Source organism: Amycolatopsis sp. NPDC051716, assembly GCF_040681595.1.
Classification (GTDB): Bacteria; Actinomycetota; Actinomycetes; order Mycobacteriales; family Pseudonocardiaceae; genus Amycolatopsis.
On sequence record NZ_JBFAZA010000002.1, the window covers coordinates 311,034 to 367,318 of the forward strand.

General features: G+C 71.1%; 53 protein-coding genes and 1 pseudogene. 30 read left to right on the forward strand and 24 right to left on the reverse strand.

The window, feature by feature from the left end; all coding sequences use genetic code 11:
- Nucleotides 1-242 precede the first annotated feature (242 nt).
- The 7 genes from AB0M30_RS03690 to AB0M30_RS03720 all read left to right on the forward strand — a co-directional run bounded on the left by AB0M30_RS03690 (nucleotide 243) and on the right by AB0M30_RS03720 (nucleotide 4,609).
- Nucleotides 243-404 carry a DUF4177 domain-containing protein gene (locus AB0M30_RS03690; protein ID WP_003068074.1) on the forward strand — a complete coding sequence of 54 codons (162 nt, stop codon included), beginning with the start codon at nucleotides 243-245 and terminating at the stop codon, nucleotides 402-404.
- 4 nt (nucleotides 405-408) lie between these two features.
- Nucleotides 409-864, forward strand: a complete 456-nt coding sequence (locus tag AB0M30_RS03695; RefSeq protein ID WP_103340129.1) for a RidA family protein — start codon at nucleotides 409-411, stop codon at nucleotides 862-864.
- The gene (locus AB0M30_RS03700; RefSeq protein ID WP_103340174.1) at nucleotides 864-1,490 is read left to right on the forward strand and encodes a hypothetical protein; all 627 of its coding nucleotides are present in this window, start codon (nucleotides 864-866) and stop codon (nucleotides 1,488-1,490) included. The genes AB0M30_RS03695 and AB0M30_RS03700 overlap by 1 nt, the downstream gene beginning before the upstream one ends.
- 36 nt (nucleotides 1,491-1,526) lie before the next feature.
- Nucleotides 1,527-2,654 (forward strand): hypothetical protein, encoded by a 1,128-nt coding sequence (locus AB0M30_RS03705; protein ID WP_364579360.1) that lies wholly within the window; start codon nucleotides 1,527-1,529, stop codon nucleotides 2,652-2,654.
- 112 nt (nucleotides 2,655-2,766) lie between these two features.
- Nucleotides 2,767-3,585: an NUDIX hydrolase gene (locus AB0M30_RS03710; protein WP_360164542.1), complete on the forward strand. Its 819-nt coding sequence runs from the start codon at nucleotides 2,767-2,769 to the stop codon at nucleotides 3,583-3,585.
- A complete protein-coding gene (locus AB0M30_RS03715) occupies nucleotides 3,582-4,352 on the forward strand; it encodes an MBL fold metallo-hydrolase (RefSeq protein WP_364579363.1) in 771 nt (256 codons plus the stop codon). The genes AB0M30_RS03710 and AB0M30_RS03715 overlap by 4 nt, the downstream gene beginning before the upstream one ends.
- A complete protein-coding gene (locus tag AB0M30_RS03720; protein ID WP_360164538.1) occupies nucleotides 4,349-4,609 on the forward strand; it encodes a glutaredoxin domain-containing protein in 261 nt (86 codons plus the stop codon). Before AB0M30_RS03715 ends, AB0M30_RS03720 begins: the two co-directional genes overlap by 4 nt.
- On the opposite strand, the gene AB0M30_RS03725 is transcribed toward AB0M30_RS03720, so the two are convergent.
- From AB0M30_RS03725 to AB0M30_RS03735, 3 genes and pseudogenes are all read right to left on the reverse strand, one after another.
- Complete coding sequence (locus tag AB0M30_RS03725; protein ID WP_364579614.1) at nucleotides 4,581-5,525, reverse strand: carboxylesterase family protein; 945 nt, start codon at nucleotides 5,523-5,525, stop codon at nucleotides 4,581-4,583. The two genes, AB0M30_RS03720 and AB0M30_RS03725, sit on opposite strands and share 29 nt — an antisense overlap.
- A pseudogene (locus tag AB0M30_RS03730) lies at nucleotides 5,524-5,736 on the reverse strand (carboxylesterase family protein); the annotation flags it as partial. The pseudogene AB0M30_RS03730 and the gene AB0M30_RS03725, both read right to left, overlap by 2 nt.
- On the reverse strand, nucleotides 5,733-6,557 hold the full coding sequence (locus AB0M30_RS03735; RefSeq protein WP_364579366.1) for a VOC family protein: 825 nt from the start codon (nucleotides 6,555-6,557) through the stop codon (nucleotides 5,733-5,735). The pseudogene AB0M30_RS03730 and the gene AB0M30_RS03735, both read right to left, overlap by 4 nt.
- An 84-nt stretch (nucleotides 6,558-6,641) precedes the next feature.
- On the opposite strand from AB0M30_RS03735, the gene AB0M30_RS03740 reads away from it, so the two are divergent.
- Nucleotides 6,642-7,598, forward strand: a complete 957-nt coding sequence (locus AB0M30_RS03740) for an Lrp/AsnC family transcriptional regulator (protein WP_364579369.1) — start codon at nucleotides 6,642-6,644, stop codon at nucleotides 7,596-7,598.
- A 322-nt stretch (nucleotides 7,599-7,920) separates the two neighbouring features.
- On the opposite strand, the gene AB0M30_RS03745 is transcribed toward AB0M30_RS03740, so the two are convergent.
- From AB0M30_RS03745 to AB0M30_RS03760, 4 genes are all read right to left on the reverse strand, one after another.
- Nucleotides 7,921-8,979 carry a DNA polymerase III subunit beta gene (locus AB0M30_RS03745; RefSeq protein WP_364579372.1) on the reverse strand — a complete coding sequence of 353 codons (1,059 nt, stop codon included), beginning with the start codon at nucleotides 8,977-8,979 and terminating at the stop codon, nucleotides 7,921-7,923.
- A gap of 40 nt (nucleotides 8,980-9,019) precedes the next feature.
- Nucleotides 9,020-10,273, reverse strand: a complete 1,254-nt coding sequence (locus AB0M30_RS03750; protein ID WP_364579374.1) for an MFS transporter — start codon at nucleotides 10,271-10,273, stop codon at nucleotides 9,020-9,022.
- A 469-nt stretch (nucleotides 10,274-10,742) separates the two neighbouring features.
- Nucleotides 10,743-11,417, reverse strand: coding sequence for a Crp/Fnr family transcriptional regulator (locus tag AB0M30_RS03755; RefSeq protein ID WP_003081747.1), 675 nt, complete (start codon nucleotides 11,415-11,417; stop codon nucleotides 10,743-10,745).
- 149 nt (nucleotides 11,418-11,566) lie between these two features.
- Nucleotides 11,567-11,818, reverse strand: coding sequence for a hypothetical protein (locus AB0M30_RS03760; RefSeq protein ID WP_013230551.1), 252 nt, complete (start codon nucleotides 11,816-11,818; stop codon nucleotides 11,567-11,569).
- Between the two features lie 238 nt (nucleotides 11,819-12,056).
- Between AB0M30_RS03760 and nth the strand changes: the two genes are divergently transcribed.
- Genes nth through AB0M30_RS03780 form a run of 4 tightly spaced genes read left to right on the forward strand, consistent with a single transcriptional unit; the run spans nucleotide 12,057 to nucleotide 15,217 of the window.
- Nucleotides 12,057-12,740 (forward strand): endonuclease III, encoded by a 684-nt coding sequence (gene nth / locus AB0M30_RS03765; RefSeq protein ID WP_364579616.1) that lies wholly within the window; start codon nucleotides 12,057-12,059, stop codon nucleotides 12,738-12,740.
- Nucleotides 12,737-13,336 carry a TlpA disulfide reductase family protein gene (locus AB0M30_RS03770; protein ID WP_364579377.1) on the forward strand — a complete coding sequence of 200 codons (600 nt, stop codon included), beginning with the start codon at nucleotides 12,737-12,739 and terminating at the stop codon, nucleotides 13,334-13,336. The genes nth and AB0M30_RS03770 overlap by 4 nt, the downstream gene beginning before the upstream one ends.
- On the forward strand, nucleotides 13,333-14,028 hold the full coding sequence (locus AB0M30_RS03775) for a CoA pyrophosphatase (RefSeq protein ID WP_364579379.1): 696 nt from the start codon (nucleotides 13,333-13,335) through the stop codon (nucleotides 14,026-14,028). Before AB0M30_RS03770 ends, AB0M30_RS03775 begins: the two co-directional genes overlap by 4 nt.
- A gap of 4 nt (nucleotides 14,029-14,032) precedes the next feature.
- Complete coding sequence (locus AB0M30_RS03780; protein ID WP_364579381.1) at nucleotides 14,033-15,217, forward strand: MarP family serine protease; 1,185 nt, start codon at nucleotides 14,033-14,035, stop codon at nucleotides 15,215-15,217.
- Here AB0M30_RS03780 and AB0M30_RS03785 read toward each other — a convergent pair.
- Nucleotides 15,214-16,095 (reverse strand): GntR family transcriptional regulator, encoded by an 882-nt coding sequence (locus AB0M30_RS03785; RefSeq protein WP_364579382.1) that lies wholly within the window; start codon nucleotides 16,093-16,095, stop codon nucleotides 15,214-15,216. The genes AB0M30_RS03780 and AB0M30_RS03785 overlap by 4 nt on opposite strands.
- A gap of 111 nt (nucleotides 16,096-16,206) precedes the next feature.
- Here AB0M30_RS03785 and AB0M30_RS03790 point away from each other — a divergent pair, with 111 nt between their 5' ends.
- Nucleotides 16,207-17,295 (forward strand): FAD-dependent monooxygenase, encoded by a 1,089-nt coding sequence (locus tag AB0M30_RS03790; RefSeq protein ID WP_364579384.1) that lies wholly within the window; start codon nucleotides 16,207-16,209, stop codon nucleotides 17,293-17,295.
- Here AB0M30_RS03790 and AB0M30_RS03795 read toward each other — a convergent pair.
- From AB0M30_RS03795 to nhaA, 3 genes are read right to left on the reverse strand one after another with little or no spacing between them, the layout of a single operon-like run.
- Nucleotides 17,282-18,208 (reverse strand): alpha/beta hydrolase, encoded by a 927-nt coding sequence (locus tag AB0M30_RS03795; RefSeq protein WP_364579387.1) that lies wholly within the window; start codon nucleotides 18,206-18,208, stop codon nucleotides 17,282-17,284. The two genes, AB0M30_RS03790 and AB0M30_RS03795, sit on opposite strands and share 14 nt — an antisense overlap.
- Nucleotides 18,209-18,213: 5 nt before the next feature.
- On the reverse strand, nucleotides 18,214-18,705 hold the full coding sequence (locus AB0M30_RS03800) for a phage holin family protein (protein ID WP_360164513.1): 492 nt from the start codon (nucleotides 18,703-18,705) through the stop codon (nucleotides 18,214-18,216).
- Nucleotides 18,706-18,747: 42 nt separating this feature from the next.
- Complete coding sequence (gene nhaA / locus AB0M30_RS03805; RefSeq protein WP_364579390.1) at nucleotides 18,748-19,935, reverse strand: Na+/H+ antiporter NhaA; 1,188 nt, start codon at nucleotides 19,933-19,935, stop codon at nucleotides 18,748-18,750.
- Between the two features lie 190 nt (nucleotides 19,936-20,125).
- Here nhaA and AB0M30_RS03810 point away from each other — a divergent pair, with 190 nt between their 5' ends.
- Nucleotides 20,126-21,583, forward strand: coding sequence for a peptide MFS transporter (locus AB0M30_RS03810; RefSeq protein ID WP_364579392.1), 1,458 nt, complete (start codon nucleotides 20,126-20,128; stop codon nucleotides 21,581-21,583).
- Nucleotide 21,584: 1 nt separating this feature from the next.
- Here the strand turns inward: AB0M30_RS03810 and AB0M30_RS03815 are convergent, their stop codons facing one another.
- Complete coding sequence (locus AB0M30_RS03815) at nucleotides 21,585-22,313, reverse strand: VIT family protein (protein WP_364579395.1); 729 nt, start codon at nucleotides 22,311-22,313, stop codon at nucleotides 21,585-21,587.
- A gap of 128 nt (nucleotides 22,314-22,441) precedes the next feature.
- Here AB0M30_RS03815 and AB0M30_RS03820 point away from each other — a divergent pair, with 128 nt between their 5' ends.
- A complete protein-coding gene (locus tag AB0M30_RS03820) occupies nucleotides 22,442-22,783 on the forward strand; it encodes a cupin domain-containing protein (RefSeq protein WP_364579398.1) in 342 nt (113 codons plus the stop codon).
- Between the two features lie 132 nt (nucleotides 22,784-22,915).
- Here the strand turns inward: AB0M30_RS03820 and AB0M30_RS03825 are convergent, their stop codons facing one another.
- From AB0M30_RS03825 to AB0M30_RS03835, 3 genes are all read right to left on the reverse strand, one after another.
- Nucleotides 22,916-23,404 (reverse strand): DUF6319 family protein, encoded by a 489-nt coding sequence (locus tag AB0M30_RS03825; RefSeq protein WP_103340164.1) that lies wholly within the window; start codon nucleotides 23,402-23,404, stop codon nucleotides 22,916-22,918.
- Nucleotides 23,405-23,547: 143 nt separating this feature from the next.
- Nucleotides 23,548-25,530, reverse strand: a complete 1,983-nt coding sequence (gene acs, locus AB0M30_RS03830) for an acetate--CoA ligase (protein ID WP_364579401.1) — start codon at nucleotides 25,528-25,530, stop codon at nucleotides 23,548-23,550.
- A 100-nt stretch (nucleotides 25,531-25,630) separates the two neighbouring features.
- On the reverse strand, nucleotides 25,631-26,233 hold the full coding sequence (locus AB0M30_RS03835; RefSeq protein ID WP_364579403.1) for a GNAT family protein: 603 nt from the start codon (nucleotides 26,231-26,233) through the stop codon (nucleotides 25,631-25,633).
- Between the two features lie 113 nt (nucleotides 26,234-26,346).
- Between AB0M30_RS03835 and AB0M30_RS03840 the strand changes: the two genes are divergently transcribed.
- The gene (locus AB0M30_RS03840; RefSeq protein ID WP_103337782.1) at nucleotides 26,347-26,844 is read left to right on the forward strand and encodes a phosphoribosyltransferase; all 498 of its coding nucleotides are present in this window, start codon (nucleotides 26,347-26,349) and stop codon (nucleotides 26,842-26,844) included.
- Nucleotides 26,841-27,563 (forward strand): oxidoreductase, encoded by a 723-nt coding sequence (locus tag AB0M30_RS03845; RefSeq protein WP_364579405.1) that lies wholly within the window; start codon nucleotides 26,841-26,843, stop codon nucleotides 27,561-27,563. The genes AB0M30_RS03840 and AB0M30_RS03845 overlap by 4 nt, the downstream gene beginning before the upstream one ends.
- Here AB0M30_RS03845 and AB0M30_RS03850 read toward each other — a convergent pair.
- The 7 genes from AB0M30_RS03850 to AB0M30_RS03880 all read right to left on the reverse strand — a co-directional run bounded on the left by AB0M30_RS03850 (nucleotide 27,560) and on the right by AB0M30_RS03880 (nucleotide 37,283).
- Nucleotides 27,560-28,600 (reverse strand): HoxN/HupN/NixA family nickel/cobalt transporter, encoded by a 1,041-nt coding sequence (locus tag AB0M30_RS03850; protein ID WP_364579619.1) that lies wholly within the window; start codon nucleotides 28,598-28,600, stop codon nucleotides 27,560-27,562. The two genes, AB0M30_RS03845 and AB0M30_RS03850, sit on opposite strands and share 4 nt — an antisense overlap.
- 106 nt (nucleotides 28,601-28,706) lie before the next feature.
- Nucleotides 28,707-29,636, reverse strand: coding sequence for an N-acetylmuramic acid 6-phosphate etherase (locus AB0M30_RS03855; RefSeq protein ID WP_364579408.1), 930 nt, complete (start codon nucleotides 29,634-29,636; stop codon nucleotides 28,707-28,709).
- Between the two features lie 23 nt (nucleotides 29,637-29,659).
- Nucleotides 29,660-30,634 (reverse strand): MurR/RpiR family transcriptional regulator, encoded by a 975-nt coding sequence (locus AB0M30_RS03860; RefSeq protein ID WP_364579410.1) that lies wholly within the window; start codon nucleotides 30,632-30,634, stop codon nucleotides 29,660-29,662.
- Between the two features lie 238 nt (nucleotides 30,635-30,872).
- Complete coding sequence (locus AB0M30_RS03865) at nucleotides 30,873-32,603, reverse strand: serine hydrolase domain-containing protein (RefSeq protein ID WP_364579621.1); 1,731 nt, start codon at nucleotides 32,601-32,603, stop codon at nucleotides 30,873-30,875.
- Nucleotides 32,604-32,650: 47 nt separating this feature from the next.
- The gene (locus AB0M30_RS03870; protein WP_364579413.1) at nucleotides 32,651-33,937 is read right to left on the reverse strand and encodes a DUF1343 domain-containing protein; all 1,287 of its coding nucleotides are present in this window, start codon (nucleotides 33,935-33,937) and stop codon (nucleotides 32,651-32,653) included.
- Nucleotides 33,934-35,691 (reverse strand): glycoside hydrolase family 3 protein, encoded by a 1,758-nt coding sequence (locus AB0M30_RS03875; protein WP_364579624.1) that lies wholly within the window; start codon nucleotides 35,689-35,691, stop codon nucleotides 33,934-33,936. Before AB0M30_RS03875 ends, AB0M30_RS03870 begins: the two co-directional genes overlap by 4 nt.
- A 761-nt stretch (nucleotides 35,692-36,452) precedes the next feature.
- A complete protein-coding gene (locus tag AB0M30_RS03880) occupies nucleotides 36,453-37,283 on the reverse strand; it encodes an HAD family hydrolase (RefSeq protein ID WP_364579415.1) in 831 nt (276 codons plus the stop codon).
- 637 nt (nucleotides 37,284-37,920) lie between these two features.
- Between AB0M30_RS03880 and ssd the strand changes: the two genes are divergently transcribed.
- From ssd to AB0M30_RS03920, 8 genes are all read left to right on the forward strand, one after another.
- Nucleotides 37,921-38,988, forward strand: a complete 1,068-nt coding sequence (gene ssd / locus AB0M30_RS03885) for a septum site-determining protein Ssd (protein WP_364579417.1) — start codon at nucleotides 37,921-37,923, stop codon at nucleotides 38,986-38,988.
- 381 nt (nucleotides 38,989-39,369) lie between these two features.
- Nucleotides 39,370-40,521: a TadA family conjugal transfer-associated ATPase gene (locus tag AB0M30_RS03890; RefSeq protein ID WP_364579419.1), complete on the forward strand. Its 1,152-nt coding sequence runs from the start codon at nucleotides 39,370-39,372 to the stop codon at nucleotides 40,519-40,521.
- A gap of 46 nt (nucleotides 40,522-40,567) precedes the next feature.
- Nucleotides 40,568-41,326, forward strand: coding sequence for a type II secretion system protein (locus AB0M30_RS03895; protein ID WP_364579422.1), 759 nt, complete (start codon nucleotides 40,568-40,570; stop codon nucleotides 41,324-41,326).
- Nucleotides 41,323-42,039, forward strand: a complete 717-nt coding sequence (locus AB0M30_RS03900; RefSeq protein ID WP_364579425.1) for a type II secretion system F family protein — start codon at nucleotides 41,323-41,325, stop codon at nucleotides 42,037-42,039. The genes AB0M30_RS03895 and AB0M30_RS03900 overlap by 4 nt, the downstream gene beginning before the upstream one ends.
- Before the next feature lie 28 nt (nucleotides 42,040-42,067).
- Nucleotides 42,068-42,244, forward strand: coding sequence for a DUF4244 domain-containing protein (locus tag AB0M30_RS03905; protein WP_364579428.1), 177 nt, complete (start codon nucleotides 42,068-42,070; stop codon nucleotides 42,242-42,244).
- Between the two features lie 20 nt (nucleotides 42,245-42,264).
- Nucleotides 42,265-42,600 (forward strand): TadE family type IV pilus minor pilin, encoded by a 336-nt coding sequence (locus AB0M30_RS03910; protein ID WP_364579627.1) that lies wholly within the window; start codon nucleotides 42,265-42,267, stop codon nucleotides 42,598-42,600.
- Nucleotides 42,587-43,024, forward strand: coding sequence for an Rv3654c family TadE-like protein (locus AB0M30_RS03915; RefSeq protein ID WP_364579431.1), 438 nt, complete (start codon nucleotides 42,587-42,589; stop codon nucleotides 43,022-43,024). The genes AB0M30_RS03910 and AB0M30_RS03915 overlap by 14 nt, the downstream gene beginning before the upstream one ends.
- A 1,152-nt stretch (nucleotides 43,025-44,176) precedes the next feature.
- The gene (locus tag AB0M30_RS03920; RefSeq protein ID WP_103337797.1) at nucleotides 44,177-44,794 is read left to right on the forward strand and encodes a bifunctional DNA primase/polymerase; all 618 of its coding nucleotides are present in this window, start codon (nucleotides 44,177-44,179) and stop codon (nucleotides 44,792-44,794) included.
- A gap of 91 nt (nucleotides 44,795-44,885) precedes the next feature.
- Here the strand turns inward: AB0M30_RS03920 and AB0M30_RS03925 are convergent, their stop codons facing one another.
- Complete coding sequence (locus AB0M30_RS03925) at nucleotides 44,886-47,369, reverse strand: DEAD/DEAH box helicase (protein WP_364579630.1); 2,484 nt, start codon at nucleotides 47,367-47,369, stop codon at nucleotides 44,886-44,888.
- 350 nt (nucleotides 47,370-47,719) lie between these two features.
- On the opposite strand from AB0M30_RS03925, the gene AB0M30_RS03930 reads away from it, so the two are divergent.
- From AB0M30_RS03930 to AB0M30_RS03940, 3 genes are all read left to right on the forward strand, one after another.
- Nucleotides 47,720-50,014 carry a sodium-translocating pyrophosphatase gene (locus tag AB0M30_RS03930; RefSeq protein ID WP_364579434.1) on the forward strand — a complete coding sequence of 765 codons (2,295 nt, stop codon included), beginning with the start codon at nucleotides 47,720-47,722 and terminating at the stop codon, nucleotides 50,012-50,014.
- Between the two features lie 155 nt (nucleotides 50,015-50,169).
- Nucleotides 50,170-50,760 carry a hypothetical protein gene (locus tag AB0M30_RS03935; RefSeq protein WP_364579436.1) on the forward strand — a complete coding sequence of 197 codons (591 nt, stop codon included), beginning with the start codon at nucleotides 50,170-50,172 and terminating at the stop codon, nucleotides 50,758-50,760.
- A gap of 51 nt (nucleotides 50,761-50,811) precedes the next feature.
- Nucleotides 50,812-51,462 (forward strand): hypothetical protein, encoded by a 651-nt coding sequence (locus AB0M30_RS03940; RefSeq protein ID WP_364579437.1) that lies wholly within the window; start codon nucleotides 50,812-50,814, stop codon nucleotides 51,460-51,462.
- 18 nt (nucleotides 51,463-51,480) lie between these two features.
- On the opposite strand, the gene AB0M30_RS03945 is transcribed toward AB0M30_RS03940, so the two are convergent.
- Nucleotides 51,481-52,287 carry a serine protease gene (locus AB0M30_RS03945; RefSeq protein WP_364579439.1) on the reverse strand — a complete coding sequence of 269 codons (807 nt, stop codon included), beginning with the start codon at nucleotides 52,285-52,287 and terminating at the stop codon, nucleotides 51,481-51,483.
- A gap of 296 nt (nucleotides 52,288-52,583) precedes the next feature.
- On the opposite strand from AB0M30_RS03945, the gene topA reads away from it, so the two are divergent.
- Both topA and AB0M30_RS03955 read left to right on the forward strand, forming a co-directional pair.
- Complete coding sequence (gene topA / locus AB0M30_RS03950) at nucleotides 52,584-55,460, forward strand: type I DNA topoisomerase (protein ID WP_364579442.1); 2,877 nt, start codon at nucleotides 52,584-52,586, stop codon at nucleotides 55,458-55,460.
- A 130-nt stretch (nucleotides 55,461-55,590) separates the two neighbouring features.
- Nucleotides 55,591-56,199 carry a hypothetical protein gene (locus AB0M30_RS03955; RefSeq protein ID WP_364579444.1) on the forward strand — a complete coding sequence of 203 codons (609 nt, stop codon included), beginning with the start codon at nucleotides 55,591-55,593 and terminating at the stop codon, nucleotides 56,197-56,199.
- The last annotated feature ends 86 nt before the right edge of the window (nucleotides 56,200-56,285 follow it).

Here is a 56,285-nt window from a genome sequence, read left to right on the forward strand (position 1 = left end):
AACCCCCAAACTAAAACCAACCCCCCACGCCAATAGCCACGCAAACCACAGACGCCCCACCCCCCCACCCAACCACTAACCCCCCCCCACCCTTCGTCGGCCGGCGCTCCACCCGGCCGTGCCGCCCGCGCTGCCCGCACCGGCGTGAGATGGGCCACAGTCCGGGGTGGCGACGGCGCGTCGCGGACCGAAATCCGGCGGCCCTCCCCGGCGGTCTTGCCCGCTTGGCTACGCTCCGATCCATGAGCGCCACCAAGTGGGAGTACGCCACCGTCCCTCTGCTGATCCACGCCACGAAGCAGATCCTCGACCAGTGGGGCGAGGACGGCTGGGAGCTGGTCACCGTGCTGCCGAACCCGAGCGGCGAGCAGCACGTCGCCTACCTGAAGCGTCCGAAGGGCTGACCCGGTGACCTGGAGCGAACGGCTGAAGGAGCTCGGCATCGAGCTGCCCGGCGTCGCGGCCCCGCTGGCCGCGTACGTGCCCGCCGTCCAGAGCGGGAAGCACGTCTACACCTCCGGCCAGCTGCCTTTCGTCGACGGCGTGCTCGCCGCGACCGGCAAGGTCGGCGCGGAGATCAGCCCCGAAGAGGCGAAGGGCCACGCCCGCACCTCGGCGCTCAACGCGCTCGCGGCCGTGCACGCGCTGGTCGGCATTGACAACGTCGCGCGGATCGTCAAGGTTGTCGGCTTCGTGGCTTCCGCGGAGGGCTTCACCGGTCAGCCCGCGGTCGTCAACGGCGCGTCCGAACTGCTCGGCGAGGTCTTCGGCGACGCGGGCATCCACGCCCGCTCGGCCGTCGGCGTCGCGGAGCTGCCCATCGGCTCGCCGGTGGAGGTCGAACTGATCGTGGAGGTGCAGTGATGGACCCGGACATCGAGCAGTCCACCCACGAGCTGCTGATCCGGCTCGCCGGGCGGCTGCCCGACCAGCTGCTGTGGCGGTTCCGCGACTGGCTCGGCGAAGGGGCCATGGGCACCCTCGCCCGGACCCTGCCGAGGTCTTTGCTTAAGCACAGGATTGACCTCGACCAGACGGAGTACCGCCTGCTCGTGGCCGGGCTCATCCCGCACGGCGCCGACTGGCACCAGGTCAGTTCGACGCTGGGGGTAGACGACGTCTCCGAGAACCGGTACACATTCACGTCGAGTGCGCCCGAATGGGTTAACTCGGTCGACTCCGTGTCCGTTCTGATCCACGCAACGTTGCGGGGTCGCCCGGACGTGGGGGAAGTGCGGCAGAGCTGGCGGCACGTCGGTGTGGTCGGGCAGGGGACCGCCAAGCGCGTCCTGCTCATCACCGCGCAGGCGGGGCTGCCGAGGCTGACCGGCGAACTGCAGCGCGTGCTGCGCGTTCTGGGCGACGAAGAGCCCAGCGTCGAGGTCATCCCGCCGCGCTTCGACCTGCCGGGTTACCACCGGGCCGCGCTGGCCGACTCAGAGCTGGTCTGCGTGGGCGCGGTGACGGGAAGCCGGCTAGTAGCCGCATAACGCTCGCCCGCCAGCGAGCTGGGAGGGAGCAAGGCAATGGTGGAGGTCCACGACGGCCCGCCCATGGACGGGTTCTCGGTGCCCCTGCGCCTGCACAACCTGTTGCTGGCCCTGGCGGGCCGGATCGACGACAGCGCGCTCACGGAAGCCCGTGAGCTGATCGCCCGGGCCCACATCGACGAGGCGGTCGAGCTGACCACCGGCACGCTCATCGCGGGCCGGATCCCGGTCAGCTCCGCCGAGCAGCGCGAGCTGGCGCTGGTCCTCGAGATGAGCCGGTCGGACGCGACGCTGGCGAACGATCTGCTGGTCGACGAGGCCGAGCCGGTCAGCACGCACCGGTTCACCGGCGAGAACGCCCCGGAGTTCGGCATCGCCGAGGCGCTCGACCGGACCCTGCAGGTGCTGCCGGACGTCCGGTCGGTGCACGCGGTGTGGCGCAACACCCCGGCCGGCAGCGTGCCGGGCGCGCTGCCGCAGCGGGTGGTGCTGGTCGAGCTGGGGCCGGAGGGCAACCCGCCCGCCGTCGCCTTCCGCGTCGACACGGCGTTGCGCCGGGCCGGGATCCACTCGGTCGTCGAGGTCAGCGGCCCCGGCGTCGCGCACTCCGAGTACCACCAGGCCGCCTCGGCCGCCGCGTCGCCGGCGTGGGTGACCGGGAGCACGACGTCGAGTTCGTCGTCGTACCGCTCGGAGCCGGTCAAGCCGCCGGCCCCGGTGACGTCGGAGCCGCTCGCGGAGTCGGGCAGCCGGCACAGCATGCGGTCGAGCAGCACCACCACGGCTCCGCCCGAGCCGGTCGCCCCGGTGGTGCCGATCGTGTCGCCGCCGCCCGCACCCGAGCCGCCCCGCAAGGCGCGGTCCGAGACGCGGGCGGAGCGCACCGCCGACCTGACCCCGGCCGAGGTGGCGCAGCTGCGGCAGGCGCTCGCCGAGGACCCGGAGAAGGGCCGCGAGATCGCCGCGGGCAAGCCGTCGATGCACGAGGTCGTCGAGCTGCCGGCGCTGGACCTCGACGACCCGAGCCTGAGCGAGCGCGACCGGGCGCTGCTGCGCGAGCTGCACGCCGAGCTGGCCGAGCGCGAACGGGCCGAGGCGGCGAAGATGCGTCTCAACGGCGCGTCCCGTTCCGGCGGTGACCAGCGCGGCTGGACCGCTCCGTAGGACGCTTTTCGTGCGAAGGCGGCACTTCCCCTCCGGGAGGTGCCGCCTTTTCCGTGTCCGGCGTGCCACAACTGCGCGACGGGACGTCGGGTGGCGGAGGTATGTTGCCCGGGTGGAGCAGCCAACGGAGTTCGTCTTCGACATCCCGGTCGGCGCCGGGGTAGCCACCCGCGCCAACGCCGACGGCCCGCCGGCGACGCCGAAGGACGCGGCCACCGTCATCCTGGTCCGTGACGGCGCCGACGGCGTCGAGGTCTTCCTCCAGCACCGGGTCAAGGGCATGCCGTTCGCGGGCGGGATGACCGTCTTCCCCGGCGGCGGCGTCGACCGGCGCGACGCCGACACGTCGGTGGCGTGGGCCGGGCCCGACCCGTCGTGGTGGGCTTCGCGGTTCGGCTGCGACGACGCGCTCGCGCGGGCGCTGACCTGCGCGGCCGTGCGCGAGACGTTCGAGGAGTCCGGCGTGCTGCTCGCCGGCGGCGCGGACGCGGTGCTCACCGACGTCACGCCGTACGCGGCGGCCCGCCAGGCCCTGGAGACGCGGGAGGTGTCGCTGGCCGGGTTCCTCGCCGGCGCGGGCCTGACCCTGCGGGCCGATCTGCTGCGTCCGTGGGCGCACTGGATCACGCCCGAGCAGGAGCCGCGCCGGTACGACACCCGGTTCTACGTCGCGAAGCTGCCCGAAGGCCAGGAGGCCGACGGGGCGACTTCGGAGGCCTCGAGCTCCGGCTGGCAGCGCCCGGAAGACGCCATCGCCGACGCGCGCGAGGGCCGCCGGATGCTGATGCCGCCGACGTGGCTGACGCTGAGCGAGCTGGCGGCGTTCGCCACCGCCGACGACGTCCTGAACGCACCGCGCGAAATCGTCCGGATCGCCCCGACGCTGGTCCGTGAGAACGACCACGTCCGCGTCGTGCTGGAGCGGCGATGAGCGCCCCGGCCTACGGCGTGCTGCGCCAGGTGTCCGCGACGGCGTCGGTGCTGCTGGAGAACAACCCGTCGTCGATGACGCTCGAAGGCACCAACAGCTGGGTGCTGCGCGCGACGCCGTCGAGCCCGGCCGTGGTCGTCGATCCGGGCTACCGCGACCTCGAGCACCTCGAGCTGCTGGCTTCTGTTGCTCCGGTCGAGCTGATCCTGCTCACGCACTGCCACCCCGACCACGCCGAGGGCGCGCCGTGGTTCGCCGAGCGCACCGGCGCGCCGGTGCGGGCGTTCGACCCGGCACTGTGCCTCGGCGGTTCGTCCTTTGTGGACGGCGAAGTGCTCTCGGCCGGTGGCCTTTCCCTTCGTGTCCTGCACACCCCCGGCCACACCGACGACTCGGTGTCGCTGGTCCTCGACGGCCAGGTGCTGACCGGCGACACCATCCTCGGGCGCGGCACGACGGTGCTGCACGACCTCGGCGACTACCTGCGTTCGCTGCGGAAGCTGATCGAGCTGCCGGCCGGGACGGCCGGCCTGCCCGGTCACGGCCCGGAGCTCCCCGATCTGCCCGCGACCGCGCGCGAATACCTCGCCCACCGGGAACAGCGGCTCGACCAGGTGCGTTCGGCCTTGAAGACACTCGGGGCGGACGCCACCCCGCGCCAGGTCGTCGAGGTCGTCTACGCCGACGTCGACCGGGCGCTGTGGGCGCCCGCCGAGTGGAGCGTGCAGGCGCAGCTGGACTACTTGCGGTCGGAGGAGAACGGATGAGCAACGTCGAGGTCGAGTTCTATTGGCGGCCGGGGTGCGGGTTCTGCGCCGCGCTGGAGCGCCCGTTGTCGAAGAGCGGGTTCAACATCCGCGCCATCAACATCTGGGAGGACCCGGCGGCGGCCGCGCGCGTGCGCGAGGTCGCGAACGGCAACGAGACCGTGCCGACGGTGATCGTCGGCTCCCGGGCGATGGTCAACCCCTCCTTCGCCGAGGTCGAGGCGGCGGTCAAGGCAGCCTCAGCTTCGGCGGGGTGAGTGCGCCGGGCCGTTCTCCGTGGAGGAAAGCGGCCCACACTTCCCGCAGGCCGGTCTCGTTCTCGAGGCCCTTCGGGGCGCCGACGAGCATGGGCGCGTCCCAGACGTCGTGGGTGCCGAAGAGGAACGGGATGTCGATGCAGTGGCACGCGCCGAACCGGTTGCCCGGGGCCTGCCAGTCGAAGCGGTAGGTGAAGGCGCCGAGCCTCTCCGTCAGCCGGTCGCTGGTGAAGAAGCCGGTTCCGGCGTCGATGACCTCTTGCGGCGCGTCGGGGACGAAGGCGCGTAGCTCCTCGCGGGTCCAGCTGATCAGGGCCGGGCCTTCCGGCGCGGCCTCGACGAGGTCCTCGGCGACGAGATCTCCGTCGGCCACCAGCTGGAACGGCGGTTCGAGCGAACCGGGCTTCCCCGGTACGGAAACCTGCGCGGCGAGCAGTCGTTCCACCGGGGCGTCCCGGAAGTCTTCCAACGCCCGGGCGTTCCGGTTCGCTTCCTCCCATGTGGACGGTCGCATCCCGAGGGGTGCGCTCTGCACGGCGATCCGCTTGATGAGGCCCCGGGTGCGCGGCGACGACCACAAGGCCAGCGTCGACTGCGCTCCGGCCGACTGCCCGCTGAGCGTGACCTCGGCCGGGTTTCCGCCGAACGCGGCGATGTTGTCCCGCACCCATTCCAGTGCGGCGAGCTGATCGGCGATCCCGAGGTTCGGCGGGACGCCGTCCAGCGCGGCGAAGCCGAGGGCGCCGAGCCGGTAGTTGAGCGTCACGACGACGGCGTCGGCGTCGCGGGCCAGGCGCGTGCCGGTGTACCAGACCTGACCGCCGGAGCCGCTGGTGAACCCGCCGCCGTGGATCCCACACCAGCACCGGCCGGCTCCCGGTGGCCGACGGCGTGAAGACGTTGAGGGACAGGCAATCTTCGCTCTGGGGCAGGGGCATCGGCCCGAGCGCGTGCTCCAGCCGTGACGGCGGCTGCGGCGCGGCGGGGCCGGCTTCGAGCGCGTCTTTGACGCCGCTCCAAGGCTTCGGCGGCTTCGGTGCTTCGAAGCGTTTCGCGGTGGCGTACGGGATTCCTTTGAACGCGCCCTGTTCGCCCAGGATCCGCCCGGTGGTGGTTTCGACGATCATCGTGCCTCCTCTTCGAAGTACAGTGCGGCGCCGCCCGCGTCCTCGGCGCGGACGAAGAAGCCGCGGTCGTGGGTGGTGGCCGGGACGTGCTCCTCGACCAGCCGCCGCGCTTTCGCGAGGTCGGCAACCACCACGCCGTGGGCGGCGAAGTACGGCAGCTTCCGCGGGGTTTCGCCGGGCAGGACGGCGTCGAGGTCGCTCACCCCGGCGATGTCGACCAGCCGCCGGCCGCCGGTGATGACGTCGTAGCGCTGCTGGTAGGCGGCTATTTCTTCGTCCGGCACCACGAGGACGATCCCGGCGACGCTTCGGGCACCGTTGGGGTGGCCGAGGTAGCGCGGCTGGTGGACGTACTCCGGGGTCAGGTGCTCGGCGGTGTGCAGGATGCCTTCGGGGGTGCGGTCCCGTCTGATGTGGACACTGCGGAACCGCGCGGTGCGGGTGCCTTCCGGCACCTCGACGTCACGTTGGAGCTTCAGCACACCGGACGTCGAGAGGCCCGCTTCTCGCAGCCGCCTCTCGGCCGCGTCGGAGTCGTCGACGCCGAAGGAGCAACCGTGCAGGCCGTCGCCGCGGGCATCCATGATCGGCAGCACCCGCCACGGGTCGCCGGCTTCCTCGTCGACGATCCCGATCAGCTCGAGGAACGAGCCGCCGAAGTAGGCGCAGCGGTTCGCCGTACAGCTCGGAACCGGTTCGCTCCGGTCGCTGACGGCCGCGAAGTGCCGGGACGGCGGGCTCAACGTGAAGCCGAGTTGTTCGTAGCACCGCCAGGTGGCCGCGTAGTTCCTGGTCAGGAAGACGGTGTGGTCGATGTGCATGACGTCGATCGTGGTCTTCGCGCCGGCATCCTTCCCTTCGCGGCGCGATTGTGCTCGAAATCCGACATCTCTTAGGCTCTTTTGGTGGAATCCGGGCTCCTGGACGAGTTGGACCGCCGCTTGGCGCACGCGCTGCAGCTGGACGGCCGGGCGTCGTTCAGCACGATCGCGGCGGTGCTGGGTGTCTCGGGCCAGACGATCGCGCGCCGCTACCGGAAGCTGCGGTCTTCGGGCGTGCTGCGGGTCGTCGGCGTCCCGGAGGCGGCCCCGCTGGGCCAGGTCCACTGGCTGGTCCGGCTGCGGTGCGTCCCCGACGCGGCGGCGGCGATCGCGGCGGGGCTGGCCCGGCGGGACGACACGCAGTGGGTGAGCTTGATGTCCGGCGGGACGGAGATCGTGTGCTTCGTCCGGGCGCCGCTGCGGGAGCAGGCGGACGGGTTGCTGCTGGGGCAGCTGCCGAGGACGCCGCGCGTGGTGTCGATGACGGCGTACCGGCTGCTACGCCGGTTCGCGGGCGGCCCGGCGGGCTGGCCAGGCCGCGCCGGCGCGCTGTCGGCTTCGGAGGTGTCTTCGTTGCGCCGCGCGCCTGCGGGCGGTCCCTACCGGCCGGAGCCGGAGGACACGGCCTTGCTGGCCGCCCTGGCCCACGACGCCCGAGCCGACATATCGACATTGGCGTCGGCCTGCGGCCGCTCGGAATCGACGGTCCGCCGTCGCCTGGAGGCGTTGCGAGGATCGGGAGCGTTGTACTTCGACGTGGAGGTGGACGCGGCCCTGCTGGGCTACCCCCTGACGGCAACGCTGTGGCTGACGGTGGCGCCCTCGGCCCTGGAGTCGGCGGGCCGGGCATTGGCGGGCCACCCGCAGGTGGCGTTCGCGGCGGCCACGACGGGCCCGGCCAACCTGGTGGCGAACGTGGGCTGCCGCGACGACGCGGCCCTGTACGAGTACCTGGCCGTGGACCTGGGCGGCCTCCCGGGAGTACAGGCCGTGGAGACGGCCCCGATGATCCGGACGTTGAAGCGCTTCGGCACCGTGTAGCGCGGGACACCACACGGACGACCCACGGCACCGAAGTGTTGAGCGCGGCTGTGCGGGGTGGCCCGAGCCGATCGCACATTTCGGGTCACCATCGGAACGAGCCAGGTGTTCCGGCCGAACCCGCGCTGCCCACCGAGGCGCCGGCGCCCATGAGCGATCTCGGTGCGGCGGTCAAGTCCTCATCCGTGCGGTGATGATCGTCCGGGCGCTGCCGAAGATCCTCGAGCCGGGCGAACGCACGCCTACGGGCAGCGCTTCGGCATCGTGTAGCGCGGGACACCACACGGACGGCTCACGGCGCCGAAGTGGGACCCGGCCAAGATCATCGGCTGAGCATCGGCATCAGGTAGTACGTCAGCTCCACCTCCCCGGGCTCCGCCGCCCGCAGGATGCACGCCCGCATCCCCGGCTGGATCGACAGCACCACCCGCTCGCCGGCGAACGCCGCCAGCGCGTCCAGCAGGTACCGCGCCTGGAACGACGGTGACGTCCGGCCGCCGCTGACGTCGGCCTTCAGCACTTCCTCCGCCTCGCCCGTGTCCTGCCGGGCGCTCGCCAAGCGGACCTGCGCGTCGCCGACCTCCAGGGTCAGGACTCGCCTGTCCTCCGCGTACACCCCCACCCGGCGGACCGCCGCCGCCAGGGCTTCCGCCGGCAGTGTCACCGTTGTGTCCACCGCGCCCGAGGGGATCGAGTCCTCCGAGAGGAAGCCCGCGTCGAGGACCGCCGTCGCGACCAGGCCCTCCTGCCAGCTCAGGCCGAACCGGCCCGGGCCGATGTGCAGGCCCACCCGGCCGCGCGCCTGCCGGGCCGCCTCCGACAGCAGTGCCGCCGGGACCAGGACGTCCAGGGCACCCGGTGAGGACAGTGGTAGCCGGGCGACCGCCATCCGGTAGCGGTCGGACGCGGTCAAGGTGAGGCGGTCGCCTCCCTGCAACCGAACCCCGGTGAACAGGGGCAGCGGGTCGTCCTTCGCCGCCGTGCCCGCGACGATGCGCAACGCCGACGCGAACGCTGCTCCGTCCACTTCGGACACCCGGGCCGGCGGGTCCGGGACGACACCGGTTCCGGGCAGCAGCGGCAGCGCGAACCGGGCGTTGTCCAGCCGCAACGCCAGGCGGGTACCTTCGACGACCAGGCGGACCAGCTCCGTGTCGAGCACCTTCAGCGTCTCCGCCAGCGGGGCCGCGGGGATGACGACCGAGCCGTCCGTGTGCGTGGTCGCCGGGCAGCCGAACCGGACGGCGAGGTCCGGCGCCGCACCGGCGACCGTCAGCCCGGCCGCGTCCGCCGCCAGCCGCAGCCCGGCGCGGGCGGGCAGCAGGCGTGACGCGGCGGAGACGGCCGCCGAGAGGCGGTGGGCAGGCGCGGTGACGTCCATGCCCGGAAGGTAGCGGCCGGCACCGACAAAAACCGCCGGGCTACGCGTTGACCAGCTCGGGAACCGACGCGGACCGCGGAGCCCGGACCGTGCCGCGCAGCAGCCACACGACCAGCGCGAGCACCAGCCCGGCCACGCTCGCCGCCAGGAAGGCCGCGCCCGGGCCGGCGTGCTCGACGACGTACCCGCTGATCGACTGGCCGGCCGCCAGCCCCAGCGTCACGGCGGTGAGGACCCAGCCGAACGCCTCCGCCGCCGTCCCCGCCGGGGCGACCACCTCGATCGCCGCCGAGTGGGACGTCGACTGCGGCGTGATCAACGCGCCCGCCAGCAGCATCATCAGCGCCAGGCCCCACAGCGAGGACGGCCACGCGAGCAGCGCGACCAGCGCACCGAACCCGCCCAGCAGCACCGGCAGCCGCACGCCCAGCTGCCGCGGCCACGGGCGCAGGCTGTAGGCGACGCCGAACGCCACCGAGCTCAGCGACCACGCCGACAGCAGCAACCCGCCCGTCGAGGGGGAGCCCGCCTCGGTGGCCGCCGCCGGCACGGCGACCTCGACGAACCCGATCACCACGCCGAAGCCCAGCGCGGCGATGGCCAGCGTCCGCATGCCCGGGCCGGCCAGCGCGCCCAGCAGCGACCCCGAAGAACCCGGAACCGGGCCCCACTGCCGCACGGCCGGGCTCAGCGCGAACAGCACCGCCCCGGTGACCTGCAGCGCGACCCCGAGCACCAGGCCGGTGCCCGCCCACGGCGCCATGACCAGCAGCCCGGCCACGCCGGGGCCGAGGATGAAGAAGACCTCCATGCTGATCGCCTCGTACGAGAACGCGGCGTTGCGCGGCCCGCCCGGCGGGAGCAGCCGCCCCCACAGCGCCCGCGACGCCGACCCGACCATCGGCTCGGTCAGCCCGGTGAGGGTGGCGAGCGGGACCAGCACGGCGGTCGCGGCGTGCGACTCGATGGCCGTGACCAGCGCGGTCATCGACAGCGCCAGCAGGACCGCGACGGTGAGCAGCGGCCGTGTCGGCCCGAACCGGTCGATCAGCCTGCCCTGCACCACCGCACCCACCGACACACCGACGAGTGAACCGGCCGAGACGAGCCCGGCGATGGCGAAGGAGCCCGTCTCGCGCTGGACGTAGAGCAGGGCGGAGATGCCGATCATGGCGATCGGCAGGCGGGCGAGCACGGCCGCGACGACCGGCCACCGGGCCGCGCGGGTCGTCAGCGCGGTGCGGTAGTCGGCGAGGGACGTGCGGCTTTCGTGGTTCGAGACAGACTGGGACACGCGTACAAGTATGCCGCATACTGGTACGTCAGTACCAGTTATTTGACGGTCAGGTGCGTCACCGGCAGACTGGTGGCAGATCTTCGGATCGAGGCGAAGGGTCTCGATCAGGTAACACTCACGATATTCTCCGTGGACTCCTGCAACGAAACGGCCCAGGCGGCGTCCTTGAGAGTGAATGGCCTTGAATTCGTGGGTATGGGCCGTGATGGTTGAACAACAGCACAGAAAAACCCAGCTCCCTCCGGCACACGGGTCGGGGCCTGGCCCGGAGGGCGGGGAGCGCGGATCGTCGGGGGATGGTCCGCGCAACAACGAAGAGCCGGTGCGCCACGTCGGGGGTGGCGCCCGGCTCTTTGTTATGTGTCGAGCTATGTGTCGAGCAGAGTTATGTGTCAAGAAGACTTATGTGTCAAGAAGAAGGCCTCCTCACCCCGCCGGGGTGAGGAGGCCTTCTTCTTGACAAGACTCAGCGAGCGCGGCGGGCCAGGCGCTCCGGGTCCAGGATCAGCACGCTCTTGCCCTCGAGCCGCAGCCAGCCGCGGTGGGCGAAGTCGGCGAGCGCCTTGTTGACGGTCTCGCGCGACGCCCCGACGTACTGGGCGATCTCTTCCTGGGTCAGGTCGTGCGTGACCCGCAGCAGACCGGCCTCCTGGCTGCCGAACCGCTGCGCGAGCTGCAGCAGCGCCCGCGCCACGCGGCCCGGGACGTCAGTGAAGATCAGCTCGGCGACCATGTTGTTCGTCCGGCGCAGGCGGCGCGCGACGACGCGCAGCAGCTGCTCGGCGATCTCCGGGCGGGTCGAGATCCACTGGCGCAGGGCCGGGCGGTCCATGGTGACCGCGCGGACCTCGGTGACCGTGGTCGCGCTCGACGTCCGGGGGCCGGGGTCGAAGATGGACAGCTCGCCGAACATGTCGGACGGGCCGAAGATGCCCAGCAGGTTCTCGCGGCCGTCCGGGGACTTGCGGCCGATCTTCACCTTGCCGGACTGGATGATGTACAGCTTGTCGCCGGGTTCACCCTCGTTGAAGATGACATGGCCGCGGGGGAACTCCACGGATTCCAAGGTCTGGGCCAGCGCCTCCGCCGCTGCCGGCTCCACACCCTGGAAAATGCCCGCACGGGCCAGGGTTTCGTCCACCTCGGGTGCCTCCTCGTCGAGAAACGATCACGCTCCCCCTTGGCTGGAGGAGCGTGACGCCGATCACTTGCGCGTCAGTCTAGGGCGTACTCCCGAGATCGCTCGCCGGACTCGCGCACGGCGGAAACGATCTCGTTCGAACGTGGAGCCTAACTCCGCACGCGACGCGCGCGTAGCCTGGCTGCCCGTCCGCCCAGCCTACGCAGCCGGAACAGCTCCAGCGCGCGGCCGATGCCGTGCCCGTAGAGCGCCCTGACCTCGTTGGGCTGCGCCTGCTCGAGGAACTCTTCGACCTCGTTCTCCTGCACCGCGACGTGCTTGAGCCTGCTCTCCACCCGCTCCATGAAGAGCGCGAAGAACATGATGACCAGGGGGACCAGGATGACGAACCAGACGGTCATGACCGGACCCCCAGACCCATCCCGAAACACTCAGTGAGAAGCATGTACTCCAGATCCTCGCTCATGGCGGCCGGAAAACGCGCCGAGGTGGTGCTCTGGCGTGTCGGTCGTCCACCGGTGCAGTGCCCGGCTCGTCCGACGGCGCCCGTAGGCTATCGGGGTGCCACCTGCCACCACGAACGCCCCCCGTGCGGGCGCTGGTGAAAGCCGGTTAGCTCTGGTGAGACGCGCCAGGCGGATGAAGCGTTGCCTCGACGACGTGTATCCGGACGCCCACTGCGAGCTCGACTTCACCACACCACTGGAACTGCTGGTCGCGGTCGTGCTGTCCGCCCAGACCACCGACGTCCGGGTGAACCTCGTCACGCCCGCGCTGTTCAAGCGCTACCGGACCGCCGCCGACTACGCCGGTGCCGACCGCACCGAGCTGGAGGAATACCTCCGGAGCACCGGCTTCTACCGGGCCAAGGCGAACTCCGTGATGGGCCTCGGCGCGGCGCTGGTCGAGCGCTTCGACGGCGAGGTCCCGGCCAAGCTCGAGGACCTGGTCACCCTGCCCGGCGTCGGCCGCAAGACCGCCAACGTCGTCCTCGGCAACGCCTTCGACATCCCGGGCATCACCGTCGACACCCACTTCGGCCGGCTGGTCCGGCGCTGGGGCTGGACGACCGAGGAGGACCCGGTCAAGGTCGAGCACGCGATCGGCGAGCTGATCCCCCGCAAGGAGTGGACGATGCTCTCGCACCGGGTGATCTTCCACGGCCGCCGCGTCTGCCACGCCAAGAAGCCGGCCTGCGGCGCCTGCCCGCTGGCCAGGGACTGCCCGTCGTACGGCACCGGCCCGACCGGGTTCGACGAAGCCGCGAAGCTGGTCAAGGGCGTCGAGAAGGACCACATCCTGGCGTTGGCGGCGCCTCGGTGACGAGAGTCACCAAGTGGGCGCTGGCCGCCGCCGTGCTGGGGGTGGCGCTGATCGTCGCGCTGCTGCCGCGCGGCGGTGACGCCCCGGCCGCGAAGCCGTCGGGGGACCTGGCGCCCGCCCGGGCCGCGGCGGCGCTCCAGCCGTGCCCGGCGCCGGGGCCGGCGCAGCCGGTGAAGCAGCTCGAAGGCGTCACGGCGGACTGCCTCGGCGACGGCGTGCGCGTCGACGTCGGCAAGGCCCTCGCGGGGGCTCCGGTGCTGGTCAACGTGTGGGCGTCGTGGTGCGAGCCGTGCCGGACCGAGCTGCCCGTGCTCCAGGAGTACGCGCGGCAGCCGGGTGCAGCGCGCGTGCTCGGCGTCCAGGTGCAGAGCCCGGCGAAGGACGGCCTGGACCTGCTGGCGAAGCTGGGTGTGCACCTGCCGTCGGTGTTCGACGGGGACGGCTCGAACGGACCCGTCCGGACGGCGCTGAAGGTGCCTTCGGCGCTCCCGGCGTCCTACCTCGTCACCGCCGGCGGTGCGGTGCGGTTCATCGCGAATCCTCGCTCGTTCGTGAACACTGACCAGGTGCGCGCGGCAGTCGAGGGGGCAAGGTGATCGGACCACTGGTCGAACCCGAGTCGGTTCCCGAGTGGCTCCGGCCGCTGGTCAAGGTGAGCGGCGAGGTCGACGCCAAGACGTTCACGCGGTTCAGCCCACCCGAAGACGCCTACCCGCGTCCCGCCGCGGTGCTCATCCTCTTCGGCGAGCGTGAAGCCGACGGCGAGCCGGACATCCTGCTGCAGCGCCGCGCCGACACGCTGGGCTCGCACGCCGGCCAGGTCGCCTTCCCCGGCGGCGGTGCCGAGGAGGGCGACGGCGGCCCGGTCGGGACCGCGCTGCGCGAGGCCGAAGAAGAGACCGGCGTCGTCCCCGCCGGCGTCCGGCCGATCGCGGTGCTGCCGGAACTGTTCGTGCCGGTGTCCGGGTTCGCCGTGACGCCGGTGCTGGCGCACTGGGCGGAGCCGTCGCCGGTGCACGCGGTCGACCCCGGCGAGACGGCGTCGGTCGCGCGCGTCGCCATCGCCGACCTGGTCGACCCGGCCAACCGGTTCACGGTGCAGAAGAAGGGCATGCCCTGGAAGGGGCCGGCCTTCGAGGTCGGCGGCCTGTTCGTGTGGGGGTTCACCGCCGGGCTGCTGTCGGTGCTCCTGAGCCTGGGAGGCTGGGAGCGCGAATGGGACCCGGGCGACGTCCGGGACCTCGACGAGGCGCTGGCCGCGTTCCGGAAGCGTGTGTTGGAGGGGTGACGCGGTGAACTGGGTCGATGTCGTGGTGCTGCTGCTGGCCGTGCTGGCGGCGGTGTCCGGCGCATACCAGGGGGTGATCATCGCGCTGCCGTCGCTCGTCGGCGTCGTGCTCGGGGCGGTCGCCGGGATCAAGCTCGCGCCGGTCGTGGTCTCGTTCTTCGACGACCCGGTCTGGAAGGTCGCCTTCGCGGTGGCGACGGTGGTCTTCCTGGTCGCCTTCGGCGAGGCGATCGGCGTCTACGTGGGCCGCCGGCTGCGGCAGAAGATCAACCCGGACAAGCTCTCCGGCCTCGACAAGACGCTCGGCGCGGTCGTGCAGGCGCTGGTCGTGTTCGTGGTGGCGTGGTTGATCGCGACGCCGCTGACGGCCGTGTCCGGTGCGCCGTGGCTGGCCAAGGCGATCAACAACTCGGTGGTGCTCGGCAAGGTCAACGACACCATGCCGGAGGCCGCCCAGGGCTTCCCGAGCCAGCTGCGCAAGCTGCTCGACGCGTCCGGCTTCCCCTCCATCGTGGACCCGTTCCAGAAGGCGCCGACGGCGGACACCTCGCCGCCGGACCCGGCGCTGCAGCGCAGCGAGATCGTCCAGCAGCTGCACGGCAGCGTGGTCAAGATCCGCGGCAGCGCGAGTTCGTGCTCGCGCTCGCTCGAGGGCAGCGGATTCGTGATCGCGCCGCAGCGGGTGATGACGAACGCGCACGTCGTGGCCGGTACCGACACCGTCGGCATCGAGACGACCCAGGGCGACTACCCCGCTCGCGTCGTCTACTTCGACCCGGAGGTCGACATCGCGGTGCTCGCGGTGCCGCGGCTGAAGGCCGAGCCGCTCCGGTTCGCCCCGGAGACGGCTTCGGCGGGCGACAGCGCGGTCGTGCTCGGCTACCCGCTCGACGGCCCGTACCGGGCGACGCCGGCGCGCGTGCGCGGCCGGATCAACCTGCGCGGCCCCGACATCTACGAGGCGAACACCGTGCAGCGGGACGTCTTCACGGTCCGCGCCGAGATCCGCAGCGGCAACTCCGGCGGCCCGATGGTGACGCCGGACGGCAAGGTCATCGGCGTCGTCTTCGGGGCGGCGGTCGAGGACCCGGAGACCGGCTTCACGCTGACGGCCGAGCAGGTGCGCGCCGAGGTCGACGCGGCCCCGTCCCAGACGACGAACGTGTCCACCGGCTCCTGCGCGGCCTAACGCCCGAAGCGCAGCGCGAGGCCGTCCAGCAGCGCCCGCATGCCCGACTCGAAGATGTCGTCCAAGACCAGGTCGTAGCCGGTCCGCTCGAGTTCGCGGAGCATCTCGGCGAACACCGGGCGCCCCGTGGTCATCGGCCCCATCGAAGGGAGCTGGCGGTCCATCCACTGGTCCTCGGACAGCCCGGACGAGGCCAGCGCGTGCTGCTCGCGTTCGAGGTGGATGGCGAGGCCCTGGACGTAGCTGAAGAACAGGACGTGCAGGTCGCACAGCGCCGCCGCGCCGACGCCGAGCTCGGACAGCGCCGTCAGCGCCCATTCGCCGTGCATGCCGAGGTTGGGCAGGGGCAGCGGCCGGGTGATCGGCCCGAGTTGGGCCAGCCACGGGTGCCGCCGGAAGAGCGTCCAGAGCGTGCGGCCGCCGAGCGTCAGCCGTTCGCGCCAGTCGCCGGACGGCTGGGCCGGATAGCCGCGCTCGCCGAACGCGGCGTCGGCCATGAGCAGCACCAGTTCGTCCTTGCCGCGCACGTACCGGTACGGCGCCATGGCCGCGACCCCGAGCCGGGCCGCGACGCCACGCATGGACAGCGCGCCGAGGCCCTCGGTGTCGGCGATGGCGATGGCGGTCCGCACGAGCCGTTCGCGGGTCAGCCCCGGAGAACCACCGCGGCGATCCCGGTCGGCGACCACCGTGCCGGACCGCGGCTCCGCGCGGACCAGGCCCTCTTGGCTCAGCTGGGCCAGCGCCTTCGCCGCGGTCGCCATCGCGACGCCGTGGTCGGCCGCGAGCCGCCGGGTCGACGGCACCCGCGCGCCCGGCGGGAGCTCGCCCCGCGTGATCCGCTCACGCAGTGCGTCGGCGATGGCCACGTACTTCACGCTGGTCTCCTGACCTAGTACAGAAAGCCATCTGTGCTAGTACAGAAATGGCCTGCTGGCTGGGTGTTCTCCACAGTGGAGCGTACAAGCGTACGACTCTGGGAGGAAACAATGCGGAACGTCCTGATCTCCGGCGCCGGTGTGGCCGGCGGCACCCTGGCCTGGTTCCTGGCGCGCGAAGGCTGGGCGGTGACCGTGGTGGAGCGGGCGCCCGGCCCGCGCACCGGCGGCCAGGCGATCGACGTGCGCGGCGTCGCGCTCGACGTCGTCGACGAAATGGGGCTCGGCGACCGGATGCGCGCGCTGCGCACCCGGATGCGCGGGATGTCCGTGGTGGACGGGGACGGCCACGAGCTGTTCCGGTCGGAAGAGCACACCTTCACCAGTGGACGGCTGGACAGCGCCGACTTCGAGATCCTGCGCGACGACGTCGTCGCGATGCTGCTGGAGGCCCCCGGTGTCGAGTACGTCTTCGGCGACTCGATCACCGCGCTGACCGAAGAGGCGCACGGCGTGCGCGTCGAGTTCGAGCACGGCGGCTTCCGGACGTTCGACCTGGTGGTCGGGGCGGACGGCCTGCACTCGGCGGTGCGGCGGCTGGCCTTCGGCCCGGAGGAGGACTTCACCCGGCACCTCGGCCAGTACCTGGCGATCTTCCCGACGGCCAACTTCCTGGGGCTCGAGGACTGGCAGGTCTGGTTCCGGCACGAGCACACCGGGGGCGTGGCCTACCCCGTCCGGGACAACACCGAGCTGCGCGTGACCCTCGGTTTCGGCTCGGAACCGCTGCCGCGGATGGCCGTCGCGGAGCAGAAGCGGATGATCGCCGAGCGGCTCGGCGGGATCGGCTGGGAGGTGCCGAAGCTGCTGGAGGCGATGGCCGCCGCGGACGTCTTCTACTTCGACGCCATGGCCCAGATCCACCTGGACCGCTGGTCGGCGGGCCGGGTCGTGCTGGTCGGCGACGCCGGCTACTGCGCCTCGGCGCTGTCCGGCCAGGGTACGAGCCTCGCGCTGGTCGGCGCGTACGTCCTCGCGCAGGAACTCGGCCGGGCCGCCCACGAAGAGGCCTTCGCGGGCTACGAGCGGCGGATGCGGCCCTTCGTCGCGCTCAACCAGGCGCTGGCCACCGAAAATGCCGAGGGGCCGGCTTCGGACGAGTCGGTCGAGCGGGCGAAGAACGCCATCAGTCTCGCTTGAGGAAGCCTGCCAGGGCCGCCGACGTGCGATCCGGCACTTCGAGGTGGGGGAAGTGCCCGACGTCCGGCCAGATCTCCGCCTCGGCGTGCGGGCCCGCCCAGCGCGTCGACGACGTCGCGGTTTCCGGGAGGATGCAGGTGTCGTCGGCGCCGTGGAGCTGCAGCGTCGGGGCGGCGATCCGGGCGTCGACGGCGTCGGTGAACCGGCGGCCCTCGCCGCGGAACTGGGCGCGGAAGGCCCACCGGTAGTACTCGAGCGCGCTGTGCGCGACCCCGGGCACGAGCATCGCCTGGCGGAACGCCTCGACGCTGCCGGTGAAGTCCGGAGTGGACCGCCAGCGGGGGCCGGCCCAGCCGCCGAACAGGTCCTCGACGGCCTGGGCGTCGTCCTTCACCAGCCACTTCTCCGGCGCCATCGGCACCTGGAAGCGGAAGAGGTGCCCGGCCGCGCGGCCCTGGCCGCGCCACGGACGGGCGGCGCCCGAGCGCAGGGCGAGCGGGTGGGCGGCGCCGATCGCCGTCACCGAGGACACCAGCCGGGGGTGCAGCGCCGCGACCGTCCAGGCGAGCATGCCGCCCCAGGCGTGCCCGACCAGGTGCGCGCGGCGCGCCCCGAGCGACTTGATCAGCCCGCCGACGTCACCGGCGAGCGTCCACGCGTCGTAGCCGCGGGGCGGCTTGTCCGAGTCGCCGTAGCCGCGCAGGTCGACGGCGACCGCGCGGAACCCGGCGTCGGCCAGGGCGGGCAGCTGGTGGTGCCAGGTCCACCAGAACTCGGCGAACCCGTGCAGCAGCACCACGACCGGCCCGTCGCCGAGTTCGGCGACGTGCAGGCGGATGCCGTTCGCGGACACGTCGCGGTGGACCCACGGGCCGTCGAGCCGGACGATCGACGGGTCGGGGGACGCGTGCAACGACTTCAGTCGCGGGTGGTCAGGCCGGCTTCGGGCGCGCGCTGCGGCTTGAGCGCGGCCGCGGTCTCCTTGACGCTGGCGATGGTCCGCTCCGGTGCCTTGAACTTCTTCACCTTGCGGTAGCCGAGGAACCCGGCCACGCCCGCGACGATCAGCATCAGGAAGAACACGATGCCGAAGGCGATCCAGCGGTAGCGCACCCACTCGGCCAGCCCCTCGGCCGCGAAGAAGAACAGGAAGAACGTGCTGTACAGGAAGACCGTCAGCGCGATCAGGAAGAAGATGGCCCCCTTGAGGCCCTTCTTCACCTCGCCGACGAGCTCGGACTTCGCCAGTTCCATCTCGGCCCTGACCAGGGTGGAGATGTGCTGGGTCGCGTCGCCGACCAGCCGGCCGATCGACTGGTCGCCGGGGATGTCGGAAGCGGAGGACAGCGGGAGGTAAGGCACGGCCCCCACGCCGTCGGGGCCGGTGCGTTCGTGCTTGGGGCTGCTCACCGGGTCATCGTGCCATGTGTCCCTTTACCGGGCGCGGCGGAGTCACCGTGTGTCGGGGAATCGCGCGTGAACCTTGCTACGACGGAGTAGCAAGGCCGCCGCCAGGAGGGACGCCGTCGCCGACGCGATCAGCACCGCGGCCTTCGCCAGCTCACTGGTGCCGTCCGGCAGCGACAGCTCCGCGATCAGCAGGCTCACGGTGAAGCCGACCCCGCCGAGCACGGACAACGCGGCCAGGTCCCGCCAGCCCATCCCGCGTGGCTTCTCCGCCAGGCGCAGCTTCACGGCGAGCAGGCTGGCCCCGAGGATGCCGACGACCTTGCCGATCAGGAGCCCGGCGAGGACCGCGAGCGGCAACGCCGTGGTGAACACCGCGCCGAGCGCGTCGGCGTTGATCGAGATCCCGGCCGCGAACAGCGCGAAAACCGGCACCGCGACGGCCGCCGACCACGGCTGGAGCCGGTGCTCGAGCCGCAGCGCGGGCGCCTCCTCCTCACCCTCGTCGGCCCGGACGCGGGTGAGCAGGCCCAGTGCGACGCCGGCGATCGTGGCGTGGATGCCCGCCGAGTGCACCGCGACCCAGGTGACCAGCGTCAGGGGGACGTACAGCCACGGCGTCCGGACCCGGCGGTGCTGCAGGAACGCGTACAGCGCGAGCGCGGCGACGGCGACGGCCACCGCGACCAGGTCGAAGCCCGACGTGAACAGCACGGCGATGACGACGATCGCGCCGAGGTCGTCCACCACGGCCAGGGAAAGCAGGAAGACGCGGGCGCTCGAGGGCAGGTTGGACGCCGTCAGCGCCAGCACGCCGAGGGCGAACGCGATGTCCGTGGCGACGGGGATCGCCCAGGCCCGCTCGATCCCCGGCGTCCCCCAGCCGACGCCCAGGGCGACGAGCGCGGGCACGACCATGCCGCCGATCGCGGCGACGACCGGCAGGACCGCCTGCTTGAGCCGGGACAGCTCGCCGATGACGAGTTCGCGCTTGAGCTCCAGCCCGGCGACGAAGAAGAACAGGGCGAGCAGGCCGTCCTTCGCCCAGTCGCCGATCGTCAGGTTCAGGTGCAGGAACTCCGGGCCGAGCCGGAAGTCGCGCAACGCGTGGTAGCTGTCCCGCAACGGCGAATTGGCCCAGAGCAGCGCGACCGCCGTCGCGCCGAGCAGGATGAGGCCGCCGGTCGTCTCGGTGCGGAGGTAGCGGGCGAATTCGCTGAACGGGCGGGTCATCGGGGCGGCTCCAGGGGTCGCTGATCACTGTTGCCGACCAGGCTTCCCGGCGCACCTTCGGCCGAGTTTACCGGCTCTTTGTCACGCATTGTCATGACCGCCGCCACACGTCGTGCCGGTGGTGGGTCACGCGGTGGGCTCCTACCATGCCAATCGACAACGAAGTTCCCTGGAAAAAGGAAGTCGAGTTGTGAGCACCTCAACCGAGGTCCAGCAGGACACGAGGTTCTTCGGGCACCCACGAGGACTGGCGAACCTCTTCGGCGTCGAGATGTGGGAGCGGTTCTCCTACTACGGGATGCTCGGCATCCTGCCGATCTACCTGTACTACCGGGTCGAACAGGGTGGTCTGGGTCTCGCGCAGGAGTCCGCGCTCGGCATCGTCGGCGCGTACGGCGGCCTGGTGTACCTGTCGGCCGTCATCGGCGCGTGGGTGGCCGACCGCCTCCTCGGCTCCGAGCGGACGCTGTTCTACAGCGCCGTGCTGATCATGATCGGCCACCTCAGCCTGGCCCTGCTGCCGGGCCTGGCCGGCATCGGCGTCGGTCTCGTGTGCGTCGCGGTCGGCAGTGGCGGGCTGAAGTCCAACGCGACGGCGATCGTCGGCACGCTCTACGCCGAAGGCGACGAGCGGCGCGACGCGGGCTTCACGATCTTCTACATGGGCGTCAACCTCGGTGGTTTCGTCGGCCCGCTGCTGACCGGGCTGGCGCAGACCCAGGTCGGCTTCCACCTCGGGTTCGGCCTCGCGGCGATCGGGATGGCGCTCGGCCTGACCCAGTACACGTTCGGCCGCAAGAACCTCGGCGACAAGGCGAAGGAGGTCCCGAACCCGCTGCCGGCGTCCCGGCGCGTGCTGGCGATCGGCGCCGCCGTCGTGCTGGTGGCCGCGGTCGTCGGGCTGGTCGTCACCGGCGTCGTCAACCCGGGGAACCTCGCCGACGTCGTCGTGTGGGTGGTCGGCGTGATCTCGGTGGTCTACTTCCTCGTCATCCTGACCAGCGGCAAGATCACCGGCGTCGAGCGCAGCCGGGTGTTCTCCTTCATCCCGATGTTCATCGCCAGCGCGGTGTTCTTCTCGCTGTACCAGCAGCAGTTCACGGTCGTCGCGGCCTACACCGACCAGCGGCTGAACCGGAACCTGTTCGGCTGGGAGATGCCGGTGTCCTGGGTCAACTCGATCAACCCGGTGTTCATCATCGTCTTCGCCCCGATCCTCGCGGCGCTGTGGACGAAGCTCGGCGAGCGGCAGCCGTCGACGCCGATGAAGTTCGTCCTCGGCACGGTGCTGATGGGCGCGGCGTTCCTGCTGTTCCTGCCGATGGTGGGCAGCGGCAAGAACGCGAGCCCGATTCTGGCGATGGTCGGCATCCTGTTCGTGTTCACGATCGCCGAGCTGTGCCTCTCACCGGTCGGGCTGTCGCTGTCGACGAAGCTCGCGCCGGCGGCGTTCCGGACGCAGATGGTGGCGCTGAACTTCCTGTCGATCTCGTTCGGCACGGCGATGTCCGGCAAGCTCGCCGAGTACTACTCGGTCGACGACGAAGCGCCGTACTTCAGCACGGTCGGCTTGGTCGCCATCGGTGTCGGCGTGCTGCTGTTCCTGGGCATCCCCTTCATCCGCAAGCTGATGAAGGGCGTGCACTGAGTCAGCCGACGGTGACTCCGAAGATCACTCCGACGAAGTAGGTCACGACCATGGTGAGGGCGCCGACGCCGACGTTCCGGAGGATCGCGCGCCCCACGTTCGCGTCGCCGAGCCTCGCGCTGACCCACCCGGTCAGCGTGAGGCCGACGACGACCGCGGCCGCGCACGCCCACACCCGCAGGGAGACGCCGGCCCACGCGATGGACAAGATCGGCAGCAGCGCGCCGATCGAGAACGCGACGAGCGACGCCCACGCGGCCTGCCACGGGCTGGTGAGGTTGTCCGGGTCGATGCCGAGCTCGGCCTCCGCGTGCGCCTGCAGGGCGTCCTTTTCGGTCAGTTCGCGGGCGACCTGCCTCGCCAGCTCCGGCGAGAGGCCCTTGTCCTCGTAGATTTCGGCGAGCTCGCGCTCCTCGGCCTCCGGCATCATCTTGAGTTCCTGCTTTTCGAGCCGGAGCAAGGCCTGTTCGGTGTCGCGCTGGGTGCTCACGGAAACGTATTCCCCGCCGGCCATGGAAAAAGCGCCGGCGACGAGCCCGGCGATTCCCGCGGTCAGGATCGTGGTGCTTTCCGTGGTCGCCCCGGCCACGCCGACGACGATCCCGGCCACGGACACGATGCCGTCGTTCGCCCCCAGCACCCCGGCCCGCAGCCAGTTCAGCTTCCCGCCCACGCCCTGGTGCGGTTCGTGAGCGTGTTCCACGGCGTCACCGTCGATCGTTTCGGTCACCGGACCAGTGAAACACGGAAGCGGAATCGTGGCGAGACGCGGTCTTTTGTCAGGTGCGCCTAAATAACGGCTGCCTTACCTAAGTGGTCCTGTGTGGACTCTCAGCCGGGCTGGGTCATGATGGCGGCATGGAAGAGCAGGTGTGGCACCAGCTGGTCACGGTGGAGGGCCTGCCGCTACTCGGCGGCGAGGGCCGGTTCCGGCTGCTGGAGCAGACGGCGAGCGGCCTCGCGTATTTGATCCACTACCCGGCCGGGGTGTCGTCGCCTCCGCACGCGCACGACCACGACTCGATCGTCTACGTCCTGTCGGGCCGCTTGCGCGGGACGGTGGACGGTGTCGATGCCGTCCTCGAGCCGGGCGATTCGGCCGTGCACCCGCGCGAGGTGACCCACCAGGTCGAGGCCCTGACGGACTCGATGTGGGTGGAGTTCAAATCACCCCTGCCGGGCCGCCCACCGATCGCCTGAGCCGACCCTCCAGGTACGCGAGCCGACTCCCTGGGTACGCGAACCGGCCCTCCGGGTACGCGAGCCGACCCCGGGAAAGCGGAAACGCCCGGCCCCGCCGATGCGGAACCGGGCGCTTCCCGGAGTAAAGCCTCAGGCGTCCAGTTCGGCGAGGGCCTGCTTGGCCTTCTCGAGCTCGGCCTCCAGCGCCGCGACCTTCGCCGCCTGCGCCTCGCGGGCCTGGTTGATCACCTCGTCGATCGGGCCCGACAGGTCCGCGTGCAGCTCCTTGGCCGCGCGCGACACCGCCGCCGCCGGGATTTCGAGGCCCTTCGCGACCCACTTCGAGCCGTTCTTCAGTTCGGCCTGCCACTCGCCGTCGGCGGTGCCGGTGACCGTCAGGGTCAGCTCGACCGTGCGGGTCTTCTTCGCCGTCGACGCCGTCGCCGCACCCTTCGGGCGGCCGCGCTTCGGCTTGGGGGCCTCTTCCTCGGCGGGCGAAGCGTCGCCCTCAGAGGGGGAGGCCGGGGACGCGGACTCGGTGACGGTCGCCTCGTCGGCGGAAACCTCCGGAGTCGAAGCCGGAGCCTCGGTCGGAGCCGAAGCCGTTTCCTCGTCGTGCGTCAGGACATCCACGGTCATCGTCGTGTCGTCTCCTTGCCCGGGAAGTGGGTGTGGTTCGCGGCACAGCGTAGAACATGCGTTCGAGCCGCGCCACGCGGGGTGTCATGGCAGAGCCCTCCCGGCGCGAAGCCGGAAGGGCTCTGACTCCAGGAGACGCTAGCTCACTCCTCCGACTTGCCCGACTTCAGGCCCGACGAGATCAGGTCCATCACCGACGAGTCGGCCAGCGTGGTGACGTCGCCGACCTGCCGGTTCTCGGCGACATCGCGCAGCAGGCGGCGCATGATCTTGCCCGAACGCGTCTTCGGCAGCTCCGGCACGACCATGATCTGCCGCGGCTTCGCGATCGGCCCGATCTCCTTCGCGACGTGGTTCCGCAGCGCCTGGATGGCCTCCTCGCCACCGTCGACGGCGTTGCCGCGCAGGATCACGAACGCGACGATGCCCTGGCCGGTCGTCGGGTCGGTCGCGCCGACGACCGCGGCCTCGGCCACCGTCGGGTGCGAGACCAGCGCCGACTCGACCTCGGTCGTCGAGATGCGGTGGCCGGACACGTTCATCACGTCGTCGACGCGGCCCAGTAGCCAGATGTCGCCGTCGTTGTCGTACTTCGCGCCATCGCCGGCGAAGTAGAAGCCCTGGTCCTTGAAGCGCGACCAGTAGGTGTCCTTGAAGCGCTCTTCGTCGCCCCAGACCCCGCGCAGCATCGACGGCCACGGCTTGTCGAGCACGAGGTACCCGCCACCGCCGGGCCCGACCTCGGCACCGGTGTCGTCGACGACCTTCGCGGAGATGCCCGGCAGCGCCTTCTGCGCCGAGCCCGGCTTCGTCGAGGTGACGCCCGGCAGCGGCGAGATCATGATCGCGCCGGTCTCGGTCTGCCACCACGTGTCGACGATCGGGGTCCGCCCGGCGCCGATGTTCTCGCGGTACCAGATCCACGCCTCGGGGTTGATCGGCTCGCCGACCGAGCCCAGCACCCGCAGCGACGACAGGTCGTACTTCTCCGGGATTTCCGCGCCCCACTTCATGAACGTGCGGATCAGCGTCGGGGCCGTGTAGTAGAGGGAGACCTTGTACTTCTGGATGATCTCCCAGTGCCGCCCCTCGTGCGGGGTGTTCGGCGTGCCTTCGTAGACGACCTGCGTGACGCGGTTCGCGAGCGGGCCGTAGACGATGTAGCTGTGGCCGGTGATCCAGCCGATGTCGGCGGTGCACCAGTAGACGTCTTCGCCGGGCTTGTGGTCGAAGACGTTGTGGTGCGTGTACGCCGTCTGCGTCAGGTAGCCGCCGGAGGTGTGCAGGATGCCCTTCGGCTTCCCGGTCGTGCCGGACGTGTAGAGGATGAAGAGCGGGTGCTCGCTGTCGAACGCTTCGGGAGTGTGCTCTTCGGACTGTCCGTCGACGAGCTCGTGCCACCAGAGGTCCCGGCCGTCGGTCCAGGGCACCTCGCCCTCGAGCTTCTCGCCCGTGCGCTTCACGACGATGACCTTCTCGACGGTCTCGGCGCCTTCGAGCGCTTCGTCGACGTTGGCCTTCATCGGCGCGGCCTTGCCGCGGCGGAACTGGCCGTCGGAGGTGATGACGACCTTCGCGGCGGCGTCGTCGACGCGGGCCCGCAGCGCCGTCGGGGAGAAGCCGCCGAAGACGACGTTGTGCAGCGCGCCGATCCGCGCGCACGCGAGCATCGCGAAGATGGCCTCGGGCACCATCTGCAGCTGGATCGCCACGACGTCGCCGGCGGTGACGCCCAGCGACGCGAGTGCGTTGGCGGCCTTGGAAACCTCGGTCTTCAGCTCGGCGTAGGTGATGTCCCGGGTGTCACCCGGCTCGCCGACCCAGTGGATCGCGACCTGCTCGCCGTGGCCGGACTCGACGTGCCGGTCGACGCAGTTGTAGGCGACGTTCAGCTTGCCGCCGACGAACCACTTCGCGAACGGTGCATTGGTCCAGTCCAGTACCGTGGTCCACTTCGTGTCCCACGTGAGCCGCTCGGCCTGCTTCGCCCAGAACGCTTCGCGATCGGCGTCGGCCTCGGCGTAGAGGTCGGCCTTCGCGTTGGCCTGGCCAGCGAATTCGTCGCTGGGCGGGAAGGTGCGGCTCTCGGTGAGCAGGTTGTCCAGGGCGGGGGACTGCTCGGTCATGGTTGCAAGGCCTCCTGTAGTGCGCCGACATGACGGCTAGCGGCACGCTAGCGACGTTAGTCCGCCTTGTAAAAGGTTGCACCCACGCGGCCCGGCCGGTTCACCGCGCCCAGCGAGACCCGGTGACTAAGCGTTCGTTCAGCCGGGCCTTCGCAGCCGGCCACTCCGGCGCCAGCATCGAATAGAGGACGGTGTCGCGCGACGAGCCGTCCGGCCGGATCCGGTGCGCCCGCAGCACGCCTTCGCGAAGCGCGCCAAGCCGTTCGATGGCGCGTTGCGAGCGGAGGTTGCGGATGTCGGTCTCCCACGCGACCCGTTGCGCGCCAAGGGTTTCGAACGCGTGCTGGAGGAGCAGCAGCTTCGACTCGGTGTTCAGCCCGGTGCGCTGCCAGTCCGCGCCGATCCACGTGTGCCCGATCGACAGGATCCGGTGCTTCTCGACGACCTGGTAGTACGACGTCGTCCCGGCGACGCGGCCGGAGGCGACGTCGATCTGCGCGAAGGGCCGGCGGTCGGGGTCGGCGAGCGCCTGCTCGACCATCCGCTCGGCGGCGGGAAGATCCCCCGGCTGACGGATGCTCAGCCACGCCCAGATGCCCGGGTCGGTGCCGGCCTCGAACAGGCCCTTGGCGTGCTCGGGTGTCAGGGGCTCCAGGCGGACGTGCTCGCCGGAGAGGGTCGGTCGCGTGGTCCAGTCGCTCACATGCCCACCGTAAGTCGGCCAGTGGCCGCTCAGGATAGCCAATTTCTGATCATTTTCAGAGACCACTTGCGGGTTGCCTATGCTCGGCGGACCACCACGGAAGGGCGGGCTCGATGGCCGAAGAGCGAGAAGAGCTGAGCTGGGAGCTGTTCGGCACGGCGAGCCGTGAACTGGCTCACACCATCGCCGAAGACGGCTTCGCGCCGGACCTCATCCTCTCGATCGCGCGCGGCGGGCTGTTTGTCGCCGGCGCGCTCGGCTACGCGCTCGACGTGAAGAACCTGCACGTCATGAACGTCGAGTTCTACACCGGCGTCGACCAGCGCCTCGACTTGCCGGTGATGCTGCCGCCGGTGCCCAACGTCGTGGACCTCACGAGCAAGAAGGTGCTGATCGCCGACGACGTCGCCGACACCGGCGCCACGCTGAAGCTGGTCCGCGACTACTGCCTCGAGCACGTCGCCGAAGTGCGCTCGGCCGTCATCTACGAGAAGCCGCACTCGACGGTCAAGTGCGAGTACGTCTGGCGGCGCACCGGCAAGTGGATCAACTTCCCGTGGTCGGTGCTGCCGCCCGTGGTCACCCGCGAAGGACAGGTGCTCGACGCATGACCGACCCGCTGAAGCCCCTCCTCGACCTCGAAGGCGTCGCGGCGGCGGCGAAGTCCGCGCAGGACGCGGTGTTCGCGGTCCACCGCCTCCCGGCGAACCTCCGCGGCGGCGCGGCGACGGCGGCCGAAGCGTCCGTGCGGGCCGCCCGCGCGTCGGCCGGCATCGAAGGCGCCAACCCGGAGCTGCCCGCCGACGGGGCGGTCGACGACCCCGTTCTCGCCGGCGCGCTGCGCGTCGCGGAGACCCTCGAGTCGCTGCTGCCGACGTGGCGCCGCGCGCCGCTGCAGGCGTTGGCGCGGCTGCACGTCCTGGCCGCGGCGGACCTCGTCGACGACCTGGACGCGTTGGGCCGCCCCCATTCCGGCGGGGGCCGGCTCGAACTGCTCGCCCAGCTGGTGACCGGAGCGACGTCGGTGCCGGGCCCGGTCCTGACCGCGGTCGTGCACGGCGAACTGCTGGCGCTCAAGCCGTTCGGCAGCGCGGACGGCGTCGTCGCGCGCGCGGCCGCCCGGCTGACGATGGTCGCGACCGGCCTCGACCCGAAATCGTTGAGCGTGCCCGAAGTGGCGTTCTTCCGCCGGGTGCCGCGTTACCTCGAAGCGGCCGAGGGCTTCGCGAGCGGGACGCCCGATGGCGTCCGCGCGTGGCTGCTCTTCTGCTGCGAAGCGTTCGAAGCCGGTGCACGCGAAGCGAAGAGCATCTCGGACGCCGCTTCTTAGCCGGACAGCTTCGCCGACCACTTCTCTTCGATGCGCCCGAACCGCCACACCGCCAGCGCGACGACCCACGTCAGCACGAACAACCCGACGATCCCGAAGCCGACGTAGTCCAGGTTCACCGACGCGATCGCGGCCAGCGGCCCGCTCGTGATGGCCAGCTTCTCGGCGAGGATCGACACCAGCTCGATGGTCCCGATGAGCAGCGCCACCGCGACCGACAGCGCGGTCACCGTGATGTTGTAGAAGATCTTGCGCACCGGCTTCGCGAACGCCCAGCCGTAGGCGAAGTTCATGAAGCAGCCGTCCACGGTGTCGAACAGGGTCATCCCGGCGGCGAACAGGATCGGCAGCACCAGGATCGCGTACCAGGGCAGCGCGAACGTCGCGGCGCCCGCGGCCAGCACGAGCAGCCCGATTTCGGTCGCGGTGTCGAAGCCCAGCCCGAACAGCAGCCCGACCGGGTAGATGTGCCACGGCTTGCGCACGGCCTTCGTCGCCCCGCGCAGCAGCCGGTTCAGCAGGCCGCGGTTGTCCAGCTGGTGCTCCAGAGCGGCCTCGTCGAACTCGCCCCGGCGCATCTGCCGGAAGACCCGCAGGATCCCGACGAGCACCACGAGGTTCAGGATCGCGATCACGTACAGGAACACGCCGGACACCGACGTCCCGATCACGCCGGTGGCCTGGTGCAACGCCGACGAACCGTCCTCGACCTGCCCGGCCAGCGCGCGGACGCCGAGGGACAGCAGCAGGCACAGCGCGAAGACGATCGTCGAGTGCCCGAGCGAGAACCAGAACCCGACCGACAGCGGCCGTCGGCCGTCGGCCATCAGCTTGCGCGTCGTGTTGTCGATCGCGGCGATGTGGTCGGCGTCGAACGCGTGCCGCATGCCGAGCGTGAACGCCGTGACACCCAGCCCGATCCCGAACACGCCGGACGCGCCCAGCGCGTAGTGGTGCGGCGCGACGAACGCCGTGAGCACGCCCCAGCCCACGACGTTCAGCAGCAGGATGAACCCCGCCATCCCGCCGATCGACATCCACTCGCGCCGCGAAAGCCCGCGCCGCGAGTCCTCCGTCTCGACCGCCATCGCGCACCCGCCTTCCCTCTCATCTGAGAGGTTAGACAGGTGAACAGATGAGAAGCTAGCTCGCTCGCACCCGAAGTGTGTCCAACGCCTTCCGCACGTGCCCGCCCGACGCGTGCAAAGCCTTCGCGGCGCTCTTGACGTCCTCACCGGACAGCAAGTGCACCAGCGCCACCTTGAGGTCGCCCCCGGCCTCGGTGAGCGCGTCCGAGCAGTCCGCCATCGTCATCCCGGTGGCTTCCTGCAGGATCCGGATGGTCCGGCCGCGCAGCTTCGCGTTCGTCGCCCGCATGCTGACCATCAGGTTGGAGTAGGTCCGGCCCAGCTTGATCATCGTCGCGGTGGAGAACGACGTGAGGATCATCTTCTGCGCCGTGCCCGCCTTCATCCGGGTCGAGCCGGCGATCGCCTCCGGCCCGGTGTCGACGGCGATGAGCACGTCCACCCCGGCCGGCTTCGCGGCCTTGGCGTTGCCCGAGACCAGCCCGGTCCGGGCGCCCTGGCGCGACGCCGCGGCCAGCGCACCCAGCACGTACGGCGTCCTGCCCGACGCCGTCAGCCCCAGCACGAAGTCGCCCGGCTGCACCATTGCGGCCATCTCGGCGGCCCCGGCCGCCGAGTCGTCCTCCGCGTTTTCGACGGCCTGGCGCAGCGCGCGCTCGCCGCCGGCGTGGTGCGCGATGAACCAGTCGCCCGGCACGTTGAACGTCGGCACCAGCTCGGCCGCGTCCAAGGTGGCCAGCCGCCCGGACGTGCCCGCGCCGACGTAGTGCACCCGGCCCCCGGCCCGCAGGGCGTCCACCGCGTAGTCCACCGCGTGCGCCACCTGGGGCAGCACCGCGGCGACGGCACCGGGGACCGTGCGGTCCTCGGCGTTGATCGCGCCCAGGATCCCCGCGGTGGACATCAGGTCGATGTCCTTGGTGCGGGGATTGCGGGTCTCGGTCGGCGAATCGACGTGCACCGCCTGCACGGGGACGGTCATCATGCGCCTCACTTTTTCTCCGGGCATTACTTGCCGGTTTCCCGCGGACGGCGACGACCGTCCGGCCTGACCCCCAAGCGGTGTGATCCGACCGCGTCCCTCGTCGCGTCCAGCGCGTTGACCGAGGCGTCCATGTGCCGCTGCGCGACCCCGATGAACAGGCAGTCGATGACGGTGAGCTGGGCGATCCGGCTCGCCGTCGCTCCGGAACGGAACGTGGTTTCCCGCGCCGCGGTCGTCAAAACGTGGTCGGAGACCTCGGTGATGGGGGAACGCGGGAAGTTCGTCACGGCGATGGTGCTGGCGCCGTGCTCGCGCGCCACGCGCAGCGCCTCGACGGTGTCGGTGGTCGCGCCGGTGTGCGAGACGCCGATCGCGACGTCACCGGGGCTCAGCACCGCGGCCGAGGTGAGCATGATGTGCGTGTCCGACCACGCGAAGCACACACGGCCGATGCGGTGCAGCTTCTGCTGCAGGTCGGCGGCGACGAAGGCGCTGGCGCCCACGCCGTAGACGTCCACGCGGCCGGCGTTCGCGACGACCTGGATCACGCGCTCCAGCGTGGCGACGTCGAGCTGGTCGGCCGTCTCCTCGACGGCCCGCGCGTCGGCGAAGCTGACCTTGCCGATCACGGCGGCCAGGTCGTCCTCCGGACCGATCTCGCCGCCGAGGTTGCGCGTGGTGCGCGCCTCGGTGCGCGCGGTGTCCGCGGCCAGCGCGATGCGCAGCTGCGGGTACCCGCCGACGCCGACGGCCTTGCAGAACCGGGTCACCGTGGTCTCGCTCGTGTTGGCGGCCAGGGCCACCTCGGTGATGCTGCGCCGCGCGACGTGCGCGGGGTCTTCCAGCACCACCTTGGCCACGCGCTGCTCGGCGCGGGCCAGGCCAGGGAGCAGCGACCGGATCCGCACCAGCGGGCTGGAGTCGGCGTCCCGTCCGGCCGTCTGGACCGATACGGGCTCGGACGGTACCGGGCCGGTTACGGATTCGGTATCACTCATCGTCGGAAAGTTACTAACCGTTGGCATCTGTGACAAGGCTACCCACACCCTTCGGTCGGTTCGCAACCCGTCCGTGTCTGCGGATCTGGATTTGCGATTAATCACTGACCAGAAAGTCGCCAACCAGGTCGCCCTTGTTAACGAGGTCAAGCTAACGACTTGGCAACTTAGTGTCGCGGTGCAAGCGGCAAGAAGACGGTAAATTCGGCCTCTTGGTCGACGTTCGGCGATCGATCGGTCACCGAGAGGTCAACTGCCAACCCTCTGCAATGAATATCGAGGGGTCATGTTCACCGTCGAGGAGTGATCGGCCGCTCTCGGTGACTTTCACACTGTCCACCGAAACTCCTCGTCCCGTGTAACTCGGGTCGGTGCTGTAACGCCAGCGGAGGCTCACCGACGCGCCCTGCGGCAGCGTCCCCACCGCCCGCCACCAGGCGCGGTGCCCGTGCCCGGAGAGCGACGTGACGGTTCCGGAGGGTGCCCCCGGTCCGGAAACCGACAAGGCGATCGGTTGCCAGTTAACGCCGTCGGTGCTGGCCTGCAGCTGAAGTGGATCACCGCTGCCCTCGGTGTCCACGAAAGCAGCGAACGAGACCCGCGCTTGATCACTATGCGTGGTAAATGCCCGGGTGCTGAGCGTAGCTACGGCGGCGTTACCCAGCGTGCTCGCCCAGGCGTCCTTCCCGGCCACCGGCCGCACCGCCATGGCCCTGGCCAGCGACGTCGCCCAGACCTGGCGGGCGGTGTTGATCGAGCCCCAGTTCCGGGTCGGGTGCACCCGGTTCGTCAGCAGGATCGCGACCGACCGGGACTCCGGGTCGATGACCAGCGTCGTTCCGGTGTAACCGGTGTGCCCGGCGGTGACCGGCGACGCCAGCGCGCCCATGTACCAGGGCTGGTCGAGCTCGAAGCCGAGGCCGTGCGCGTCGTCCGGGAACTGCTGGTTGTAGTTCGTCAGCATCTGCCGGACGGTCTCTTCGCGGAGGATCCGGTGCCCGCGGTAGCTGCCGCCGTTGAGGATCGCCTGGGCGAGGGCGGCCATGTCGCTCGCGGTGCTGAACACGCCCGCGTGCCCGGCGACGCCGCCGAGCGACCACGCGTTCTCGTCGTGCACGCTGCCGCGCACCATCCCGCGCGGCGGGTTCGCCTCGAACTCCGTCGCGGCGATCCGGCTCAGCTTCGCCGCGGGCGGGTTGTACCCGGTGTCGGTCATGCCGAGTGGGGCGGTGATCCGGTCGTGGACGACCTTGTCGAGGGACTGCCCGGTCAGCTTCTCGACGATGAAGCCGAGCGTCAGCAGGTTGATGTCCGAGTAGAGGTACGTCGTCCCCGGCTTGTTCTTCAGCGGGCTGTCGAGCACGGCCTGCCGGCGCGAGGGGATGTCGGGGTAGCCCGCCCAGAGCGACGGGATGGGGTCGGCGTCGAAGCCCGAGGTGTGCGTGAGCAGCATCTTGACCGTGATGGCGGCCTTGTCGCCGGTGGCGAACTCCGGGAAGAAGCGGCTCACCGGGGTGTCGATGGTGAACTGCCCGCGCTCGACGAGCTGGAGCACCGCGATCGAGGTGAACAGCTTCGAGATCGAAGCCATGTCGAAGATCGTGTCGTTCTTCATGGGGACCTGCTGGTCCGCGGGCAGCTCGGTGCCCGTGGCGTCGGCGTACCGCAGCGCGCCGCCGACCGCGTACCGGTCGACGACCACGCCATCATGCGCGAGCAGGCCGACCGCCCCGGAGAAGTGCGGGTGCCCCGAAGCGTCCGGCTTCGTCCAGCTCGCCAGGAAGTCCTCGGCCGCCTTGATCGGCGCCGGGTCGAGCCCGGCGTCCTGCGGCCGCCCGTCGCGCAGCGTCGTCCACAGCGGGGCGAACCCGTGCTGCGGCCGGTCGAAGCGGCCGGCCGCCGGATCGTGGCTGGTGATGGCGCTGGCTCCCGAGTCCGACACGGTCAACGTGGTCAGGGCGACCAGCACTCCGGTGGCCGCGACGAGGACCTTCCTAGCACGCACGAGTCTCCCCCTCAGCGGTAGAGCAGGTAGTGGCGCCGTCTCCGCTCGAACTCGGCCAGCTCGGCCCGCCAGGCGCCGGTGACCTCGTCGACGCCCGCGCCGGCGTCGACCATGGTCCGGAGCCGGTCGGACCCGGACAGCTTGTCGATGTAGTTGTCGGGACGCCAGGCGAACACGTCCGGGTGCAAGGCCTTGGCCGTGACGAGCATGGCGACGGCGGTGCGGATCGCGTCGAAGGCCCGCGGGTCGCTGACGCTCAGCTGCACGCCGCCGCACGTCTGGTTGACGAACTTGCTGAACGTGGGGACGAAGTAGGTCTCGCGGAACCGCGCGCCGGGCAGGGCGAGGTCCTCGAGCTTCTCGCGCCAGCGCCAGTCGAGCCCGGGAGCGCCGATGATCTCGAACGGCCGGGTGGTGCCCCGACCCTCGGAAAACACCGTGCCTTCGAACATCCCGGTGCCCGGGTAGACGAGCGCCGTGTCCGGTGTCGGCATGTTGGGGCTCGGCAGCACCCAGTTCAGCCCGGTCTGCGCGAAGAGCGTGTCGCGCTGCCAGCCGCGTACCTGGACGACGTCGAGGTGCTGGAGCCGGACCCCTTCGCCGGGCAGGAACTCCTCGGCGAAGAAGCGCGCGAGCTCGCCGGCGGTCATGCCGTGCTGCTGGACGATCGGCTTCTTGCCGATCCCCGAAGCGAACTTCGGGTCGAGCAGCGGGCCGGCCGCCCGGCCGCCGATCGGGTTCGGCCGGTCGAGCACGACGAGGGCCGCGTTCGTCTTCGCGGCGGCCACCATCGCGGTGTAGAGCGACCAGATGTAGGTGTAGAAGCGCGCGCCGACGTCGGCGATGTCGAACACGACGGTGTCGACGCCGGCCTTGATGAACAGCGAAGCGAGCTTCGTCGCGTCGACGCCGTACGCGTCGTACACCGGGACGCCCGTGCGGGGGTCGGTGTAGTCGCCTTCGGAACCACCGGCCTGCGCGCTGCCGCGGAAGCCGTGTTCGGGGCCGAAGGCCGCCACCGGTTTCACGCCGGCGGCCACCATCGAGTCGACGATGTGGTCGCCGCCCAGCAGGACGCCGGTCGGGTTCGAGAGCACGCCGAGCTTGCGGCCCTGGAGGGGACGCCAGCCCTGCGCGGCCAGCTGCTCGGCGCCGGTGAGGACGCGCCCACGCCCCTGCTCGGCCTGCTCGGCCTGTGCGGCTCGTTCGGGCTCGGCTCCCGCGACGGCCGAACCGCCCGCCAGGACCGGGACCGCCAGCGCGCTCGCGCCCAGGAAGTGGCGCCGGTTGAGCGTCACCAGGTCAGCCCGTGGCCGAACGGGTACTTCACGGTCTGCATGTCGGCCCCCGCGGGGATGTCGACCGGCAGCTTCCCGACCGGCTTCGTCTCGCCGAGGATCACCTTGGCCAGCGCCTCCAGGGTCGGCGTGATGTAGCCGTAGGTGGCCAGCCAGGTCCGGACGGTGCTCGGGTAGCCCGCGTCGTACGGGATCTGCGCGGCGACCGCGACCACCGGCTTCCCGGTGGCCTGCAGCGCGTCGAGCAGCTTCGTCTGCAGCGGGTAGGTGGCGATGTTGTTGGTCAGGACGACGACGAGGTCGGCGGTCTGGGCCTTGGCGACGGCCTGCGCGATCTGGGCGTCCGTCGGGACCTGGCCGGTTTGGTAGGCCGTCGCGGCCGTGCCGTGGGCGGTCAGCTTCTGCGCCAGTGTCGCCGTCGTGGACACGCCCCAGCCGGTGACCAGCGTCGTCGCGGGCTTCTGCTTCAGGGGCAGGAGACCGGCGTCGTTCGCGATGGCCGTGATGCCGCGGTCGGCGATGTCCTGCGCGGTCGCGAGGCTCGGCGGGATGCCGACGGTCTTCATCACCCGGCCGGTGTCGACGAACGGCGCGAAGAGGATGCCGCGCAGGAACTTGAGCTTGAGCACGCGCAGCACGCTCTGGTCGATCCGCCGCATCGGGATGTCACCGGACTTGACGGCCGCGATGACCGAGTCGATGGCGAGTTCGAGGTGCACCGGCATGAGCAGCTGGTCGACGCCCGCCTTGAGCGCGAGCACCGGGATCTCGGCGTCGCCGTGCAGCTTGCGCACGCCTTCCATCTCGAGGGAGTCGGTGATCACGACGCCGTTGTAGCCGAGTTCGTTGCGCAGCCGGCCGGTGATGATCGGCTGCGACAGCGTCGCGGGTTCGAGCGAGGGGTCGAGGCTGGGGAACTGGATGTGCGCGCTCATGATCGAGTCGACGCCGGCCGCGATCGCGGCCTTGAACGGCGGCACGTCGGTGGCCCGCCACTGCGCCTCGGTGCTGTCGATCCGCGGCAGCCCGGTGTGGCTGTCGGTCGGCGCGGCACCGTGCCCGGGGAAGTGCTTGGCCGTCGCCGCGACGGTGTTCGTCGGGAAGCCGGAGTCCTGGAAGCCCTTGATCTCGGCCCGGACGAAGTCGCCGGCCAGACCGGGCTGCCCGGAGAAGGACCGGACGCCGATGACCGGGTTGACCGGGTTGGAGTTGACGTCCGAATCGGGCGCGAAGTCCTGGTTGATCCCGACGGCCCGCAGTTCGCGGCCGAGGATGGTCGCCGCCTGCGTCGCGCGCTTCGTGTCCCGCCCGGCGGAGATGGCCATGGCGTTCGGGAACTCGGTGGCCGGCGCGCCCATCCGCGTGACCGTGCCGCCCTCCTGGTCGGCGGCGATCTGCAGCGGGATGTGCGCCCCGCTCCTGACGGCGGCCTGCTGGAGGCCGTTGGACAGCTTCGCGACCTGCACGGGGTCGTCGAAGTTGTCGCGCGTGTCGTTGTTGAAGTAGATGACCCCGCCGAGGTGGTACTTCTCGACGACCTGCGCGGGGGTGTCGACGCCGAAGTCGGTCTGGTTCTTCGGGTTGACCTCGTCGGCGGTCTTGCCGTTCACCCAGGTGACGAACAGCTGCCCGACCTTCTGCTCGAGCGTCAGCCCGCGCAACGCCTGGGTCGCCGCGGCCTCGGCCTGCGCGTCCGCGCTCACCCGCGGTGCGCTCGCCGCGGTCGCGACACCCACACCGGTGAAGGCGAGCACCCCCGCGACGGGCAGGGCGAGCGCATGGAACCTCCGATTTCGGGTCGTCACGACTCAGCCTCCCAGAAAGTAGCGGGCGCTCGGACGTCAGAAGTCCACTCAGAGGCGCCAATATCGGGAAGCTACTCACCAAATCCGGCGCTGTCCATCGACCGACCGCACGAACGCGCCAGTCGTACCCGGATCGGTAGGAAAGTCGCCGTCCGCAAGATGCACGCAGATCCGAACGGGTGCCCCACCCTCGCGTGTCGACCCTCCAGTCACGCGAGTCGACCCTTCAATCACGCGTGATGCCCCTTCAATCACGTGTGATGCCCCGCCAGACACGCGAGATGCCCGGGACGTACCCCCAAATAGACGAGGCGGCGCCCGTGGCCGAAGCCACGGGCGCCGCCTGCAAGCGCGAACCTCTCGGGCGACCAAGCGTGCAACTCTGGTCGTACCTACATGGACTCGGCGTGTGGCGTCCCACTACGCAGTCCCTAGACGACGAGCCTCCCGCGGCGCGCTGCGCGTGGGTACCCGGAGTCCGCGCACGGAGGTTTGCCGGGGTGGAACAGGCTTCTCTTCTACCTGTTCCCTGGCCGACCGAACGTCCGCACCTACTTTCTACGCCGTGAGCCCGGTCACTTCAAGTGCGCGGACGGGTGCACCGGTACAGAGGCTGGATCGGGTGACACCGGCACCCTGCGCGACGGACAATTCGGGGCTGGGCCAAGCAAAGTGACACTCGTACGGCCGTGTGGGTGGCAGGCGTCCCGTCAGCGGGACCGTCGGCGACGGTTGAGGCTGTACCAGGTCGCTCCGGCGGCCACCGCACCGACGCCGAGCGCCACCATCCCGGCCGACCGCGTCGGGATCCGGGTGCGCAGCGACATGGGCCGGTCGAAGGCCAGGATCGGCCAGCCGCGTTCGAGGGCCTCACGCCGCAGGAGCTTGTCCGGGTTGACCGCGTGCGGGTGCCCGACGACCTCGAGCAGCGGGATGTCGGTGCTCGAGTCGGTGTAGGCGAAGCACTCGGCGAGGTCGTAGCCGTGGGTCGCGGCGAGCTGCTTCGCGGCGACGGCCTTGTTGGCGCCGTAGCAGTAGAAGTCGACTTCGCCGGAGTAGCGGCCGTCGACGATCTGCATCCGCGTGGCGACGCTCCGGGTCGCGCCGAGCATCTCCGCCACCGGCGCGACGACCTCTTCGCCGGTCGCCGACAGCACGATCACGTCGTGCCCGTCCTCGCGGTGCCGCGCGATGAGCTCCGCCGCCTCCGCGTACACGAGCGGGTCGACGACGTCGTGCAGCGTCTCGCGGACGATCGCCGAAACCTGGGCGACGTCCCAGCCGGCGCACAGCGCGGAAACTTCGGCGCGCAGTCGCTCGGTTTTGTTCTCGTCGGCGCCCGCGAGCGAGAACACCAGCTGCGCGTAGGCGCTTCGCAACGCGGCGCGACGGTTGATCAGCCCTTCTTTGAGGAGGGGCTTGCTGAACGCCAGCGCGCTCGACGAAGCGATGATCGTCTTGTCCAGGTCGAAGAACGCGGCCACCGCGTGCTCCGGGCCCGGCTTCCGGATGCGCGACGGCGCGCTGCTCGGTTCGGCCACCCGCCCAGGATAGAAGCTTGATCGAGGCGCGTCCCGTTGATCCACCACACGCGCGTCGCGCCGGGCGGAAAATCCATGACAGACAGGCACTTCGGGCGCGCTGTGCCGTTACCGAACTGTGTGCCTCATCCGGCGCGCGATCCGGCGCCGGGCGGAGTTACAGTGAGGGAGTCCGGTGTCCAACCGGGCCGGTTCAGTCCGACCCCCCGGGGCTGAACCCACGGCGGCCCCCGTCCCTCCCCCCTGGCGGGGGCCGCCCTCTTACCTCCCGTTTGCCTTCCCGGTTTCCGTTGCCCCTGCTGGATTCCGGTTTTCGACGGCGACGCACGCGGCCTTCTTGCCTTCCGTTTACCTTCGTCAATTTCCTGTTGCGTGACGAAACGTGTTCGCGCTTGACGCGGAATCTTCTCGTGCGGAAATTCATGGCCATTTTCCGCCGCGGATGCGTCACGGGCGGCGGTCATCCTGCCACACGCCACCGGCCGAACCGGTCCGCGAGCGGGTCACGAGCGGCAGTTGTCCACAACACCCCGGTTGTCCACAGCCGGCCGCCCACCCCGTTGTGCCGCCCCACCCCCGCCCGCGACGGTGGAACACGGGCCACCCACGGCCCGCACCGACGACGGGGGAGGACCGCATGACGGGGGAACGACCGCTGGTGATCGCCGCGGACGAAACCGTGCTCGACGAGATACTGCGCGTGGCCGCGGTCGCGGGCTGCGAACTCGACCGCGCACCGGACCTGACGGCGGCGAGCGGGCACTGGGCCCGTGCGCCGCTGGTGGTCCTCGACGAAGAAGCCGTGCGGCATCCACCGGCACTGCCCCGGCGCGGCGGGATCCTCCTGGTGTGCAAGGGCAGTCCGGGACCGGCGACGTGGGAGCACGCCTTCCGCAGCGGCGTCGAGCGCGTGATCGCGTTGCCCGACGAAGAATCCGCGCTCGCCGGTGCGTTCGCCGACGTCGTCGAGACACCGGCGGAGCAACCCGGGCTGGTGCTCGGCGTGGTCGGCGGCCGGGGTGGCGCGGGGGCATCCGTCTTCGCGGCGACCCTCGCCCTGGCGGCCGACAGCGATCCGGGCGGCGCCCTGCTGCTGGACTGCGATCCGCTCAGCGGCGGCCTGGATGTGTTGCTGGGCTTGGAAAAGACGCCCGGAGCACGCTGGCCGGACGTGCACCTGAGCGGCCGGGTATCGGTGTCGTCGCTGGCCGCGAAGCTCCCGCAGCGGAGGCACCGCGGTGGCAGCCTCCCGGTGCTCGCGTCCGGCCCCGAAGGCGACGGCCCGGAGGTCGAGTCGTTGTCGGCGATCCTGTCCGCCGGTCGCCGCGCGGGCCGCACGGTGGTGTGCGACCTCCCGCGTGCCCTCGGCGAGGCGTCCGAGGAGGCGGTGCTGCGGGCCGACCTGGTGCTGCTGATGGTGCCGCTGGAGATCCGGGCGTGCCTGGCGGCGAAGAAGGTGCTGAACCGCCTTTCGAAGCTGACGGCCCGCATCGGCATGGTCACATGTGGACACTCGAAGGACCCGGCCGTCCGCACGGCCGCCCTGATCGGCCCACCCCTGATGGCCTCGATGCCCCCGGAGCGCGGCCTCTGGCACGCACTGGAGCGCGCCGAGTTCCCGACGAAACCAAAGGGCCCCCTGGCCAAAACGGCGGCCGAGATCCTGGCTATAGCCCGCCGCGAAGCCCAGGCGGCCGGCCGATGAGCCCCGCAGCCCACGACCTCCGCGCCACGAGCGCCCCGACCAGAGTGTCGGAGCTGCTGCTCCCGACGGTCCTGAGCTTGCTGACCCGAGCCCCGGCAAGCGCGGCGAGGTTTTCGACGCTGCTGCGCCCCCAACCGGAGCCGCGCGCATGCCCACTGCCGGGTATGCGAGTCATGGAATCGCCCAGCGAGCCGCCGGCCATCCATCAGCCCGCGCTACCGGCAGAGCAGGGGGAGTCGTGACAACCGCGTCGGCGGGGTCACCCGCGCCGCGGCGCGGGACGCTGGATCGGCGCTCGTCGCGGGGCACCCGCGTCACCGCATCGCGCGACCGCCCGCCGGCCACCTCGAGAACCCACCACCGAGCAAGGCGGGCGAACTCATGACCACCGACTTCGTCGACCGCGTCCGCAACCGCCTGGCCGGCGACCGCCGCCAGGCCGACCCGGTCGCCGTCGCGACCGCCGTCCGTGCCGAAGCCGGCGGCGTCCTCGGCCACGACGCGGTGCTCGACGCCGCCCGCCAAGCCCGCGACGAGTTCATCGGCGCCGGCCCGCTGGCCCCGCTCCTCGACGACCCGGCGACCACCGACGTCCTCGTCACCGGCCCGCACGAAGTCTGGACCGACGGCCCGCAAGGCCTGATCCGCAGCGGCATCCGTTTCAAGGACGAAGAATCCGTCCGCCGCCTGGCCCAGCGCCTCGCCCTCGCGGCCGGGCGCCGCCTCGACGACGCCCAGCCCTACGTCGACGGCTGGCTCCCCGGCGCCGGCCCGCACGGCCGCATCCGCGTGCACGCCGTCCTCCCGCCGATCGCGGCCGCCGGCACCTGCCTGTCCCTCCGCGTCTTGCGCCCGGCGACGCACGACCTCACCACGCTCGGCGAACTCGGCGCGTTCGACGAGGCCGGTGCCAGGCTCCTCCGCACCGTCGTCTCGAGGCGGATGGCGTTCCTCGTCACCGGCGGCACGGGCGCGGGCAAGACCACGCTCCTGGCCGCGCTGCTCGGCGCCGTCGATCCGGGCGAACGGATCGTCTGCGTCGAGGACGCCGGCGAGCTGCAGCCCGCCCACCCGCAGTTCGTCGGCCTCGTCGCCCGTCCGCCCAATGTGGAGGGTGCGGGCGCGGTCGGCCTGCCCGAGCTCGTCCGCCAGGCGCTGCGCATGCGTCCCGACCGGCTGGTGGTCGGCGAGGTCCGCGGCGCCGAGGTCGGCGCGCTGCTGACCGCGCTGAACACCGGTCACGACGGCGGCGCCTGCACCGTCCACGCGAACTCCCCGGCCGAGGTGCCCGCCCGCATCGAGGCACTGGCCGTGCTCGGTGGCCTCGGCCGCGACGCCGTGCACAGCCAGCTCGTCGCCGCGATCCGCGTGGTGCTGCACATGCGGCGCGAAGCAGACGGCCGCCGGCGCCTCGCCGAGGTCGGCGTGCTTCGCGCCCAACACGGCCGGGCCCGGGTCGTGCCGGTGTGGCGTGCGGGCCGGTGGACGGTCGACCGGCACCTGTTCGTGGCGTCGGGGGCGATCGCGTGCTGAGCCTCCTGCTGCCGAACCCTTTCCCGCACAACGGAAGGAGGCGGCGATGATCATCCCGTGGTTCCTGCTGTGCGCGGGCGCGGCCCTGGCGTGCTGGCCGGCGGCACCGAACCGGCTCCAGGTCATGATCGAGCCACCGGCCACCGTCCGGGTTCCCCAGGTGTGGCGCGCCGTCCGCTGGCTGCTCCCGGCCGCTCTCGCCGGGTTGCTCGCGGGAGCGGGAGGCGCGATCGCCGCCGGCGTGCTGACACTGGCGTGGAGCCAGGAGTGGCGAGCCCACCGCCGAGCCACGGCGGACCTGACGATGGCCGCGCACACCGCGACCGCATTGCGCACGATGGTCGCCGAGCTCCGATCCGGAGCCCACCCGATCAGGGCGGCGGAAGCAGCCGCCGACGTGGTCCCGGCCGTGGCGGGTGACCTCCGGGCCCTCGCGACGGCGGCCCAGCTCGACACCGAGGCGCCCACGTCGGCCTTACCGCAGCTGGCCGCGGCCTGGGCGCTGGCCAAACGCCATGGCCTCCCGATGGCCGACGTCCTCGACGCGACCCGCCGCGACGCCGAAGCCGGTCTGGCGTTCGGCCGCCGGATGCGCGCCAAGCTGGCCGGCCCGCGAGCGAGTGCGGCGGTGCTCACCGGACTGCCGGTGCTGTGCATGCTGCTCGGGCAGGCCATGGGCGCGGCTCCGCTGTCCGTGCTGACCGGCAGTACGCCGGGCCCGGCGCTGCTGGTCGCTGGGTGCGTCCTGCTCTGGGCGGGCACGGCCTGGTGCCGGGCCCTGACCGGACGGGTGCGGATCCGGTGACCGCGATCGCGCTCCTGCTCTTCGGCGGGGCATTGCTGAGCTGGCCGGACGAAGCCATCGTGCGGCGCTTCACGCGGCTGACCGACGGCACGAAGCCCGTCCACGCGGCGCACCGCGCGCTGCCGCACATCGCGGCGGCGGTGGGCGGCGTCTCGACAGCGGTGCTGGTCGGCGGGGTCGCCGGGGTGGTGGCGGGCACGATCGTGACCGCGACCGGGTGGTGGGCGATCCGCCGCACTCGCCGTCCCCGGTCAGCGGCCGTGGACATCGCCGCCAAACTGCGGCTGGCGGGCACGCTCGACCTCCTCGCCGCCTGCCTGCGCGCCGGTCTGCCGGTTCCCTCGGCATTGGAGGCCGTGGCCGGCACCGCGCCCGCGGCAGCGAGTACGGCGCTGAGCTCGACGGCCGGGTTGCTCGCCCTCGGCTCCCGGCCGGACGAGGCTTGGGCGCCGGTGCAGGCCGCTCCCGGCCTGGCCGAGCTGGCGGCCGCGGCGATCCGGACGTCCCGTTCCGGGGCGGCGTTCGCCGCGGCGGCCGGCGACCTCGCCGGGCGGTTCCGCGACGAGCTGGCCACCGAGGCCGAAGAACGCGCCGAGCGGGCCGGGGTGGCACTCGCGCTGCCGGTCGGTCTGTGTTTCCTGCCGGCCTTCTTCTGCTTGGGCGTGCTGCCGGTCGTCCTCGGCCTCGCCGGGCGGCTCGGCCCGCTCTTCTGACCACGAACCCCCTCGAAGGGAGATCCCCATGCGCACGTTCCGCCGCCGGCCCCGCTCGGACGACGGTTCCACGACGGTCGAGTACGCCATCGTCACGGTCGCCGTCGCGGCGTTCGCCGCTGTCCTCTACTCCTTGCTCACAGGAGACTCGGTCGTCTCCTGGCTGACGAACCTGGTCATGAAGGCCATGTCGGTGCCGTCGTGAGACGCAGAGACGAAGGCTCGGTGACGGTCGAGGCAGCGCTCGGCCTGACCGGCCTGACGGTGGTGACGGTCCTCCTGATCGCGGGCCTCACGGCGCTGACGAGCCAGCTGCGTTGCACGGACGCGGCCCGCGAGGCGGCGCGGCTCCTGGCCAGGGGCCAGCCAACCGAGGCGGCGGCCGCGGTCCACGAGATAGGGCCGCCGGGCGCGAACCTGGCGTTCGAGCAAATCGGCGACACGATCACGGCAAAGGTGACGGCCCACCCGGCGGCCGGCCTCCTCCCGGCGATCCACCTCGACGCAACGGCCTACGCGGTCGCCGAGCCGGGCACGGAGGTGCCAGGTGCCCAGGGCTGACGGGCCCGCCTCGGACAGAGGGGCGGCCACGATCTGGACGGCAATGGCGGTGGTGGCCCTGACGGGCGTGGCAACGCTCGCGTTATGGCTGGGAGCGGCGGTGATAGCCCGCCACCGTGCCGAGTCAGCGGCCGACCTGGGCGCGCTGGCCGCGGCTTCGCACGCGAACGAAGGTCCGGTCCAAGCGTGCGAACGCGCGAGATGGGTAGCCGACCGGATGGGAGTGACGCTCGTGACCTGCCGCTGGCAGCAGCTCGACGCGCTGGTCGAAGTCGAGGCACGAGGCCCAGCCCTGGCCGGCCTGCCGAGGCCATCCGCCCACGCCCGAGCCGGCCCGGCAGAGGAACCACGACGCCCAGCCACGGCAGCCCCAACGGCCGACCTGGGCGGCACACCGGTCCGCCCGCTGGGGGCCGGCAGGTGAACCACGACGCTCGGCCATGGCCTAACGCTGTCGCGAACCCGCGACAGCGGCGGCCTCTCTGACGGGTGGCCTGGGTGGCGGGCCGATCCGAACCACCGCGCCCGGCCGATGGGAGAGCCATCGCGCCCAGCCACGGCCGCGCCGACTGGTGACCTGGTCGGCGCGCCGACCCGTCCGCTGGCGGTTGGCAGGTGAACCACGGCGCCCTGTCATGGCTGCAGCTGTCAGGCACCCGCGACAGCGGCAGGCCATCTGCCCACGCCCGGCCAAGGCTGCGGTCGGGCACCGCGCTGCCCAGGCCATCCACGCCCGCGCCAGGCGGGCCGATGAGCCATCGCGCCCAGCAACGGCCGCGCCGACGGGTGACCTGGTCGGCGCGCCGATCCGTCCGCTCCGGATCAGCGGGTGAACCACCGCGCCCGGCCGCCGCCGCGGCCGGGGCGGGGCGCCCGCCCTGTCCGCAGGGCGCGACACTGTCGCGCGTCCGCGACAGCGGGTGAACCACCGCGCCTGGCTGCCGTGGCGGCTGAGCTGGGCGACCGTCCTGTCGGCAGGGCGCGACGCTGTCGCGTGTCCGCGACAGCGGGTGAACCACCGCGCCCGGCCGCCGCCGCGGCTGGCGTGAGCGACCGCCCTGTCGCCAGAACGCGACACCGTCGCGCGCCCGCGACAGCGCGCCGCCGCCCACCGTGGCCACCGCCCCTCGGCGAGGGACCGGCGACGGTTCCTCGCCGAGGCGCCCGGCGGACGCCGACCGGTCGGTATGGGGCGGTGACCGGCTGATCCGTGCCGCCCGACGATGAGCGGCTGATTGTCACGGGCAGCGGTCGTTGATGCACGGCGAGCGGTCGAATCGGCTGCTCACCTGGGCCGAACCAGCGCACCGGCACCACCTGGAGGGCGTCCAGAACCCCGTGGATCCTGGGGTTTCCCGCGACGAACGGTCCGCGTGCGGTCACCGTTCACCGTCCAGCCGCGCTGAGGGATTCGGTCGGGCCGTACGGATCACTGGGCGTTCATCGCCTCGTAACCACCGGTTGTCGCGTGGGGGTTCCGGGCAATGTGCAACTTGCCGTTAAGTGAGATGTGCGACACCACGACCGGGTTTGAGCGGGTCGCGGAGAACCGAACTCGAAGGCAGGCAGGAAGACAATGTTGGACGCGAATTGGCCGGACAGCTGGCGGGGCGCCTTCCGCATCGAACTGCGGGCGGAGGCGATCGGTCTCGCCTGGCGCGGCTGGCCGGTGCTCCCGGGCGTCGACCCCGCTCCGCTCACGGAAGGCGACGACCTCACCTGGCGCCGTCCGGTTCCGGCCATTGACGCTTGGCGCGAGCAGCTCGGCACTCACGCCCACGAGGTCGCCACCTGGTTCTCCGACCGCACCCACAGCCTGCTCGTCGCCACCGGCACCGTGCTCGACGCCGTCGAGGTCGACGACGAACTCGGCAAGCGCGCCTGCCGCCTCCTCCGTGCCCTCGGCCACCCCGCGCCCATCATCGCGCTGCCGAACGGCCGCTGGCTCTTCCTCACCACCGTCGCCGACCACGTTCCGGCCGAGCTGGCCACCCGCGCCTCCATCCAGTGGCACGGCAAGGACAGCTACATCCCGCTGCCGCCTTCGCCGTTCCAGCACGGTGTCGTGCACTGGCGCGTCAAGCCCGAGGTCTGCGGCTGGCAGCTGCCGGACGCCGCCGAGGTGCACGACGTTCTCGTGCGGGCCCTGGCCGGCGAGCGGTCGCCGCAGCTGGTTCAGACCAGCGCCGCCTGAGCGACCCGGACCACCCGAACCACCGCCGCCGGCCGGTCCCAGCCCGGGCGAGGCGGAGCAGGACAACTCCATGAACCACCAAGTGGCCGTTCTAGGTGCCGTGTTGACGCAACGCCCCGAGCACGGTGCCCAGCACAGCCACTGCCCCCGCCTTGTCCAGCGGCTCGTTGCCGTTCCCGCACTTCGGCGACTGGACGCAGGACGGGCATCCCGTCGGGCACTCGCAGGAGACGATCGCCTCCCGCGTTGCGGCCAGCCACGGGACAATCGCGGCATAACCGCGTTCGGCAAATCCCGCACCCCCGGGATGGCCGTCATGCACGAACACCGTCGCCTCCCCGGTGTCTTCGTGCCACGCGGTACTCACCCCGCCGATGTCCCACCGGTCGCACGTAGCGAACAGCGGTAGCAGGCCGATCGCCGCGTGCTCGGCGGCGTGCAGGGCACCGGGGACCCGTGCCGGAACCAATCCGGCACCCCCCGGTGTCCTGCCACCCTCGCGAACGGGCCCCCGACCGTCCGCCTGGGTCTCCTCCCCGGTCCCCACCGGCCCCGCAGATTCGGTCCCCACCCGATGGCCCCCGGTCCCCACCTCGCCATCGAAGCCAGCCGAGCCGCCGGAACCATCAGAGCCAGCCGAGTCGCCGGAGCCACCCGGGTCAGCGGAACCGGCGGCCGAAGAACCGAGCAACTCGGCGGACACCGTGTACCAGACCGCGCGCGTCCGCAGGCTCTGCTCCGGCAGGTCGAGCGGCGTGTGGTCGAGCACCTCCCCGGACGGCCGCCGCCGCAAATACCCCACCACCTGGGACGTCACGGCCACCTCGCCGAGGCAGACGCTCACCCCGCCGAAGTCCTGCTTCTCCTGGGTGCCGAGCACCGAGATGTCCACGACTTCGCGCGGTGTCGTCGTCCAGTCCGGGTTCTCCGCGTGCACCAGCGCCAGCCCGGTGTCCAGATCCAGCTCGTCGACGACGTACGACGACCCCTGGTGCAGGTACACCGCGCCGGGGTGGACGGCGAAACACGCCGAACCCGGGTCGACCGTGCCGAGCATCCGGCCGGAGTCCGCTTCGACCACCGCGATCTGCTCGCCGCCCGTGCCGCGGATGCCGACCTCGGCGTGCGGCCGGTCCCGCGAAGTCCAGTACCAGCCGCTCGACCGGCGCCGCACCAGCTTCTGGTCCGCCAGCTCGGCCAGCACCTCCTGGGCCGCCGCGCCGCCGAACACCTCGAGCTCCGGAAGCGTCAGCGGCAGCTCGGCCACGGCGCACGCGAGCTGCGGCGCCAGCACGTACGGGTTCGCCGGGTCGAGGACCGCCGATTCCACCGGCCGCGACAGCAACGCCGCCGGGTGGTGCACCAGGTAGGTGTCGAGCGGGTCGTCCCGCGCGACGAACACCACCAGCGCCGAATCGCCGGACCGGCCCGCCCGGCCGGCCTGCTGCCAGAACGACGCGAGCGTGCCCGGGTAGCCGGCCAGCACCACCGCGTCCAGGCCCGCGATGTCGACGCCGAGCTCCAGGGCGTTCGTCGTCGCGACCCCCAGCAACCGGCCGGACAACAACGCCGCCTCCAGTGCGCGACGCTCCTCCGGCAGGTAGCCAGACCTGTACGCCGCAACGGTTTCCGCCAACACCGGGTCCACTTCGGACAGGATGCGGCGCGCGCCCAGCGCCGCCAGTTCCGCACCGCGCCGCGACCGGATGAAGGCCAGCGACCGCGCACCTTCCAGGACCAGGTCGGCGAGGATCCGCGACGTCTCCGCCCCGGCCGAACGCCGGACCGGCGCGCCGTTTTCCCCGGTCAGCTCCTCCAGCAGCGGCGGCTCCCACAATGCGACCGTGCGCGCCCCACGCGGCGAGGCGTCATCCGTCACGGCGACACAGGGCGCACCCGTCAACCGCGAAGCGAACGAAGCGGGCGACGCGGTGGTCGCCGAAGCGAGTACGAAGACCGGCGAAGCGCCGTAGTGCTCAGCCACCCGCCGAAGCCGGCGAAGCAGCAGCGCGACGTGCGAGCCGAAGACGCCGCGATAGCTGTGGCACTCGTCGACGACCACGCAGCCGAGCCGCCGGAAGAACGTGGCCCACCGGCCGTGCGCCGAGAGGATCCCGCGGTGCAGCATGTCCGGGTTGGTGAACACCCAGTTCGCGTGCGCGCGCACCCAGTCACGCTCGGCCATCGGCGTGTCCCCGTCGAACGACGCCGCCCGCACGCCCGGCACGTCCAAAGAGGACACCGCACGCAGCTGGTCCGCGCCCAGCGCCTTCGTCGGCGACAGGTACAGCGCGTTCGCTTTCTCGCCCGCGGCCAGCCGGGACAGCACCGGCAGCTGGTAGGCGAGCGACTTGCCGGAGGCCGTCCCGGTCGAAATCACCACGTGACGGCCCTCGTATGCGTGCGAAGCCGCCTCGGCCTGGTGCGCCCAGGGAGCGGAGACGCCGCAATCACGCAGCGCAGCGATGACCGCCGGATCCGCCCAAGCCGGCCACTCTGCGTAGCGCGCGGCGCGACCAGGCAGGTCCGCGACGTGCGTGACCGGGTGCTCGCGCGACGGGATGCCGGCGGTCACCCGCCTCAGCAGCCGCTGCCCACGTGATTCGTCCACTCGCCGAGCTTGGCACAGGGGTACGACAGTTTCGGCATCCCCAGCTGCGCCAACGGATCGGCGATCGAGTGATCGATCAAGTGAGGAGGCTCACAAGGTAACGGAATGTACCGTCCCCGGGACGGCGTGAAGACGCTGGTTGCGGTACCAATACACTCCCGCAATCCACACCTCTCTGTGGTGAGCGTCATGTGAGACGTGCATTGCTGCCCGGCTAGCGTGTCGCTCGGTACAGGGTCCATGCCAGCGCCGGCCGTGTCGAACCCTCGGCTTGCCGTCGACGCTGGCGCTCGGCGACGTCTCCTGGAGGACGAATGTCACGGCAGTTCCTCGCGGAGGGCGGGTCCATCACGCTCTCCGGAGGTGGCTACACGATTGTCGGTGTAGTCGCCGTGGTCGCGCTTGCCGCACTCGTCATCGGCTACGTCTTGCTCAAGGAGGTGCTGGCCGCAGGCCAGGGCACCGCCAAGATGCAGGACATCGCCAAGGCGGTGCAGGAAGGCGCGGCCGCGTACCTCAAGCGGCAGCGGAACACCCTCGCCATTTTCGGCGTGATCGTGTTCCTTTTGCTCTTCGCACTTCCCGCCGACGACTGGAGCGAGAAGATCGGTCGTTCGATCTTCTTCCTGGTCGGTGCGGCGTTCTCGTTCGCGATCGGTTATCTCGGCATGTGGCTGGCCACGCAGGCGAACCTGCGCGTGGCCGCCGCGTCGCGCGAGGAAGGCGGCCGCGAGATCGCGATGCGCGTGGCGTTCCGCACCGGTGGTGTGGTCGGCATGATCACCGTCGGTCTCGGCCTCTTCGGGGCCGCGGTCGTCGTGCTGGTCTACACCGGCCAGGCGCCCAAGGTGCTGGAGGGCTTCGGTTTCGGTGCCGCGCTGATCGCGATGTTCATGCGTGTCGGCGGCGGTATCTTCACCAAGGCCGCCGACGTCGGCGCCGACTTGGTCGGCAAGGTCGAGCAGGGCATCCCGGAGGACGACCCGCGCAACGCCGCGACCATCGCGGACAACGTGGGCGACAACGTCGGTGACTGTGCGGGTATGGCCGCGGACCTCTTCGAGTCCTACGCCGTCATGCTCGTCGCCGCGCTGATCCTGGGCAGTACCGCCTTCGGCGTGCACGGCCTGATCTTCCCGCTGATCGTCCCGGCCATCGGTGTCATCACCGCCGTCATCGGTGTCTACATCACCAAGGCGCGCGCGGGCGAAGGCGGCCTCGTCACGATCAACCGCTCGTTCTACATCTCCGCGGTCATCTCCGCCGTCCTGTCGGCGATCGCGGCGTTCGTGTACCTGCCGAGCAGCTTCTCCGACTTCGGCGTGGGCTACGAGAACTCGGGCAACCCGGCGGTCATCGCGACCATCGCGGTGATCATCGGCATCGTGCTCGCCGCGGTGATCCTGAAGCTGACCGGCTACTACACCGGCACCGAGTACAAGCCGGTCAAGGACGTCGCGCAGACGTCGGAGACCGGCGGCGCGACCGTCATCCTCTCCGGCATCTCGGTCGGTTTCGAGTCCGCTGTGTACACCGCCCTGGTGATCGGTGCGGCCGTGTTCGGCGCGTACCTGCTCGGCGGCGGCGTCGCGCTGTTCGCGGTGGCGCTGGCCGGTACCGGTCTGCTGACCACCGTCGGCGTCATCGTCGCGATGGACACCTTCGGCCCGGTTTCGGACAACGCGCAGGGCATCGCCGAGATGTCGGGCGACGTCGACGAGAAGGCCGCGCAGATCCTCACCGAGCTGGACGCGGTCGGCAACACGACCAAGGCCATCACCAAGGGCATCGCGATCGCCACGGCGGTCCTCGCCGCGACGGCGCTGTTCGGCTCCTACTCCGACGCGATCACGAAGACGCTGTCGGGCATGGGCAACGGTGTGGTCACCGGCATGGACTCGGCCAAGTCGTTCGTCAACCAGGTCGTCAGCCCGAACACGCTGGTCGGCGTCATCATCGGTGCGGCCGTCGTGTTCATGTTCTCCGGTCTCGCGGTCAACGCGGTGTCCCGGGCCGCCGGCGCGGTCGTCTACGAAGTGCGCCGCCAGTTCCGCGACATCCCGGGGATCATGGAGGGCACCACCCGCCCCGAGTACGGCAAGGTCGTCGACATCGTCACGCGTGACTCGCTGCGTGAGCTGACGACGCCGGGTCTGCTGGCCGTTTTCGCTCCGATCGCGGTCGGTTTCGGCCTGGGCACCGGCGCGCTCGCCGGCTACTTGGCCGGCGCGATCGCCTGCGGCACCCTGATGGCGATCTTCCTCGCCAACTCCGGTGGCGCGTGGGACAACGCGAAGAAGCTGGTCGAAGACGGCAACCACGGCGGCAAGGGCTCGTCCGCGCACGAGGCCACCATCATCGGTGACACCGTGGGTGACCCGTTCAAGGACACCGCCGGCCCGGCGATCAACCCGCTGATCAAGGTGATGAACCTGGTCTCCGTGCTGATCGCGCCGGCCGTCGTGCAGTTCTCGATCGGCCCGGACGAGAACACCGCGGTGCGCATCATCATCTCGCTGGTCGCGGTCGCGATCATCGTGGCGGCGATCGTGGTTTCGAAGCGGCGGGGGACGGTCCTTTCCGACACCCCGGCCGAAATCCAGGCCTGAGTTCCGGCTCCAGGCGGCCCCGGGCCCGGTACGCGGTGACGCGTGCCGGGCCCGGGGCTTGCCCGGGCATCCCAGAAAGGCCCGGCGACTTGCGAAGCAGCATCGAGTCGGTACCGTCGGGGCTGCGGGGACGTAGTCGGGCAGGAGGTACGCGGGTGCGGCAGCGGTCCACCGTTTTCGCCGCGCTGACCACGACGATCGCCCTCGGTCTCGCCGGGTGTGGTCAGCCGTCGCCGGTGCAGTCGCCGCCGCGGGAGCAGGAGCTGCCGGCGTCCACCGTGGTGCCCCAGGCCGATCCCGCGGCGAGCTGGGCAGGCGGCTACTGCGACGCCGTGACGCACTTGGTCCGCGCGCTCGCTTCGCTGCCCGCCGTCGATCCCAGCACGCCGCAGAAGGCGTCCCGGACGTCCAGTGACCTGCTTTCTTCAGTGGTCGGCGGGCTCGACCAGAGCCTGTCCGGGCTGACCGCGCTCGGTGCGCCGCCGGTGCCGTCGGCCGACGGCGGCCGCAAGGACGTCATCGAGCAGTTCGCCCAGATCCGCGCGCAGGCCGAGACCTCGCGCCGGCGCATCGAGGCCGCCCGCGGCGACGCGGCGGCGACGAAGGACGCCCTCGGTCAGGCCAGAGTGACGCTCGACCGCATCGACGCGCTCGACTACCTCAAGGGCCTCAAGGACGTCCCGGCCCTCGCTGCCGCGGAACAGCGCGCGCCGGCCTGCCGCCAGCTGGATCAGCCTGCCGGCTGAAGATCCGCGCGAGACCTGCCGTGAATCGAACTTGTGTTCTAGTATAGCGCGGTGGATCGGACGATCTCGCTCTTTTCCGCCGAGGCCAGCGGGCCGGGCCTGGGCGACCTGGCCGGCCTGCTGTGCTGCCACGGCCAGATCACCGGCTTCGGGCGCACCGCCGCCCGGCTTTCGGTGGTCGTCGAGGAGCCGTGGCGGGCCCACGTCCTGGCCGGCGAGCTGCGCTGCCGCGGTGCGGACGCCCAGGTGTCGAAGGCCGACTGTGGCCGTCCGCAGGTGCGCACGTCGTTCCGGGTCGATCTGCTGCCGCTGGCGCTGCGGTGGCTGCGTGAGGGCTGTGCGGGCCCGGTCGAAGACGACTCGGGCAAGGCGGTGCCGGACGGGTTCCGGCTGAGCGGCGCGATGCTGCGGATGTGGGCGCTGGCCGGCGGCCGTCCCGGCACGCAGGGGTACCTGCTGGGCGTCGACCCGCTCGCACCCGGCATGCACGAGCGGCTCGTCGAAGCGCTGACGCCGTTGGGGGTCGCGGCGAAGCTGACCGGTCCGAAGGCCGAGGTCCCGGCCGTCAAGATCACCGGCAAACGCCGGTTGGAGGCGCTGCTGGAGCTGATCGGGGAGCCGCCGCCCGGCGCCGAAGCGGCGTGGCCGGGCGCGGTGCCGCAACCGGTCCCGCACCCGGAGGCCGTGACGAGCACGGCCTGACCGGGTGCGAGCGCCGGATCAGGGCCGGGGCAGCGTGCAGCCGGCCTGGGTGAGCGCGATTTCGTTGGCCGCGGTGAGGCAGGCCGGGATGCCGTAGGTCTCCTGGCCGTAGTTCGTCTTGTAGTGCACCGTGACGTTGCCGGTCTGGTCGACCTCGCACGGGTTGTTCTCCGTGCAGCGTTCGCCGTCCTCGTTGCCGGTGTTGTTCACGCCGACGACCTTGCCGCCGGAGGTGACCGGCGAACCGGAGGTGCCGCCGATGGTCTGGCAGGCGGAGGTGTAGCGGATCGAGTCCTTCCAGGTCCAGCTGCCCTCCTTCAGCCGGTAGACGAAACCGTCGATGTTGCAGGAGTAGACGCGCTTCCAGTAGCCCGAAACGACGTCGATCGCCGCGCCGGCCGACGGGTGCGCGTTCGACAGTTCCAACGGCGAGATCCCGTAGCTGGCCTTGATCTGCGCGTAGGTCGTGGTGAGCTGGTAGAGCGACACGTCGGTGTCGGTCATCGTGCCGTAGACGATCTTCTTGGCCCGCAGCGTCGCCTTGTTGCCGCCGCTGGCGGTGAGCAGCGTGAACGTCCGGCTGGAGGCGCGGTTGGTGATCACCTGGCCCGGCGCCGGGAAACCGGTTTCGAGGCAGTGCCCGTTGGACATGACGAGCGCGGGCGCGGTGTCGGGCGTCGCGGCCGGCTTGACCACCGACCCCGAGCAGTTGGACAGGGCCACGGTGCCGGCGAAGTTCGCCGCGGCCGCGTTCGCCGGAGTGACCCCCAGTAATACTGTGGCGGTCGCGGCGGTGAACAGGGCGCCGAGCAGGCGTCGGGTCATGGCGGGTCCTTTCGGCTGGACGGGGAAACCAGTGAAGCGGTGACCTCCCTGCGCCCACCACCGTCGAACGGAGGGTATCCGGACGGTCACGCGCTAGGCTGCGCGGGACGTGGCCGAAATCACGTGGCAGGTACGTTGGGGAAACATCGTCGAGGTCAGCGGCGATGCGCTGGGCACAGGACCGGCGGCGTGTTGGGCCACCTCCGCGCCGTCCGGACCACAACAGCGTGCACACTGGCAGGTCGAGACACGGGCCCTGGCAGGGACGTGGTGCAGTCCCGCGGCGGCGGGGCGAGATGAGCGGAGAGCAGGACAGCGTGGCAGGAGCACGGACCAAGAAGAACGGAGCCTCGGCGGACAACGGCGCCGGGCACCGGCGGCTGGTCATCGTCGAGTCGCCGACGAAGGCCCGCAAGATCGCGCCCTACCTCGGCGGTGGTTACGTCGTCGAGTCCTCTGTCGGGCACATCCGCGACCTGCCGCGTGGTGCCGCCGACGTGCCCGCCCAGTACAAGGGCGAGGCCTGGGCGCGGCTCGGCGTCGACGTCGACAACGGCTTCAAGGCGCTCTACGTGGTCACCCCGGACAAGAAGTCCAAGGTCACCGAGCTCAAGAGCCTCCTGAAGGACGTCGACGAGCTCTACCTCGCCACGGACCCCGACCGCGAGGGCGAGGCCATCGCGTGGCATCTCCTCGAGACGCTGAAGCCGAAGGTCCCGGTCCGCCGGATGGTCTTCCACGAGGTCACCGAGCAGGCGATCCGCGCGGCCGCCGACTCGACGCGTGAGCTGGACGCCGACCTCGTCGACGCGCAGGAGACCCGCCGCATCCTCGACCGCCTCTACGGCTACGAGGTCTCGCCGGTGCTGTGGAAGAAGGTCATGCCGAAGCTTTCGGCGGGCCGCGTGCAGTCGGTGGCGACCCGGATCGTGGTCGAGCGCGAGCGCGAGCGCATGCGCTTCACCTCGGCGTCGTACTGGGACATCTCGGCGACCATGGACGCCGGAGAAGAGGCTTCGCCGCGGAACTTCCCGGCCCGGCTCGTCGCCGTCGACGGTGCGCGCCTGGCCACCGGCCGCGACTTCGGCTCGGACGGGCAGCTCAAGGCGTCGAACAACGAGGTCCGCGTGCTGGCCGAGGCCGACGCGCGGCGCCTGGCCGACGCGCTGAAGCAGCGTGACTTCAAGGTCTCGAGCGTCGAGGAGAAGCCGTACACGCGGAAGCCGTACGCGCCCTTCATGACCTCGACCCTGCAGCAGGAGGCGGGCCGCAAGATGCGGTTCACCTCCGAGCGCACCATGCGGATCGCGCAGAAGCTGTACGAAAACGGCTACATCACTTATATGCGTACCGACTCCACGACGCTGTCGGAGTCGGCGATCTCGGCGGCGCGCAGCCAGGCCACGCAGCTGTACGGCAAGGAGTACGTCTCGCCGACGCCGCGCCAGTACACGCGCAAGGTCAAGAACGCGCAGGAGGCCCACGAGGCGATCCGGCCGTCGGGTGAGGTCTTCCGCACGCCGGGCCAGGTCGCGAGCGAGCTGGACACCGACGAGTACCGCCTTTACGAGATGATCTGGCAGCGCACGATCGCGTCGCAGATGGCGGACGCCAAGGGCACCACGATGTCCGTGCGCATCGTCGGCAACGCGACCTCGGGCGAGGAGTGCACGTTCGCCGCTTCGGGCCGCACGATCACCTTCGCGGGCTTCCTCAAGGCGTACGTCGAGGCGGTCGACACCGAGACCGGTGGCGAGGCCGACGACAAGCAGAGCCGCCTGCCGGTGCTCGAGAAGGACCAGGCGCTGACCGCGGCCGAGCTGAGCCCGGACGGCCACACCACGTCGCCGCCGGCCCGGTACTCCGAGCCGAGCCTGGTCAGCAAGCTGGAAGAGCTGGGCATCGGCCGCCCGTCGACGTACGCGTCGATCATCAAGACCATCCAGGACCGCGGCTACGTCTGGAAGAAGGGCTCCGCGCTCGTCCCGTCGTGGGTCGCGTTCGCCGTGATCGGCCTGATGGAACGGCACTTCGAGCGGCTGGTCGACTACGACTTCACCGCGGGCATGGAGGACGAGCTCGACCGCATCGCCAACGGCGACGAGCAGCGTGCGCAGTGGCTGTCGAAGTTCTACTTCGGCGGCGACATGGGCGTCGACGGCTCGATCGGCCGCCTGGGCGGGCTGAAGAAGCTGGTCGAGGGCAGCGTCGAGGACATCGACGCGCGGGAGATCAACTCGATCCCGCTGTTCAGCGACGAGAACGGGCACACCGTCGTGGTCCGCGTCGGCCGCTACGGGCCGTACCTGGAGCGCGAGGTCGACGGGAACTCGCAGCGCGCGAACCTCCCGGAGGACCTGCCGCCGGACGAGCTCACGCAGGAGGTCGCGGAGAAGCTGTTCGCGACCCCGCAGGAGGGCCGCACGCTGGGCAACGACCCGGTGAGCGGGCTCGAGATCGTGGCGAAGGAAGGCCGCTTCGGGCCGTACGTGACCGAGGTGCTGCCGGAGATCGAGATCCCCGAGGACGCGACGGCCGCGCAGAAGAAGGCCGCGAAGGCCAAGGCACCTAAGCCGCGGACGGGCTCGCTGTTCAAGTCGATGGACATCGAGAACATCACCTTGGAAGACGCGCTGAAGCTGCTCTCGCTGCCGCGCGTGGTCGGCAAGGACCCGGAGTCCGGCGACGAGATCACGGCGCAGAACGGGCGCTACGGGCCGTACCTGAAGAAGGGCACGGACTCGCGCTCGCTCTCGACCGAGGACCAGCTCTTCTCGATCACCCTCGAAGAAGCGCTGAAGATCTACTCGGAGCCGAAGCAGCGGGGCCGGTCCGCGACGGCGAAGCCGCCGCTCAAGGAACTCGGCGAGGACCCGGTGTCGAAGAAGCCGATGGTGGTCAAGGACGGCCGGTTCGGCCCGTACGTCACCGACGGCGAGTACAACGCGACGCTGCGGAAGGGCGACGAAATCGAGTCGCTGACCGCGGAACGGGCGTCCGAGCTGCTGGCGGAGAAGCGGGCCAAGGGGCCGGCGCCGAAGCGGAAGGCACCGGCGCGCAAGCCGGCTTCCACGACGGCGAAGACGGTCAAGGCGGGCACGACCAAGAAGGCGGCGGCCGCGAAGTCGACCACGGCCAAGCGGTCGAGCTCGACCGCGACGAAGGCCAAGTAGCACCTCTGGAAGTCCGTGAAGGCCACCTTGGCGGCCCCAAGGTGGCCTTCACGGCGTCTGGCCACACTTTCGGGTGACACCTCGAACGGATGTTCGGGAAATTGTCGGTGGTGCCGGGTTCCATGAACGCGTGACCAGAACACCACGCACCGTGCACACGGTGACCACCAAGATCCTGAAGCCGGTCCGGGCGGCGGCCGCCGGTAGTGCCACCGCCCTGGACCTGATGGAGTCGCTGCCCGGCTTCCCGGGTAGCGGCGGCGTCTGCGGCGTGGCCGTCGCGATGGCCGGCGAGCCGTGGACCTCGGCGTTCTTCGACGACCGGAGCACGTTCGGGATCTCCGGCGACGGCGTGCGGCTGTCCGGGCCCTCGCCGGGCAGTGTCGCGGAGCTGCTTCGGCAGGCGTTGGCGCGGCTGCCCGCGCTTCCGCCGGCGGCGGGCGAGGGGCTGTACCTCGACGCCGACGAGCGCGGCGTGCTCGAGGCCGAGCAGGAGTGTCTCGTCCTCGACCTGATGGACGATCTGCGGCGGACCCGGCGGGGCACCGTCCAGCTCGACATCGTCCGCGACGGCGAGCGGTCGCCCTGGGAGATGCTCGCGTTCGTCGACGACGACCGTGGCCGGCACCTGGCGGTGCTGAGCAGACCGCGGGGCGGCCACCGCCAGTTCTGGTGGCTGCCCGGCACCGTGGAGCGGCTCGCGGAGTTCGTCGAGGGGCGGGTGCCGGATCATGCCTGAGCCGCTCGCCGACCGTTTGCCGACCGATCTCACCCTCTCGAACACATGTGCGAGAAATTGTCGGTGCCAGGGTGTTCAATCGAGGG

Excerpts from the sequence above, each read along its gene's own strand:
- AB0M30_RS03840 (WP_103337782.1), top strand. The coding sequence starts at position 26,347 with ATGGCCGAAGAGCGAGAAGAGCTGAGCTGGGAGCTGTTCGGCACGGCG.
- AB0M30_RS03845 (WP_364579405.1), top strand. The coding sequence starts at position 26,841 with ATGACCGACCCGCTGAAGCCCCTCCTCGACCTCGAAGGCGTCGCGGCG.
- AB0M30_RS03790 (WP_364579384.1), top strand. The coding sequence starts at position 16,207 with ATGCGGAACGTCCTGATCTCCGGCGCCGGTGTGGCCGGCGGCACCCTG.
- AB0M30_RS03825 (WP_103340164.1), bottom strand. The coding sequence starts at position 23,404 with ATGACCGTGGATGTCCTGACGCACGACGAGGAAACGGCTTCGGCTCCG.
- AB0M30_RS03860 (WP_364579410.1), bottom strand. The coding sequence starts at position 30,634 with ATGAGTGATACCGAATCCGTAACCGGCCCGGTACCGTCCGAGCCCGTA.
- nhaA (WP_364579390.1), bottom strand. The coding sequence starts at position 19,935 with ATGACCCGCCCGTTCAGCGAATTCGCCCGCTACCTCCGCACCGAGACG.
- AB0M30_RS03930 (WP_364579434.1), top strand. The coding sequence starts at position 47,720 with ATGTCACGGCAGTTCCTCGCGGAGGGCGGGTCCATCACGCTCTCCGGA.
- AB0M30_RS03945 (WP_364579439.1), bottom strand. The coding sequence starts at position 52,287 with ATGACCCGACGCCTGCTCGGCGCCCTGTTCACCGCCGCGACCGCCACA.
- AB0M30_RS03690 (WP_003068074.1), top strand. The coding sequence starts at position 243 with ATGAGCGCCACCAAGTGGGAGTACGCCACCGTCCCTCTGCTGATCCAC.
- nth (WP_364579616.1), top strand. The coding sequence starts at position 12,057 with ATGAAGCGTTGCCTCGACGACGTGTATCCGGACGCCCACTGCGAGCTC.
- AB0M30_RS03760 (WP_013230551.1), bottom strand. The coding sequence starts at position 11,818 with ATGACCGTCTGGTTCGTCATCCTGGTCCCCCTGGTCATCATGTTCTTC.
- AB0M30_RS03715 (WP_364579363.1), top strand. The coding sequence starts at position 3,582 with ATGAGCGCCCCGGCCTACGGCGTGCTGCGCCAGGTGTCCGCGACGGCG.
- AB0M30_RS03735 (WP_364579366.1), bottom strand. The coding sequence starts at position 6,557 with ATGCACATCGACCACACCGTCTTCCTGACCAGGAACTACGCGGCCACC.
- AB0M30_RS03855 (WP_364579408.1), bottom strand. The coding sequence starts at position 29,636 with ATGATGACCGTCCCCGTGCAGGCGGTGCACGTCGATTCGCCGACCGAG.
- AB0M30_RS03890 (WP_364579419.1), top strand. The coding sequence starts at position 39,370 with ATGACCACCGACTTCGTCGACCGCGTCCGCAACCGCCTGGCCGGCGAC.
- AB0M30_RS03700 (WP_103340174.1), top strand. The coding sequence starts at position 864 with ATGGACCCGGACATCGAGCAGTCCACCCACGAGCTGCTGATCCGGCTC.
- topA (WP_364579442.1), top strand. The coding sequence starts at position 52,584 with ATGAGCGGAGAGCAGGACAGCGTGGCAGGAGCACGGACCAAGAAGAAC.
- AB0M30_RS03895 (WP_364579422.1), top strand. The coding sequence starts at position 40,568 with ATGATCATCCCGTGGTTCCTGCTGTGCGCGGGCGCGGCCCTGGCGTGC.
- AB0M30_RS03745 (WP_364579372.1), bottom strand. The coding sequence starts at position 8,979 with ATGGACGTCACCGCGCCTGCCCACCGCCTCTCGGCGGCCGTCTCCGCC.
- AB0M30_RS03820 (WP_364579398.1), top strand. The coding sequence starts at position 22,442 with ATGGAAGAGCAGGTGTGGCACCAGCTGGTCACGGTGGAGGGCCTGCCG.
- AB0M30_RS03920 (WP_103337797.1), top strand. The coding sequence starts at position 44,177 with ATGTTGGACGCGAATTGGCCGGACAGCTGGCGGGGCGCCTTCCGCATC.
- acs (WP_364579401.1), bottom strand. The coding sequence starts at position 25,530 with ATGACCGAGCAGTCCCCCGCCCTGGACAACCTGCTCACCGAGAGCCGC.
- AB0M30_RS03705 (WP_364579360.1), top strand. The coding sequence starts at position 1,527 with ATGGTGGAGGTCCACGACGGCCCGCCCATGGACGGGTTCTCGGTGCCC.
- AB0M30_RS03905 (WP_364579428.1), top strand. The coding sequence starts at position 42,068 with ATGCGCACGTTCCGCCGCCGGCCCCGCTCGGACGACGGTTCCACGACG.
- ssd (WP_364579417.1), top strand. The coding sequence starts at position 37,921 with ATGACGGGGGAACGACCGCTGGTGATCGCCGCGGACGAAACCGTGCTC.
- AB0M30_RS03720 (WP_360164538.1), top strand. The coding sequence starts at position 4,349 with ATGAGCAACGTCGAGGTCGAGTTCTATTGGCGGCCGGGGTGCGGGTTC.
- AB0M30_RS03850 (WP_364579619.1), bottom strand. The coding sequence starts at position 28,600 with ATGTCGATCGGCGGGATGGCGGGGTTCATCCTGCTGCTGAACGTCGTG.